The organism is Gilliamella sp. CG22, assembly GCF_046635725.1.
Taxonomy (GTDB): Bacteria; Pseudomonadota; Gammaproteobacteria; order Enterobacterales; family Orbaceae; genus Gilliamella; species Gilliamella apicola_I.
Window position 1 is genome coordinate 57,672 of record NZ_JBIDFK010000006.1, and the last position, 57,671, is coordinate 115,342.

Below are 57,671 nucleotides of genomic sequence, written 5' to 3' on the forward strand. Positions count from 1 at the left end.
TTACATCTTGACCAATATAAGTATTAGGTAACCCTAATCCCAGAATCGCTTGTCTAAGGTCATCTTCGGTCGTATAAGTGTATTCGCCACTAAAATTTAATTGTGACAATACCATCTGCTCTGGATCATCCATCCAATTTTTAACACTTTGAATGACCCAAACGCTAATAACAATAATTGTTAGTAGAAACAAAAAGCCAATCAACTGCTCTTTGCTACTAAAAATAAGCAAGCGCCTAGTTTTTAGGTTTTCCCTTCTATGAGCGGCTTGCCGAATTTGTTTCATAAAATAAGGCCAGTTATATTGTTGCTGAATTCAAGATTCGACTAACAAGCTCTTTAAATGACCAGCCATGTTGTTTTGCAGCCATGGGAACTAAACTATGATCTGTCATTCCTGGTGCGGTATTAACTTCTAACAAATAAGGGATTTGATTAGCATCAAACATAATATCAACTCGTCCCCAACCTCGGCAGCCAACCGCTTTATAAGCATCAAGTGCTAACTTACGGATCTCTTGCTCTTTTTCATCAGATAATCCACTTGGGCAAAAATACTGCGTAGAATCTGACAAATATTTTGCATCGTAATCATAAAACTTTGTCGCCGGTTTGATATGAATTGACGGTAAAACGTCTTCTCCAACAATAGCAACGGTAAATTCTGGGCCAGATAAAAATGATTCAACCATAACAGAATTATCATATTTAAAAGCATGTTCGAGAGCTGTCTTAAGCTCATTAGCGTGATTAACTCGCGTCATTCCTACACTTGAACCTTCATGACTTGGTTTTACAAATAGAGGAAGCCCAAGCTTTTGCACAATGGCATCAGTATCAATTGAGCAGCTCTTTTCTACCATAACATAATCAGCAACTGGTAAACCTAGCGCTTTCCAAACTAATTTAGTTTTTAACTTGTCCATAGTTAGTGCAGACGATAAAACATCACTACCGGTATAAGGAATATTTTGATAAGTCAAAATTGCTTGAACAATACCATCTTCACCACCACGGCCATGAAGAATGACAAATGCTTTAGTAAAGCCATCTTCTTTTAAGTTGGTAATTGGTTGATCTTTAGTATCTATAAGATGGGCATCAACTCCACTAGCCAATAATCCTGCTAGTACAGCTTGACCTGATTTAAGCGATACTTCCCGCTCTGCAGATGTTCCACCATACAATACCGCAACTTTATCAATCATTATAGACCTTCTCCTGAAAAAATTTGAGCATCGGCTAACTGACGTGCAATACGACCTACACTACCCGCGCCTTGAGTTAATAACAGATCTCCACCTTTTAAAATTTCTTTCATCATTTCAGGTAAGAGATCTAAATCTGAAACATAAATCGGATCCACTTTGCCCCGATTACGAATTGAACGGCACAAAGAACGACTATCTGCTCCGGCAATCGGTTGCTCACCAGCAGAATAGACGTCTAACATTACAAGCGCATCAACCTGAGATAGCACTTGAGCAAAATCATCAAATAAATCACGAGTACGTGTATATCGATGAGGTTGGAATAGCATAACTAAACGACGATCCGGCCAACCATTTTTAGCCGCTTGTATCGTTGCATTAACTTCACTTGGATGATGACCATAGTCATCAACCATCATAATGTCTTTACCATTAGCATGCGGAAAAACGCCTAGTAAATCAAAACGCCGACTTGTACCAGCAAATTTTGCCAATGCATTAATGATCGATTGATCATCTATGCCATCTTCAGTCGCTGCAATAATTGCGGCCGCTGAATTTAAAGCATTATGTTTACCGGGTGCATTTAATTCGATTTCTAAATCATTACGATCTGGACGACACACAGTGTAGTAACTGACGCCTCGTTCTTGGCGATAATTTTTAATTACCACATCCGCTTCTTCACTAAAACCGTAAGTAATAATTTTACGTCCAACAATCGGTAATAATTCACGATTAATTGGATCGTCATAACACATCACCGCTAGACCATAAAAAGGTAAATTACGCAAAAAAGAGATAAATGTTTGTTTAAGATTTTCCACACTACCTTGATAGGTGTCCATATGGTCTGGTTCAATATTGGTAACAATAGAAACCATAGGTTGTAAGTGTAAAAATGAAGCATCACTTTCATCTGCTTCAGCAATAAAATAACGGCTACTACCTAATTTAGCATGCGTGCCTGCCGCTTTAACTAAACCGCCATTAACGAACGTTGGATCAAGTTTCGCTTCGGCATAAATAGCGGTGACCATGGCGGTTGTCGTTGTTTTACCATGTGTACCCGCAATAGCGATACCATATCGGAAACGCATAAGCTCGGCTAACATTTCAGCCCGCTGAATAACAGGAATACGAGCTTCCCGCGCTGCTACAACTTCAATATTATCTTGTGAAATTGCGGAAGAGATTACGACAACGCTTGAATTAATCACATTTTCAGCTGCATGACCAATCACAATTTTCGCACCTAATTTTTTTAGATGCTCAGTAACAGCATTTTCTGCAATATCTGAGCCACTAATTTCGTAACCTTCATTAGCAAGAACTTCAGCAATTCCTCCCATACCTGCGCCACCAATACCCACAAAATGGATATGTTTGACACGTTTCATTTGAGGAATAATTGCTCTTAATTCTGCTAATTCCTTTGTATTCACAATCTAACTCCTAAATATTCTGTAGTTGAGTATTTTGTTTATTTTTTATTGAGCTTTTTTAATTTTGTAAAATTCTAATTATGCATTTAAAGCTATTATTATCTAAACATTGATCTAACCTGCAACATCTTGACACGATTATTACATAAAGTTATATCAAAAACTAATTATTTTATCACTGATTTTATCGTATCCGCCACTCTTTCGGTAGAATTTGTAATAGATAGACTTTTCGCCTTAACCGCCATTTCGATTAATTTATCTCTATTTAAATTTCTTAACACACTCATCAATGATTCGCTATTAAAGTCAGGTTGTTCAATAATCTTTGCAGCATCAATATCTGAAAGCGATTTAGCATTCCAAAATTGTTGGCGATCTTTATGCATAAAAGGGACAAAAATCGCACCAATGCCGACAACTTCGATTTCACTTACCGTTAATGCCCCACTGCGACAAATCACAATATCCGCCCAACGATAGGCTTCTGCTACATCAGTAATAAATTCAGTCACTTTATTTTTTGTCATATCACAATCTTGATAAGCTCGCATAACAGGTTCTAGCATGCCTTTTCCTGTTTGATGCCAAACAACAAATTTATCGGATAATTTTGTCATTACCTGAGGAACAACATCATTGAGTACTTTTGCCCCTTGACTTCCGCCCATGACTAAAACTCTAATTGGTTCTTGACGATTTTCAAAACGTTCGTTAGGTTCAGCAATAGTTAATAAATCGTCACGAACAGGATTTCCTACTACTTCAGCTTTTGGAAAAGCTGTCGGAAATGCTTGTAAAACTTTAGTTGCAATTTTTGCAAGCCACTTATTAGTTAACCCTGCTACACCATTTTGCTCATGTAATACGACAGGAATTCCTAATGTCTTCGCTGCAATGCCACCCGGCCCAGACACATACCCTCCCATACCAAGTACAACATCCGGTTGATAAGTTTTTAAGATTTTTCTGGCTTGTAGAACCGCTTTTAAGATTTTATAAGGTGCTTTTAGCATTGCACCAATTCCTTTACCGCGTAGACCTGATATTTCTATAAAATCAATCTCGATACCATTTTCAGGGACTAAATGCGCTTCCATTCGATCTGCTGTGCCAAGCCATCTGACTTGCCAGCCTTGTTTCATTAAATAATGCGCAACGGCAATACCTGGAAAAACATGTCCACCTGTACCACCTGCCATAACTAATAATTTTTTCATTACTTTATTGACCTTATTCTTGCTTGGGCTTGTTGTTGTCTAAATTCAAAATCAATTCTAAGTAGGATCGCCACAGCCACACTCATTACAATTAAACTCGATCCACCATAGCTAATGAAGGGTAACGTTAATCCCTTAGTAGGTAACATTCCAGATGTTACCCCCACATTAACAAAGGTTTGAAAACCAAACCAAATACCGATTTGGCAAGCTAAATAGCCAGAAAATTGTAATCCTTCATTTAATGCTCGATACCCAATCGCCAATCCCTTAAAAGCCAGAGAAAAAAGTAATGTCAGCAGGAAAATGACGCCAAGATAACCAAATTCTTCCGAAATAATAGCGAAAATAAAATCGGTATGGCGTTCAGGTAAATAACCTAATTTCAGAATCGAGTTACCCATTCCTTGCCCAGCAAATCCTCCATTACCAATTGCTATTAATGAATTCACTAACTGGTAACCTACACCATTAGCATCTTCCCAAGGATTAAGAAATGTTAACAACCGTTTTAAACGGTATGATTCAAATAATATTAAACTGACAACCGCTGCAACACCTGTCGATAAAATAGCGATAAATTGCCACAACTTTGCACCAGCGATAAATAGAATTCCGATAGTAACAATAAATAATACAATCACTGTGCCTAGATCGGGTTGAAGTAATAGCAAAATGGAAAGCACAGCCATAACGACCATTGGCTTGAAAAAGCCCCAAAATCCATTTTGTACTTCATCTGACTTTCGAGTCAAATAACTTGCTAAAAATACAAATAAAGCCAATTTAGCAAGCTCTGCCGGTTGAAAGTTAAAAACGCCTAGCGGAATCCATCTTGCAGCGCCATTAATGGAAGACCCCACGCCTAAAACAGCAACAAGCATGATAATTGTCATAATGAGTAATACTGTTCCAAATTGCTGCCAACGTTTCATTGGGATCGATAAGGTTATACACATTAAAACAAGTGAAATACCCAGCTGTATGAGTTCACGCTGAGTATAGAAAAAAGGATTATTATCATTCGATGACATTGACGCTGATGTCACCATAACTAATCCGAATATCATCAATCCAAATACCGTCCAAAGCAATTGATTATCAAAAGGGACGTGAGGATTAACTTGCTTTTTTATAGCCAACGAAATCATTTTTCACTCCTTTGCGCATATTGTTTAGCCAAAAGTGCAAATTGATTTCCTCGCTCTATATAGTTTTTAAATTGGTCTAAACTTGCACAAGCTGGTGAGAGTAAAACAATATCGTTAGCCTCTACTTTTTGAGCGATTATTTGCATAGCCTCAGCTAATGTCGCAGTCATTGTTGTGATTTTGGGTGCTAATTTTGCTAATAACTCACGATCTCGACCAAAACAAAAAATCTCAAGATGACTATTTTTTAGATATGGAATTAATGGAGAAAAATCAGCTGATTTTCCATCACCACCAAGCAATAAAAATAATTTTCCATGACATACGACACTTTTTAAAGCAGCTTCCGTACTACCTACATTGGTTGCTTTAGAATCATTAATCCATTTGACCCCATTTTGTTCAAAAACTAATTCAAAACGATGAGGTAAACCATGAAAGTTGGCTATTGTTGCTAAACTAGATTGTCGTGATATTGATAATTTATCTGCAATAGCTAATGCTGCTAACGCATTGAGATAATTGTGGCTTCCCGTTAGTTTCATTGTGTTAGTCGATAAAACGGGCTTTTCCTGCGCAATCAAATGTGCATAATCATCATCCAGATGATAATCGCCTGAATGTAAGCCAAATAACACATTATGACTATCTTTTTCTTTTGGAAAAGTTAGTTTATCATCATGATTTACTACACAGTATTTTGCATTCACATAAATTCGTTGTTTAGCCTCTACATATTGTTTGAGTCCTAAAGGATACCTATCCATATGATCTTCTGAGATATTCAAAATCGTTGCAACCGTTGCATGCAAACTGTGCGTGGTTTCAAGCTGAAAGCTAGACAGCTCAAGTACGTACACATCGCAATCTTGAGCCAGTAAAGATAGTGCAGGTTGACCTATATTGCCACCGACACCCACTTTGATACCTGTAGACTTAACAATTTCACCAACTAATGTCGTCACCGTCGTTTTGCCATTAGCGCCTGTGATTGCCACAATCTTTTTATTAGGTAGTTGATTAACTTCACGACAAAAAAGCTCTATATCGCCAATGATTTCGATACCTTTATCGGCAGCTTGTTTGAGTTCAGGGGTTGATAAAGCGATACCAGGGCTAACAATTATTAAATCAGCATCGAATAGCCAATCGACATTTAAATCGCCTAAATGATAGGCAACTCGTTGATCCAGTTGTTCTAATCCTGAAGGTAATAAACGAGTATCAATTACTTTAGGAATAACATTTTGCGCAAGAAAATAGTCAACACAAGAAAGCCCTGTGACACCTAACCCAATGATAACAACATTTTTACCCTGATAGCGAATCATGATTCAATCCTGATTTAATTTAATTAACGTAATTTCAAGGTTAATAAACCAATTAAGACAAGCATTAACGAAATAATCCAAAAACGTACAATAACTCGAGGTTCTGGCCACCCTTTTAATTCATAATGATGATGAATTGGAGCCATTCTAAAAATTCGTTTGCCACGCAATTTAAATGAACCTACTTGTAAAATGACAGATAGGGTTTCAATAACAAATATTCCCCCCATAATGAGTAATAAAAATTCTTGGCGTAAAAGTACGGCGATAATTCCAAGTACTCCACCTAAAGCCAATGAACCGACATCACCCATAAATACCATAGCGGGATAAGTGTTAAACCATAAAAAACCAAGCCCTGCACCAATGATAGCAGTACAGACAATCATTAATTCACCACTAAATTTGATATAAGGTATATGCAAATATTCTGCAATAATTGTATTCCCTGTCGCCCACGATACCAGCGCTAAGCCCGCTGCCACAAATACTGTTGGCATAATTGCAAGTCCATCAAGTCCATCCGTTAAATTAACAGCATTACCTGACCCAACAATCACAACATAAGTGAGTAAAATAAATACTAATCCCAACTGAGGCATGACATCTTTAAAAAAAGGGACAACCAACACGGTTACTGAGCTATCTTTTCCATATACATAAAGGCCAAAGGCAACAATAAATGCAATAACAGATTGCCAAAAATATTTCCATCTAGCGATAAGACCTGCCGTGTTTTTTCGAATAACTTTTAAGTAGTCATCAGTAAAGCCAATAATGGCATAACCAATCAGGACAAATAACGCCACCCAAACATAAGGATTACGTAAATCTGCCCAAAGAAATACTGATAACGAAATCGACGCAACGATTAGCGTCCCGCCCATTGTTGGCGTTCCTTTTTTGCTTAAATGGGATTCCGGTCCATCATTACGTATTACTTGTCCAATTTGTAATTTTTGTAACCAATCAATGACTTTTTGCCCCATTATTAACGATATCGTTAGCGAGGTTAATAGACCCAAAATAGCTCTTACGGTTAAATAAGAAAATACATTAAAAAAGGTAAAATATTTCACTAAATATTCTGATATCCAAACCAACATAATTTTAATCCTAATTTATTTTTTGTTGTTTAATTAGTTCTATAACGTCTTCCATTTTAGCACTGCGAGAACCTTTAACTAGCATGGTTAAGGTTGGATACTGACGCAATAACGTTATAAGGTAATCTGCTGCATCTTGTTTATTATAAAAATGATGACCGACTTCACTTGCTTGGCTAATGAATTGGCTCAATTTACCGACACTGACAACACAATCAAGTTTTTGTTGTTTAGCTAATGTGCCAATTTGTTGATGATATTTTTGAGCGTCTTGCCCTAATTCCCCCATATCGCCAACGACGAAAACTTTATAGCCCGATTGTTTTGCCAGAACATTAATTGCAGCAGACATTGAACCCACATTGGCGTTATAAGTGTCATCCCAAATTAATTGATTTTGGTTTAATTTAATCGGGAAAAGCCTTCCTTTAACTGGTTTTAATGTTGATAATCCTTGTTGAATGCGATCTAAGCTTGCTCCGACAGAAATCGCTAAAGCTGAAGCTGCAATTGCATTTGAAACATTGTGTAACCCTATTAATGGTAATTGGATTTCGCATTCACCAAACGGTGTATGTAATTTAAATGTGGTCACATCTGCCATTTTAATATGACTTGCATAGAAATTGGCTAATGGATTCTCTAATGAAAAAGTCCAAACAGTTTTATCTGTTAATTGCTCAAACCATTTATCTGAACAGCTATCTAAATTGATGATAGCAATACCATCTTTAGTCAATCCTTCAAAAATTTCACCTTTTGCGGTAGCGACACCTTCAAGTGAACCAAAACCTTCAATATGCGCTTCTGCAATATTATTAATTAATGCTGTTTGTGGATGAACTAACTGAGTTGTATAAGCAATTTCACCAATATGATTAGCACCTAGTTCTATCACAGCAAATTGATCATCTTTTGTTAATCTCAATAGTGTTAATGGTACGCCAATGTCATTATTGTAATTACCTTGAGTATAAAGCGTTGTTCCACAATTTTGTAGAATGGCTGCCGTCATTTCTTTAACTGACGTTTTACCCGATGAGCCGGTCAAGGCAACAATTTTAGCGGAACTTTGTTGACGAATAAAACCGGCAATTTGCCCCAACGCTTGACGTGTGTCTTTAACCACTATTTGTGGAATAGAATTATCCTCAATTGGGTGATTTACGATTACGGCAACGGCACCATCTTTAATTGCTTGTTCGGCAAAATGATGACCATCAAAATTCTCACCAACAAGTGCAATAAAAAGCGATTGTTTTGTAATTTTACGTGTATCAGTACTAATAACATCAATCGTAAAATTACCGTCATGAATATTTAATAATTCACCGTCTACAATTGTTCTGATTTGCTTAATATTTAATGGAATCATGATTGATTCTCTACCCCTAAAAACTGTTTCACTGTTTCTTGGTCTGAATAGTGATGTTTCGTGTGACCCACGATTTGGTAATCTTCATGACCTTTACCCGCAATTAATATCACATCATTTGGTTTAGCTTCTGAAAGTGCTTTTTTGATTGCTTGTACTCTGTCAGTAATAATCTGAACATTTGAATTATTGATGATACCTTGCTGAATATCATCAATAATTTTTGTTTCATCTTCTGTTCGTGGGTTATCATTCGTCAAAATAATTTTGTCAGCATATTGCGCAGCGATTTCTCCCATTAAAGGTCTTTTGCCTACATCTCTATCACCACCGCAACCAAAAATAACCCATAATGCACCCTTACAGTGAATACGACTTGCTTGGAGTGCTTTTTGTAAAGCATCTGGCGTGTGAGCATAATCCACAATAAATGTCGGGCTATTATTGGCATGTAAAACCTCCATTCGCCCACAAATAGGTTTGAGAAATGAAGCCATATTCACAACAGCGAAAAATGGGAAATCAAGCGTTAATAGCGTCGCTACACATAATAATAAATTTGAGACATTAAACTCACCCAGTAAACGACTGTGTATAATGGTATCGCCCCAACTAGAATGCATATGAATTTTGGCACCCTTATCATGATATTCAATCATCGACACACCAACATAAGGTATATTTAAGTTTTTTAATTTACTTAACGATTTGGGTTGACACGATACGGCTGTTACCTGAGAAAGCTTTTCAATCCAACGTTTCCCATAATTATCATCATAATTAATAATTGCTTTGCCTGCACTTTCGACTTGTCTTTCTTTATTATTAGGCGTAAATAACGACCATTTTGACTTAGCGTATTTACCCATTGTTTTGTGATAATCAAGATGATCTCGACTTAAATTAGTAAAAACTGTTGCAGCAAACGTAACACCTTTGACACGATTCATCACTAAACCATGCGAAGAAATTTCCATGGAAACCACTTTGACATGTTTTTTAACAAAATCGGCTAAATATGTTTGAATTTCAACGGATGAAGCCGTTGTATTGTTTGACGGTTGAAGATGATTATAGATCCCATTTCCAATCGTTCCTAAAAGTGCAACTTTCTGATTTAACAGATTAACGCATTGGGCAATAAGCTGAGTGACTGTCGTTTTACCATTAGTACCTGTCACACCAATAACAGATAATTTTTTAGAAGGTGAATGATAAAAATGATCGGCAATGCTAGAAAGTTTTTTAGATAGTTGAAAAACTTTAACCTGAGGAATATTTCTTTTTCCATGCTTGATATAATTGATACGTAAATCATCAGATTTTCTATTTGTTTCAATTAATATAGTCACCGCACCAGCTTCTAAAGCTTGAGGAATGAATAATTTACCATCAACGACATTTCCCTTGATAGCGACAAACACATCATTTTTATTGACCATACGGCTATCAATACATATATGATTGAGCGAAAAATCTTTGATCGCTTGATCTTTGTTTCCACCTAATAAACTAAATAAAGTTTTAAATGTGCATGTAGCCATTAATACCACCTATCAATAAATAATCATTTGGCCATCAACTTGGCGATCTGGTTTGACATTCATAGTTCTTAAAACTCCCCCCATAATTCGGCTGAAAACAGGTGCTGATACAGAGCCACCGTAATACTGACCCGCTTTAGGATTATCAATCACAACAACCAGAGAATATTTTGGTGCTGTTGCTGGCGCAATGCCTGCTGTATAGGCTAAATATTGATTAACATAGCGCCCACCAGATAATTTTTTTGCCGTACCAGTTTTAACAGCAACACTATAGCCTGGTACAGAAGCTTTTGTACCACCACCAGTGACAGCAACAGCTTCCATTAATTGGACAACCGTTTTAGCAATTTTTTCGGGTACAACTCGTTCACCTTGCACTGGTTCAGTGACTTTTAATATCGAAACAGGTCGATAAATCCCATAATTCCCGATAGTTGCGTACGCTCTTGCTAATTGTAATGGCGTGACACTTAAACCATAACCAAAAGAAAAGGTAGCTCGTTCAATATCCGCCCATTTTCGTGCTCTATCTGCTGCAATTGAACCACTGACTTCACCGCCTAAACCCAGTGATGTGGGTTGTCCCAACCCGAAACGACTATAATATTCAACTAGTTCGGCGGGTTGCATTTGTAATGCGAGTTTACTGACACCAACATTACTTGATTTTTCTAAAATTCCTGCCAAATTCAGGGATTTTTGATATGATACATCTTTGATTTCATAGCGATTGACATAAAAAGGTCTGGTATCAACTATCGTATTAAGATCTGCAATCTTTTTTTCTAAAGCGGCCATTACAACCAGCGGTTTTACGGTCGAACCCGGTTCAAATGCATCAGTAACCGCACGATTTCGCAGTGAATTATAATTAATTGATGATCGATTATTTGGGTTATACGATGGACTTGTTGCCATCGCTAAAATCTCCCCTGTATGAACATCAACTAAGACCGCAGTACCACTGTCAGCTTTGTTAAACTCAACAGCCTGACTAAGCTCGCTATAAACCAAAGACTGTAAGCGTTCATCAATACTCAATACTAAATCCGATGCCTTTTCACTCTCAGTGCGCTCTAATTCCTCAATGACGCGTCCAAATCTATCTCGTCTTATTATTCGTTGACCCGATTCACCGGTTAACCATTTGTTATAACTTTTTTCAATCCCTTCTGAGCCTTTCTCATTACGGTTTTCATCGGTATCCGTTAAACCGATTAATTGGGCAATACTTTCAGCTGCCGGGTAAAAACGCTTCGAGGTCTTAGCAAATGCAACTCCCGGTAACTTTAACTTTTTCAAATAATCCGATATTGTTGGCGTAACTTGTCTGGATAAATAAACAAATCGCATCGATGGATTACTTAATTTTTGCTCCAGTATGGCTATTGGTATATTTAATGCTTTTGCTAATCCTTGCCATCTTGCATCATTCGTATTCACGCCACCTTTTTGAATAACTAATTTTGGATCAGCCCAAACATCATACATCGGTACACTCACGGCCAATGCTCGCCCGTTACGATCAGTTATCATAGCCCTTGGTGCATCCATATCCTGACGACGTAAAGAACGTTTATTACCTTCAGCAATCAGTTTATCAGGATGAATGATTTGTAAAATTGCCATTTGAATAATAAGCGCAATAATGGCAGCAATAATTAAACTGTAGACAACATAAAATCGCCCGGGTGCAAAAAACTGCTTTTTACTATTCAATTTATTAGTTTTAACCGCTTTCTTGTTTTTAGTGAGAATTTTCATTATTTACTCTTTATCACTATCACGGTTTCATTTTCAGGAGTCACGTAAGACATCCCTAGTTGATTTTTAGCTTTAGCTTCTACGCGTTTTGGATCGGCAAGTACATTTTCTTCGATAACTAAATTACGCCATTCACTTTCTAATACATCTTGCTCTAACAACAGTTGCTCACGTTCAAATAACTGCTTGCGAACTTGTTGCGTCGTAATTAACACTGCACCAGCTGATACGACAATCAGTAACAATAGAAATAAGGACATTTTTTGATGACCAAATAAATCACCAATAATTAAGCCAAACAAGCTTTTATTCGGTTTTCTTTGACTATCTACTTCAACGTAGATATTGTCTTGATAACTTTCACTGTTTGGGTTAGTGTTCATTTTTCTTTTCTGCTATCCTCAGTATTGCGCTTCGAGCACGTGGATTATGATCAATTTCATTAGGACTTGGTTTAACTTTTCCAAGTGACTTTAATTTAGCGCTGCCATATTGTTTTATTTGTTGCTCTGTTAGTGGCAATCCCGCTGGTAAAACAGGACCTTTACTTTGTTTATTTATAAACTGTTTCACAATTCTATCTTCTAAAGAATGAAAGCTAATCACAGCAAGTCTTCCTTCATTCGCAAGAATTGACAGACTATTATTTAACGCATGTTCTACTTCTTCTAATTCGCTATTAATATAGATACGAATTGCCTGAAAGCTACGTGTTGCAGGATGTTTATTTTTATCTTTTCTTGGTATCGCTTTTTCAATGATATTCGCCAATTCCAATGTTCGGGTTATAGGCGAAACTTTATTCTGTTCAACAATTGCTTTTGCGATTCGTTTCGCAAATTTTTCTTCGCCAAAAGTTTTTAACACCCAAGCAATATCATCTTCATCACTTTTAAGTAACCATTCACTTGCGGTCAAACCCTGATGAATATTCATACGCATATCGAGAGGGCCATCACGCATAAAAGAAAAACCCCGTTCAGGGTCATCCAGTTGTGGCGAAGATACCCCCAAATCTAATAAAAAACCATCTATCTGACCTAACAGACCTAAATTATCAATGTATTGATATACATTGGAAAATTCTCCTCGAATAAAAGTAAATCTAGGGTCAACAATTTTTTTTGCTGCTAATTCAGCTCGTTCATCACGGTCAATAGCGATTAATCTACCTTGTTCGCTAAGTTGTTCAAGTATGAGACGTGAATGTCCACCTCGTCCAAAGGTTCCATCAACATAGATGCCATCTTTTTTAATATTTAGTGCGTCTATCGCTTCGTTCAATAAAACTGTAGTATGTTGATAATCCATCAATTTTTACTCATATTAAATTGTTAAACTTTTCAAATTACTGGATAAGTTTTCCATATCGGTTGGCAAAGCGGCAATGTCCTCACCAATTTGTTGATACCATATTCCTTCATCCCAGATTTCAAATTTATTGGATTGTCCAACAAACATTGTCAGTTTTTCTAGCTTAGCGTAGGTACGTAACGTTTGTGGTAATAATATTCGACCGGAATTATCCATTGAACACTCGGTTGCATAACCTAATAATAGGCGTTTGATCCTTCGTTCCGCTTCGACAATAGAGGATAAAGTCGAAAGTTGTTGTTCAATCATTTTCCACTCAGTCATCGAATAAAGGGCAAGACAAGGATGATATAAACCAATTGTGCATACCATGCCTTCAGACAATAATTCCCGATAGCGAGTGGGGATAGCCATTCGCCCTTTACTATCGATATTGACTGAAATTGCACCACTAAACATTCAAGCGCCCTTATTCCTGAAAATTTTGCTAATTTTTATTTGTTATAAATCAAAATATTAAATAATTTGTACTTTATTACCACTTTATCCCACTTTTTACCACAAAAATTTACAAAATAATAGATATTTAATTAATTAATTTTTTAATAATTGCAGTTGGATTTTTTCATTAGCGTGTTGCGAATTAACTATCGGTTTTATATTAAGTTAATTAAAAAAAGGTCATCACTCTGTAAAATTTAAGATTATTTGAATGTTCAACTAAACTTAACTTTGCTAACCAAGATTATTAACATGTATAAAATGTAAACATTGCAGATATTAAGAAAGGTAAAACAGTATTGATGACAATAAACAGATAACAACTTTGATTAAAAAATTAAATTCACAGCAGCTAGTTGTGTATTAATTTCATTAAAATCAAAGTAATATTAAAGATAGATATTTGCCAACCTGTTGGTTGGCAAACAAAATTTAATTAGCGAGGAGCCCAAAATCCTATCACATTAACGTTGTCTTGCTGTATAACTGCCCTTATTGGCATCTGGTTAAAATCGGTACCTTGTTCAGCTTGTTCTAACACATTAATTTTACTTTCACCGACTAAATGTAAGTAAATATTTTTACTACTTAATATGATAGGCAGTGTTAGAGTGATACGGTCAAGTGGTGCCGTTAAAGGAGTCATACCAATCACTTTTCGATTTGAGTGCATATCCAAGCCCAATTTTAAATTATCAGCTCCCGGAAACAGCGAGGCAGTATGACCATCTTCACCCATTCCCAAAATCAAAACATCAAAAGGCATCGGTACTTTATCTAAAAGCTGTTCTGTAACTTCAGCACCATCAAACGGATTATCACAACTATTTTTTAAACCAACAAAATTAGCAAGTTTTGCTTTATTTTGTAATAAATAAGTCATGACTAATTTTTCATTACTGGCATCATCCGTATCATCGACCCATCTATCATCAACCAAAGTGATATAAACGCGATTCCATGCTAAGTCTTGTTGACTGAGCAAAGTAAATAAAGGAATAGGCGTTTTACCACCCGAAACCGCAATAGATGCATGACCTTTTTGTTCAATAGCCTGCTTAAGATCATTCACTATACGAGCAGTAAGTTCTACATTTAAAACCTGACTATTTGCATATCTATTAAGTGTAAACATATTGATGTTCCTTTATTCAAATTCGTGCCAAGAATGCCCATCTTTTGTAATTAAAGCAACAGAAGCAACCGGTCCCCAAGTACCAGCTTGGTAAGTTTTCGGCGGCTCTTTTTCCGAATTCCAAGCACTAATAATAGAGTCTACCCATTTCCAAGCCGCTTCTACTTCATCACGATGAACAAACAATGCTTGGCGACCTCGCATTACTTCAAGCAATAGTCGTTCATAGGCATCGGCACTATGCTGTTGAAAAGCCTCATTAAAGCTTAAATCAAGTTTAGTCGTTTGTAAATTATGTGTGCTATCTAAACCCGGTACTTTATTCAAAATTTCAATGTCCAAGCCTTCATCAGGTTGCAAGCGAATGGTTAATTTATTTTGTGGTAATGCAGGATAAGATTCACTAAATATATTCAAAGGCAATGATTTAAAATAAACCACGACTTCCGCACATTTGCTCGCTAAGCGTTTTCCTGTACGTAAATAGAAAGGCACACCAGCCCAACGCCAATTGTCAATATCAACACGAATAGCAACGAATGTTTCTGTGCTGCTTTCTTTATTAGCGCCATCTTCTTCTAGATAACCCGGTACGTTTATTCCATTAACAAATCCTGATGTATATTGACCACGAACAACTTTATCATGAAGGTTTGTCTTATCAATAGGTCTTAGCGCATTGAGCACCGCTATTTTTTCGTTACGCAAACTTTCATCTTTCAAATTAGCCGGTGGAGACATCGCAATCATTGTCAAAATTTGTAACAAATGATTTTGAACCATATCACGCATTTGACCAGCTTTATCAAAGTAACCCCATCGACCTTCAATGCCAACTTGTTCAGCAACGGTAATTTCGACATGATCGATAGAATTACGGTTCCATAAAGAGGCAAAAACCGGATTAGCAAAACGTAAAGCTAAAAGGTTTAAAACCGATTCTTTTCCTAAATAATGGTCGATACGATAAACCTGCGATTCATCGAAAAATTGTGCAACAGAATCATTAATATCACGAGATGATTGCAAATCCGTACCAAGGGGTTTTTCCATTACAATTCGATTGTGTTTTTGGTTTAATCCAGCGTGCGCTAAACCTTTACAAATTGTACCGAAAGTCCCCGGATGCATTGCAAAATAAAAAATTGCTGTACGATTCTGCTCGAGTTTATTTTTTAAATCGTTGAAACCAGCGATATCATTAACATCTAACTTATGAAAATTAAGACGTTGGCTAAATCGTTGCCAAATATCTTCATCTAATGGTTCTGACATAAATGTTGTAAGTGCTTCTTTAGCCACTTCACTGTAAGCAGATTTATCCCAATCTGCACGACCAACCCCTAATATTTTGGTTTCTTCAGGCAGTTTTCCATACTTTTCTAATTGATATAAAGATGGTAATAATTTACGCCTTGTCAAATCCCCTTTAGCGCCAAAAATGACTAAATTGCAAACTGGGACATCAGACATGGTTTTCTCCTAACTAAAATGATATCAATATGTTTTATTCTATTATGTTGAGTTGTCAGTGTCACCCAGTTAATGCTATAAATCATAACAATAGGCATTTGCCTAATTTAATCTAACACAAAAACAAAAAGGTCACCGTCTGGGTGACCTTTTGTTAGAAGCATTATTGGATGATACACCAATGCGTGAATCTAAACGCGCACAAAGTCCATATGAACTAATTTAGGCTTGAATGGATGACGTTGTACAGCTTGTACTTTTGCTTTAACCGCTTTACCGTCAACTTCAATAGTGAGCACTTCAGAATAAAATTCTGGTTTTTCTTGCATATTGAAAATATGGTTGTGATCAAGCACAACAGATATTGCAGCTTCAGTTCCACCATAAATAATAGCTGGGAATTGACCAGCGTGACGCAGGCGGCGGCTCGCACCCTTACCATGCTCTTTTCTAACTTCTGCTTTTAATGTAAACATGTTTATTTCTCTATGTTATTTAAATAAAAAACCAATTACAGGCGACCCAGTAGTTGGTTATGAAATTGGCGCTTTAAAAAGCTTGAGGATTATAAAGCGTTATGCTTGTAAACGCAAACAATTAATCAACTGGTCAATAGAATTGATTGCGTTTAAACATAACTCGCTATGCAATATTAGACCAATTTAATTTTAAAGCCATATGACGTTTTTTGTGTTGGTGATAATTTAAGTGTTTGATTAATACACGCACTTTCAACACACACCATCTTTTTATATTCTTGGTCATCAAAATCAGCCATCGCTTTAGCTTTATCTGTCCATGGATTCCATGTAACAACATCACTAGCATTAATGTTTGTGAGCTCAATTGTTCGACTAGTATCATTTATGGTTAGGGTGTTTTCAGCATGGGTATAAATACGATCGACTTCTTGATTAAAGGTTAATTGTCCATTAATTGTTGGTTTATTTTCAACAGACAAACGATCTTGATAAGTATTACCTAACCCTTTAACAGTCACATCATCGATATCACTAATACCCAAATAAGTATGTAATGCACTTGTTGCCTCAAAATTACCTTGACAACTTAATGTAACTTCACAGCTCTTGCCGACATGAATCGTTGACCAAATTTTAAAAGGTTTGGCAAAATAGGATTCAGTTTGGGGATTATTCGTTAATGACAAGATGATATCGACACCATTAGCATCTTCCTTGCATGAGTCTAACGTCCATTCAACAATACGAGCAAAACCGTGTGAAGGATTACCTAATTGCCCAAACCAAGGCCAACAAATGGGTACACCGCCACGAATAGCCGTTCCTTTTTTAAAAAAGGTTTTTTCACTTAACCAAATAACTGGGGACGTTTCGGTTGAAGGTTGCCAAAATAATAAATGCGCACCTTGTAGTGATATCGCTGCCGTGCATGTTTTATGGTTAACCGTTAAAATGGGTAATTCACCAAAATGCGATTGTTTTACTGAAGGGCTTATTGACGCTGCTGACAAACCATTATCCAAGATATCGTTAACAATACTCATACTTTCTCCTACAAAAAATAGTCTAATCGATAATTAATATCGAAAATTAATCGTGATTGTACGCTCTTTACACGAAATTTAAAAATACCAAAATAGTAAAAAAAGCTTTTTTTCATGAATTGAAGTAAAATAGTGCAACATTTATATAACCATTCATCAACCGCTATTAAGTTTCAGGATAGGCAGATGTTTTCATATAAAATTCCACTTAGCTTATATATACATATGCCTTGGTGTGTACAAAAATGTCCTTATTGTGATTTCAATTCTCATACCATCAAAAAAACACCTGATTATCGTGCTTATATTGATCATTTGATTAAAGATTTACAGCAAGATATAGCACTTTGTCCTGAACGCTCGATCCATTCGATTTTTATCGGTGGTGGTACGCCAAGTTTATTTTCAGCCGAATTGATTGATCATCTGTTAACAAAAATTAATGAACTAATTCCAATTGAAAAACAGGCCGAAATCACCATCGAAGCTAATCCAAATTCTGTTGATGCAGAAAGATTTACAGGCTATCAACAAGCAGGAATAAATCGTATTTCAATTGGAGTTCAAAGTTTTCAAACTGATAAACTCATCAGATTAGGACGCGTTCACAATCCCCAAGAAGCAATCAATGCCGGGAAATTAGCACATAAACTAAAATTGGACAGTTTTAATTTAGATCTAATGCATGGACTTCCCAATCAAAGTTTAGATGATGCCTTGTTTGATCTTAAACAAGCCATAGCTATTAATCCTCCCCATTTATCTTGGTATCAATTAACCATTGAGCCTAATACACTTTTTGGATCTAAACCACCTGTCCTTCCTGATGATGATAAACTTTGGGAAATTTATCAAATTGGACACCAATTGTTAACTCAACATGGTTATCAGCAATATGAAACGTCGGCTTATGCAAAACCGGAATTGAAATGCCAGCATAATTTAAATTATTGGCGATTTGGTGACTATTTAGGGATTGGATGTGGTGCACATGGTAAAATAACCCAACCTAATGGGGACATTATTCGTACCGTAAAAACACGTCATCCCAAAGGGTATCTTGAAGGGCGTTATATCGAAAAATCTTATACCGTACCAAAGGAAGATCTTGCATTCGAATTTTTTATGAATCGTTTTAGATTATTTGAAGCAACACCTAAAATTGAATTTGAGCAACGGACTTTTTTACCTTTACAAACAATTGACAGGCAAATTAATTTAGCAATTGAAAAAAATTACCTTACTGAGGATAAAGAATATTGGAAAATAACTGAACAAGGAAAATTATTTTTAAATTCTTTACTTGAGATTTTTTTATAATTATTTAGTTGATTTATAATAATTATTTTGAATTTTACGCAAATTTAACATTATAAATACAAACATTTTAGAAAAAAATTTACATCGAGTTACATACATTTACTAAAAAATAGTGCATAATATATCCGACAATGTATTTATTTCATTGTTTTCCTATTCCTTATGTTTTCCCAATAACCTAGTTATTGGGACTTTTTTTATCTGCCACCCACATTAAAAAAGTTTACGATATTTAATTAACTTTGGAATTGAAAATAAATCTTTCTAATTCTGTTAAGGTAGAGGTGCCTTCCATTGGACCTTTTTGTGAAACGGCTAATGCACCACTTGCATTTGCATATTGCAAAGCTTTTTCAACACTAAATCCCGCAAGCATTAAACTGACAAATGTTGCTGCAAAACAATCTCCTGCGCCTGTTGGATCGATTGATTGCGTTGTAAAACTATCGACATGAATCTTTTTAATCGTATTTTGTTCATCATAACCATAATAAGTTGCCCCCTTCGCTCCACATTTCACAACAATATGTTTGATCCCTTTTTGAAGCAATTTTATTATGGTTTCTTGTTCGTTTTCATTATTATTGTCGGCAAAATAATTCACTTCACTTTCACTAGGTAAAAAGATATCAGTATATTCCATGATATAACCAAAAGATTGCTCCATCTCTTGAATATTAAACATTTCTTTGCGTAAATTTGGGTCGAAAGAAATAGTCCCTCCTTTTCGTTTGATGATATCTAATGCTTTGCGCACTGCATCAATTGCTCGAAACGAATACAACGATGAGCCCATAACATGTAAATGAGTACAATCTTTCAACAAGTTTTCGTTGATATGGTTGAATGAAAGAAGACCGCAGGCACTATTAGGAATATTGAAAATAAAATCTCTTTCATTAGAATTGCGATATGATACGAAGGCGCTACCCGTATTTGCTTTATTATGAAAAGTGATGCCATCCGTCATGACACCATCTTGTTTAAGCCGATTGACACACATTTTGCCAAAGGTATCTTTACCAACACAGCTAAAAAACACGACCGGAAACCCTAACTTTGCCACTTGGTCAGCAAATATAGCTGGCGCACCACTCGGAAAAGGGCCTATAAATTCGCCCGTTTGATCAAAACGCTGATTTTGTTCCTTTGCTAAAAATTCAACTAGTAGCTCCCCGATAGAACAAATCTTAAAATTCACATTATGCTCCTAATTCATTTTGGTAAATGACACTAAATTTATTTGCGGCAAATTGTTTGAAACTAGAATCTAATAATTGCTGATGATATTCGGTTACAGCCGGTCGGGATAAGATCATCACATCCATATTTTTTAGCTTTCCAATGCTACGATCATCATTATAAACAACACGCTGAGGTAAAATACCAATGATGTGATGAGCTTTTTTGATTAATTGTTGATATATACTGATTTGCTCAGTATCTTCAATTATTATTTGGTTATCATGATTAATGGCGGTTAATTCAACAATAAAATGTGAAATCGAATAATCATCTAAAATTGAATCGCTGATATCATTATGCAAAATATTATTTTTTAATAATACACCACCAGTAAGCACAATATTAGCATCGGTGAACTCTTTCGCTAATTGTGCATTATTAATATCATTCATGATTAATTTTAATGATTTTTTAACATGCAAATAGGGAATAAGCTTTCTTGTAAGTCTGCCATGACTTAAAAAAATGGTATCGCCATCATTAATATAATTTAAGCAATTCTTCACTAAATCAATATCATAAATATCATCAACAAGTAATGAATTATTCGCCGCTACAATATGCGTTTTATTATTTGTACCTTCTGGTGACAAATAAATTGCCCCACCAAAAGAACGCTTTAAATATCCTTGTTGTTCTAAATAGGTTAAATCTTGACGAATAGTAACAGTTGAAACTTGAAGCATGTATGATAACTCTTCAACTTTGATTTCACCTTTTTTTCTTACTATTTCCGCAATATCCAATCTACGTTTCAAAAGGGCTGAAGACACTTTAGCCAATTTTAATGTCCTGTATTACATAAAACGAATTAAGATTAATGATAATAGAATTTATCATACAAGTGGTCAACAATAATTAATAAGTTATGTTTTATCGAAGATACCACATCTTAACATTATCAAAATCACAGGGTTACATGTTAACCATTTAAATTTATCTTTATCAATTTAAATTACTTTTACTGTTGAATAAATGTTCAGTTTTGTGATCCAACTCACGGTAATGACACTGGCATAACTTTCGTTTTGCAATCATAATTTAATAAAAATACTTTCATTTTAAAATTTAGTTCTGGTTGCAAATCAATTTAAGGGGTTGTCATATGTCGATCATTTCAAGTCATAATATGTTAAAAAAAGCACAGCATGAACATTATGCCGTTCCGGCTTTTAACATACATAATTTAGAAACCATGCAAGTTATTGTTGAAACGGTTGCCGAATTACAGTCCCCTGTAATATTAGCCGGTACGCCTGGTACATACTGTTATGCCGGTACAGAAAATATTATTGCCATTGCCGAAGCGCTATCTAAAAAACACAATGTACCGTTAGCCATCCATCTCGATCATCATGAAGAATATGATGATATCGTTGAAAAAATTAATTCAGGAATACGCTCAGTCATGATTGATGGCTCTCATTTCTCTTTTGAAGAAAATATTGCGTTAGTAAAACGCGTTGTTGATTATGCTCACCGCTATGATGTGAGTGTTGAAGCTGAATTAGGTAGGCTTGGTGGCGTTGAAGATGATCTTGTGGTGGATGCTAAAGATGCTTTATATACCAATCCTAAACAAGCAGTTGAATTTATTGAACGAACAGGAATTGATTCACTTGCCATTGCAATTGGGACTGCTCACGGTCTGTATAAATCCGAACCTAAATTAGATTTTGATCGACTTTCTGAAATTCGTTCTATGGTTGATATCCCACTGGTATTACATGGCGCTTCAGGTGTTCCAGACAAAGATGTTCGTGAATGCATTCAACGTGGTATTTGCAAAGTCAATGTTGCAACGGAACTCAAAATCGCCTTTTCTGATGCGCTAAAACACTATTTTATCGAAAATCCAAATGCCAATGATCCTCGACATTACATGAAACCAGCAAAAGCAGCAATGAAAGAAGTGGTTAAAAAAATCATTACAACATGTGGATGTGCCGGTAAACTCTAAGAGGTCAATCCTATGATCTATACTTTAACACTTAATACGGCAATTGATATGAATATCCGTTGCCAAGGTCTTAATCCCAATTCAGTGAATCGTACTTCACATACAGAATATAGTCCCAATGGTAAAGCTGTTAACGTTTCAATTGTTTTGAAAAAATTTAATAAATCGACATGTGCATTGGGCTTTTTTGGTGGATTTTCAGGAAAATATATTATTGATGAACTCACCAAAATGCAGATTGAAATCAAACCTTGTTTTATCGATGATATCACTCGCATTAACGTTTTTATTAATGATGGACAAAATGAATATAAGTTAGTGGGGAAAGGGCCTTTTGTGCCAGATAAAAAGAAAGCTGAAATGCTAAACATCATTGATTCTCTCGATCACAATAGCTATTTAGTCATCAGTGGTAGCCTACCTAAAAACATCGAGCCTGAATATTATCAATCTGTTTTAGATATATGCCAAACCAAAAATATTCAAGTTATTTTAGATATTAGTCATCCTAAACTCGCTCAATTACTTACTTATAAACCGCTATTAATCAAACCCAATAATGATGAACTGAAAGACATTTTTGGATTAGAAACCCAAACAACGGAACAAGTCATTGCATCGTTATCAACGGTACATTCACTTGGTGCTCAAAATATTTTATTAACTATGGGGGAAAAAGGTCTTTACTTTTCAGATGGTCAGCATGTTTGGTTTTGTAATGCCGTACCAATCGATTTGATCAGTTCTGCTTGTGCAGGCGATGCGTCACTTGCTGCATTTCTTAGTGAATGGCTACCAACACAAGAACACGTTGAAAAAGCAATGAAAAAAGCCTCTGCAACAGGGGCTAATGTTGCAGAATCAGATGGATTAGGTCTACTCGATAAAATCAGTACCTATATGGAGAAACTTGTAGTTACCCAAATTAAATAAAGGGGGCGTTATGAAGAAGATACTTGCTGTAACAGGCTGCCCAACCGGTATCGCACATACCTATATGGCAGAAGAAGCGCTAAAATCAGCTGCGCAAAAAGCAGGAATTGAAATTAAAGTAGAAACCAATGGTGCAAGTGGTGTTGATAATGCAATTACCGAAGCTGATATGGCAAATGCCATTGGGGTGATTATTGCGGCAGATAAAGATGTTAATCCTGATCGCTTTAATGGTTTACCTGTTATTGAAGTTCCCGTTAAAGAGGGTATACACAAAGCTGTAGCATTAATAGAGCAGATTACTTCAGGGACAGTTCCTATTCGTAAAGGCGTACAGAATAGTGTTAATAATGCGATCTTAAAGCAAGTGGAAGTCAAAGAATCGATTGGACGCCAGCTCTATAAACACTTAATGAGTGGTGTGTCAAACATGCTGCCTTTCGTTGTCGCTGGTGGTGTACTCATAGCTTTATCATTTTTATGGGGTATTTATTCCGCAGATCCTAATAATGAACAATATAATGAATTTGCAGCAATGCTTAAACAAATCGGTGGAAAAGCATTTGACATTATGGTGCCTATTTTCACCGCTTTTATAGCCAATTCCATTGCAGGTAAGCAAGGGATGGTTTCCGGTTTTGTAGGTGGATTAATGGCTACGGCTACTGGAGCAGGTTTTTTAGGCGGTATTCTCGCTGGATTTGCTGCTGGTTATCTGATGCTGTATCTCAAAAAATGGTTAGATCATCTACCTCGCTCTTTCGAAGGACTGAAATCAATTTTTATTATGCCATTAATCGGTGTATTTGTTATTGGTGCAGGGATGTATTATCTCGGTAAACCCACCGCCATAGCGAATAACACAATGGCTGTATGGCTTGGTTCATTACAACATACTAATCCAATTTTACTCGGTATTGTCATTGGCGCTATGTGTTCCTTTGATTTTGGTGGCCCTATTAATAAAGCAGCTTATGTAACAGGTACTATGTTATTGGGTGAAGGAAATTACTATTTTATGGCTGGGGTTTCAGCTGCTTGCATTGCACCGCCTTTTGTTATCGCCTTTTCGACGACCATTTTCCGTCAAAAAGCCTTTACAGAAGAAGAACGTGCTGCGGGTATTGTCAATTATGTTCTCGGTTCCACACATATTACCGAAGGCGCAATTCCATTTGCGGCAAAAGATCCTTTGCGCGTCATTCCAATCATGATGTTATCGTCTGCCATTGCATCCGTATTGACATTTCTATGCCAGATTCAAGTGCCTGCTCCACATGGCGGCTTTTTAGTACTGCCACTGGTAAATAAACCATTTTTATGGGTAGCGTGCATTTTTATTGGTGCGCTGGTTGGCGCTGTGTTACTGGGTTTACTGCGTATGCATGAGAAAAGAAAATCAAAATCGATAACAATGCGTTAATTAATTAACAATTAGTTAGACATTAAACAATTATTCAGGATAAATTTTAAACAGGAACACCATATGAATAATTTAACCTTATCAATCAATGATATCTCGATTTTAAATGGTCACTATTCCAAACAAGAAGCCATTAAGTTAGTCGCTGAAAGTATGATAGCATCCAATTTAGTCACCAATGACTATACTCAAGCAATGTATGATAGAGATGCGCAAATATCGACTTTTTTAGGTAATGGTATTGCCATTCCTCATGGTACCACCGATAAACGTGATAGCGTATTAAAAACAGGTTTGAAGATTATCTATTTTCCGAAAGGCATTCACTGGGATGAAGATGATAATATTGCTTATGTTGTCGTAGGCATTGCAGCAAAAGCTAATGAGCATCTAAATATACTGCGTCAACTTACTCGAGCGGTGATTGCTGAAAATACCTTAGCACGCATACATGCCGTTCAAACTCCCGAAGAGTTATTGGCTATTTTACAAGGGTAATTAATATTTATCCTCCTATGAGTGTGGATCACCTTAGCTCATAGGAGATAATCACAATCTAGTGGAATTGTGATAACTATTGAGTTCCATAAATTTGCATTTATCAGACTTGCAAATAGTCACTATAACTTGCATCTTTGTTAAACCTATTTAAATGAATATTGGAAATGAAGACTATTTTCGTGTAAGAATAACTCTCAAATCTTCGTCAATCATTTCAACTGACTCAAAGTGAAATTGTGGTGCGAATGCAAGTTTTTGCAGATTGGGCAATATACACATATTTAACGCATTATGTCCCAATAATTTAGGGGCATAATAGATAACAAGTTCATCCACTAAATCTTGTTCGATTAATGCACCTGCCAGATGAGCACCAGCTTCAACCCAAACCGTATTCATCTGTTTTTCAGCCAATAGCGAAAATAATTTAGATAAATCTATTTGTTTGCAATGCGTTGGTTCAATAATTATTTTGGTATTTGGCTTTTCTATGGGAGTATCGTTTTTTCGTATCACCCATGTTTCACCAGATTGATTAAAAATATTTTCAGTTCCTGTTAACTCATCTTGACTGTCGATAATGACTCGAATTGGTTGTCTGACATCTTCTAATGAATATATTTTTTGTATGTCATCCGGCAATTCATTAAATCTAACCGTTAAACTTGCATTATCTGCTTGTACTGTCGCCCGAGTACTTAAAATACAACTGGCTTGAGCACGAAACTGTTGTACATCTTCTCTTGCCTTGTTTGAGGTTATCCACTTGCTTTCACCTGATGCCATGGCGATTTTTCCGTCTAACGAAGCCGCCAGTTTAAGTTGGACAAAAGGCAAGCCTGTGCGCATGCGTTTTAAAAAACCTTTATTAATCGCTTCCGCTTGGTCAGCTAAAACCCCTTGGGTTACCTCAATACCAGCATCTTGTAAACGTTTAATGCCCTTACCTGCAACATTAGGGTTGGGATCTTGCATGGCGATAACGACACGTTTAACCCCTGATTGAATTAATGCATCGGCACAAGGTGGCGTTCGACCAAAATGACTACAAGGCTCTAAAGTAACATAAGCGGTTGCACCTTTTGCTTGTTGTCCCGCCATTTGTAGGGCATAAACTTCTGCATGTGGTTGACCCGCTTTTTGATGATAACCAGTCCCAATAACTTGATTATCTTTAACGATGACACACCCGACATTAGGATTAGGCGTTGTCGTGAAACGACCCAGTTTTGCAAGCTCAATCGCTTGATGCATGTAAACGTGATCTTGATCAGAAATTGTTGTCATATTATTGATTATTTTTGTTGTAATTTAGCAATTTCATTACTAAATTGTTCAATATCATCAAAACTAAAATAGACAGAGGCAAAACGAATATAAGCAATTTTATCTAAATTTTTAAGCTCCTCTATGACATAGTCACCAATTAATTTTGCAGGAACTTCTCGCTCACCCGTTGCTCTCAGTTTAGACTTAATACGTGTGATAGCATCTTCAATAGCATCAAAACTAACAGGACGTTTTTCAAGTGCACGCTTAATGCCATTACGGAGCTTTTCTTCGTTAAATGGTTCACGAACTTTATTGCTTTTGATGACATTAGGCATGATTAATTCAGCAACTTCAAATGTGGTGAAACGTTCATTACATTCCACACATTGACGACGGCGACGGACTTGGTAGCCTTCTCCAACCAAACGAGAATCAATGACTTTAGTATCTTCAGCATTACAAAACGGACAGTACATAAAACATCTCTATAATGACATAATATACATTACAATATCTGAAAATGTTAATTTAAACAAGGTTTACCTTAATAAAGTCAATTTGTTTTTGAAAATTAGCCTGAACACTTAAATATCCAGCCAAACAGACCGTCGCCAATTCAGCGACGGAAAGCGAATTACCAATCTAACTGAATCAAAAAATCACGTAATTTGACAAAATCATCAGGCATATTATGCGAAAGTAAAGGCATATCTGCACGCTCAGCTAATGCTTTAGGTAATGGAATGGTTCGCCCCAAAATATCTTCAACCACTTCTTTGAATTTTGCAGGGTGTGCAGTACCTAAAAATAATCCATATTCACCGGTTTGCAGTTGGTCACGAAGCGCACGATAAGCAATAGCGCCATGCGGTTCAGATAAATAACCTTTTTTATCCAGTTCACGAACGGCTTGTTTAGAAACTTCATCGGAAATAGCGGCATGTCCAAGTGTTTTTAAAACCCAACCTTCACGGTGATAAATTTCTTCTATACGTGGCCAGTTATTAGGTTGGCTCACATCCATTGCATTAGATAGCGTGGCAATAGTAGGATGAGGTTCCCATTTGCCCGTCTCTAAATAACGAGGGACGGTATCATTATCATTAGTCGCGGCTATAAAGCGTTTGATCGGTAACCCCATCGTCTTGGCTAATAATCCGGCAGTTAAGTCACCAAAATTACCACTTGGCACCGAAATGACCAACTGTTCTCGTTGCTTTGGCGTAAGCTGGGCATAGGCTTCAAAATAGTAACAAATTTGGGCGAGTAACCGGCTAATATTAATTGAATTTGCTGAATTTAAACCAATTGCTGTCTTTAACTCTTCATCATCAAAGGCTTTTTTAACCAAAGCTTGGCAGGCATCAAAATCACTTTGAATAGCAATAGTATGAATATTATCGCCCAATGTACAAAAGAGTTTTTCTTGTAGAGGGCTGATTTTTCCTTGTGGATATAAAATTATCACCCGAATATTAGGTAGATGATAGAAAGCATGGGCAACGGCAGCACCAGTATCACCTGATGTCGCCGTTAAAATAGTGATTTTATCATCGGCAGCAACTTGAACTAATGCTTGCGCCATAAAGCGCCCACCAAAATCTTTAAAAGCAAGTGTTGGGCCGTGATATAACTCTAAAGTACCAATATCATTTTCAACTGCTGTGACTGGCGCAGGAAATTGAAAGGCATTATTAACTAAACGTTGCATATCTTGATGACTGATTTCATCGCCAATAAATGCGGATAAGATTTTGGCACTTCGCGTTACAAAATCGAGTTTTAATAATGATTCAATTTCGTTTGCAGAAAATTTTGGCAATATTTCTGGAAAAAAAAGCCCTTGGTTTCGTCCTAATCCTTGCTTAACGGCCTGAGCAAAGCTAACTTGCTGAGCGTGATCTTTTAAATTATACAATTTCATGATATTTTCCGATAATCTTTATGCTTTAATTGGTTACACTTTTTGACAACCTTTTTAGCGGTTAGTCAGTCATAAATTAGAATAGGTTTAAGTTTAACTCACGTTTCAAAAATGGATAAACTTAAATTACTCTTGCCCCTTGTTGATCAATTTTACAAATATGCGTAAACCCATCACTATTTTGTAAATAGCGACTTTTAAGAAGTAGTTCGATTTGCTGCGCAGTCTCTAATTTATCCGCAATAACAAACATGGTTGGTCCAGAACCTGAAATGCCTGAAGCTAATGCACCAAGTTGTTTTACACGTTGCTGTGTTTCATCAAAGTTTGGTAACAACTGTTTGCGATAAGGTTCAGCAATATTATCGATCAGCATGGCAGCGGCTAATTTAGATTGCTGGGTATAACAGGCATGCACAAAACCCCCTACATAACGACCATGAGCGACACAATCTGATTTTTGATATTGTGCAGGTAAAATAGCCCGTGCTTCAGCTGTTGAGACTTTGATTCCCGGATAAGCCATAACCCAATACCAATCTTCAAAATGAGGAATAGATTCACTGATTATGCCCATTTCATCCAGAATCAGTTGCATGCCACCTAAATAGCAAGGCGCAACGTTATCATAATGCACACTACCCGAAATTCGTCCTTCCAGTTCACCCATCATTTTAAGCATTTCAATTTGATTAAAAGGTTGACCAAAATACTCATTTAAGGCAACAAACGCACCCACGACTGAACACGCACTTGACCCTAAACCTGAACCAATAGGCATATTTTTTTCAAGTGTGATACTAACCGGTAACGTTTTACCCATTGCTTTACAAAAACGCTGCCAACATTGATATACAATGTTGTATTTAGGGTCTCGTGGCAATTTTTTAACAAACTGACCTTTACTAACCAGTTTAAATTCTGTTGATGATTCAACAGTGATACAATCACCCAGCATCGTTCCACTTATTGGGCTAATCGCTGCACCTAAAATATCAAATCCCACACTGATATTCGCCATTGATGCAGGAGCATAAACTGTTATGGATTGATGTGTCATTTAACCTCCGATTTTTCCTGAAGTTGTACGCAAAATATCGGCAAACACACCCGCTGCAGTGACATCATTACCTGCTCCATAACCTCGCAAGACTAATGGGATTGGCTGATAGTAGCGAGTATAAAATGCTAAAGCATTTTCACCATTTTTAACTTTATAAAGTGGGTCTTCACTATCGACGGCTTCAATTTTAACACTACATTGTCCGCCCTCAATGCTGCCTACATAACGCAATACTTTGCCTTCTTGTATCGCTTTTTCGGATTTTGCTTTAAATTCAGCATCCAGTTGCGGTAATTTTGTCATAAACTCTTCGATACTTCCTTGCGCATATTCTTTGGGTAACACCGATTCCACTTTTATCTGATCTAACTCAAGTTGTAATCCTGCTTCACGGGCTAAGATTAATAGTTTTCGAGCAACATCTGTCCCTGATAAATCATCTCTTGGATCGGGTTCAGTAAAGCCTTTCTCTTTTGCTAGCTTCGTCGCCTCTGATAACGACATGCCTTCATCGAGTTTACCGAAAATAAAAGAAAGCGAACCCGACAAAATACCCGAAAATTTAATGAGTTCATCACCGGCATTGAGTAAATTTTGTAGATTTTCAATAACGGGTAACCCTGCCCCCACATTGGTATCATATTGGAACTTACGTTTACTTTTTTCAGCTTCTTGTCGTAAACGTAAATAATAAGCCATTGAACTGGTATTCGCTTTCTTATTAGGGGTAACCACATGGAAACCATTGGCTAAAAAGTCTGCATATTTATCAGCCACTTCACTACTAGAAGTACAATCAACCAAAATTGGATTGAGAAGACGATTATTTTTAGCAAATTCAATTATGCTTTCTAAGGTATAAGGAATGTCAGATTGTTTAATCTGTTCTCGCCAATTTTTTAGATCAATGCCATCACGATTTAATAAACTGTGTTTAGAATTAAACAGACCGCAGACCCGCAGATCAATCTGTTTATTTTTAAGCCATTTTTGTTGGCGTCCTATCTGATCAACCAGTGCTCCCCCTACACCACCTACACCAACGACAAAGACATCTAACATTTTGTCGGTGCCAAATAGCATTTGATGAGTAACACGCACCCCCATTACGGCGACATCATTATCCACAACAACCGAAATTGAGCGTTCAGATGAACCTTGAGCAATAGCCACAATATTAATATTGGCTCGCGCCAAAGCAGTAAAGAAATTAGCTGATAGACCTCGTAGCGTGCGCATACCATCACCAACCACCGAGATAATAGCAAGCTTATCAATTACTTCAATCGGCTCCAGTAATCCATCTTTTAATTCTAAATAAAATTCATCATTTAATGCTTCTTGAGCTCGATATAATTCTGTTTGAGGAATACAAAAGCTAATACTATATTCTGATGAAGATTGCGTAATGAGTACTACCGAAATACCAGCATAAGACATGGCAGCAAAGACCCGTGCCGACATGCCGACCATTCCTTTCAAACCAGGGCCAGATACATTAATCATAGCCATGTTATTGAGATTAGTTATGCCTTTTACTGGTGTTGTTGAGTCAACGACATTGGCACCGATCAATGTTCCCGGCGCATCAGGATTATTGGTATTTTTGATAAGACAAGGTATTTGGAACTGAGCAATAGGTAAAATAGTTCTTGGATGAAGCACTTTGGCACCAAAATAAGATAGTTCCATGGCTTCTTGATAAGACATAGTCTTGAGTAATTTAGCATCCGGTACAATACGAGGATCACAAGTATAAACACCATCGACATCCGTCCAAATCTCGCAACAATTAGCTTGCAAACAAGCCGCTAACACGGAAGCGGAATAGTCAGAGCCATTACGCCCAAGCACAACGAGTTCCCCTTTATCATTTCCGGCGGTAAAACCAGGCATCAATATTATATGGTCTTCAGGGATGTGCATATCACTAATTCGATGTGTGGATTGAGCAATATCAACCGTTGATTCCAAGTAGTCACCTTCTGCAATTAACATTGCCACTGGATCAATAACCGTGACTAAATGCCCTTTTGCTTTAAGCAGTGCTTGCATAATGGCAATAGAGAGTTTTTCACCTCGACAAATGATAGAAGCATTGATGCTATCGGGGCATTGTCCTAATAAACGAATACCTTCAAGTAGCTGTTTGATATGATTTAACTCATTTAATGCAAAATGTTTCATGGCTTCGTAAGCAAAATTTGGTTGTGCTTTTGAAAGACCTTCTAACAAATCCGCAAAGATTTTTTCCGCTTCATAAAGGTTATTTTTAATATCTTGCCCATCAACCGTTTTCTCAACCATCGCTACTAAATGGTTAGTGATTTTTGCCGGCGCCGATAATACTGTCGCTGTTTGCTCTTGTTTAGCATTATTCTCAATAATTTCTGCTACTCGCAAAAAACGTTCTGCATTAGCGACAGATGTTCCTCCAAATTTTAATACTTTCATATCACACCCACCCTTACTATCCTAAGTTATGTCATTGACCATCCAAAATACCATTGAGCCAAAACGTCTGATAAAAACTCATTGCAGTTAAATAAGATTTTTTTCTTATCTTGCCTGAAGTCGTTTCATCTTATAAGAAATTTTGAACCTCATATCTTCAATACAAAATAAAAACCCGCCTTTTTTGGCGGGTTTTCTTATATTTTTTAGAAAAATATCAACCCGCCCTAGATCGCATAATGGTGCCTAAGGTGATAATAATGCCTGTGATTGTCATTATTATGTTCATGATATTCCCTACTCTGTTTTTATTGCTATACAAAATAAAACAGCCCGACATTTTCATGTCGGGCTGCTATATCAAAATACTTTTTTGCTATTTTCGTATTCATTGACCACTTTGTTCAATGCTTGATATATGCTTTGTGCATCTTGTTTTTTCAATGCTTCATCAAGGATATTTAAATACGATAACATCAATTTTTGATTATCTTCGGCAAACTGGGGTGATACTTCCTGATCTTCATACAACATGACATAAGTTCGCGCAAACCCAAAAATCAAAAAATACACGGCAGCATTTTTTGGATCGTCTTGAATTAATGAGCGCATAGCTTTACGCAGTTTGACATAACTATCTGTGCCCGGCAAACTTGTCGCAAATGTTTTTGTTACTTCAGAGAAAGTCATTGCCATAAACCTTAATCAAAATTATAGGATAAAAGAATAGCAATCCATTAGCTTAAGTGCAAGTCTATTTTGTTTACTAAACTTAATTTTTTACTATTCTAAAAAACAATTAATTTATTTTGTTTTACTCTTTAAATACTGATAATCCTGCTTGAGCTTGAGCCACAGGCATGATTTCTATCGAAGTCACATTAAAATGTGGTGGTGTATTGACTAACCATGAAATGGTATTGGCAATATCGTCAGGTGTAATATAATCCACACCTTTATAAACAGCAGCGGCTTGTTCATTATTACCATGAAATCGCACATTAGAAAATTCAGTTCCGCCACATAATCCCGGTTCAATATTGGTCACTCTAATTTTTTTACCCAGTAGATCTGTTCGTAAATTGGCACTAAATTGTTTTACAAAAGCTTTAGATGCACCGTACACATTGCCACCTTTATAGGCATAACTCCCCGCAACCGATCCAAGATTAATGATATAACCAAAATTACGTTCAACCATTCCCGGTAAGATTTGATGAGTTAAATGCACTAACCCAATAATATTTGTTTCAATCATTGTTTCCCAATCGTCATAATTAGCTTGATAGGCAGGTTCGAGCCCTAACGCCAAGCCAGCATTATTAATGAGGATATCAATGGGTTGAAATTCTTTAGGAAGTTGTAACAATAGGGATTCTACCGCATCATTTTTGGTCACATCTAAAACCAATGGTAAAAAATTGCACCCCAGTTCGCTGGCAAGACTTTTTAATTTATCTTCTCGCCTAGCAGTTCCGATAACTTTGTAACCATCAGCAATCAACTTACGACACGTTGCTTGACCAAAACCTGAAGATGCCCCTGTCACTAATGCAATATTCATCGTAAATCTCCTTATTGATTAATTTATACCTTTGAGTATAGCCCTGAAAACGTCAACATGCCTTATCAAAAAATGGCAAAGTAGTCATGTTATACTCATTTAACTTAAGAAATAAGAATCGGAAGTATTCTTTACAGTAACGTGTAAAGAATAAAAAAACCCGCTATTTAAGCGGGTTGATCATTAACTTTTCCTTTGGCGGTTTGTTCAGCGGGTTCTTCATCTTTTAATGGGACAATCAAAGTATCAATATGCGTATTATTGATAAGTTGACGAGCGGAAGACATTAATTTACTCCAGAAATCTTGATGATGACCACATACAACAAGATCGACGTTGAATTCATGAATAGCTTCAATCAATACCTGACCAAACTCCCCATTGCCTGATAATGTATGAGCAATAGGATAACCAGCATCATCGGCTAATTTATTTAAAGCAATATGGGCATCTTCGGTAATTTTATCCTTCATATCATTCATATTAATATCAACTAAACCTGTGTAAAGATCAGAATAATTAATACCAACATGAATCAATGAGACTTGAGCATTATAAGGTCTTGCCATCGATACCGCTTTTTCAACAAGCACTTCACTTTCAGGTGATAAATCCACTGCGACTAATATATGTTTATAAGCCATTGTTCTTTACTCCTTTCTTTTTTGGCGCTCAGATTAAAAGTAAAATTAATATCTTCTTTTTTACTACTAAATTAATTTTTGAGCAAGCCAAAAAAGTGATCCAGATAGCAAAATTGAAATTGGCAATGTTAAAATCCAAGTTAATGCAATATTTTTTATCGTTTTGCTTTGTACCCCACCACCATCAACAATCATGGTACCGGCAACCGATGAAGAAAGAACCTGTGTTGTTGATACAGGCATTCCTGTATAACTGGCGATACCAATTGATAATGCGGTTGTAATTTGCGCTGACACACCTTGTGCATAAGTCATCCCTTTTTTACCAATCTTTTCACCAATAGTGATTGCAACACGTCGCCAACCAATCATAGTGCCTAATGCCAGTGCTGAGGCAACAGCAATAATAATCCAAACAGGTGCATACTCAACGGTTTTGAGTAAATCATTATTTAAAGATTTTAAATATTGTTTATCTTCAGTGGAAACATTAGGTTGTTTTGCAACATGCGATACGGTATCGGATAAACAAAGTAAAATACGTCTTGCTTGTGAACGTTGATCGACCGTTAATGCTTCATAATCATTAAGTTTATTAAATAATGAATTAGCAATACCGATCGTCATAAATGAACGAGAGTAGTCGCAGTGATATTGATTAATATCGGTTGTAGGAATTGTCGAATCGATAACGGGTTGATGACCAATTACGCTGGTTAAATCTTTTTGATGTGAAACAAAATACTCTTCAATATTGTGAATTGCATTACGGGTATTAGTGATGTCATAAGTAGACGCACTCATATTAACAATAAAGCCTGCTGGTGCAATTCCCATTAAAACTAACATTAACAAACCAATCCCTTTTTGCCCATCATTCGCACCATGTGAAAAACTAACACCTGCTGCTGATATAATTAACATGATACGGATCCAAAAAGGAGGTTTCTTTTTACCATAGAGTTTTTCACGCTGTTCTGGCGTCATAAAAATACGTTCTCTTTTTTTACTGCTTTTTTTTCTTTGACCTTTACGAGTCCAATATTTACGCAATAAAAATATCATTAAACCCGCAATGATTAACCCAACCAGAGGGGAAACAATTAATGACAGGAAAATTTGAATCATTTTAGGAATATTAAGCGCTTCAATAATTGAAGTATCCATGATAAATGCGTTAGCAAGCGCAACCCCAATAATTGAACCAATTAAGGTGTGCGAACTTGATGCAGGAATACCGACATACCATGTCCCTAAATTCCAAATAATGGCAGCAAATAAAATTGAAAAAACCATTGCCAGTCCATGCGCTGAACTAACATTGAGTAATAAATCGGTTGGTAAAAGGTGAACGATTGCGTAAGCAACACTTAACCCACCCAAAAGTACACCAAAAAAATTAAACACGCCAGCCATAAAAACAGCGAGTTGTTCTTTCAATGCTCTTGTATAAATAACAGTTGCCACAGCATTAGCTGTGTCATGAAATCCATTAATTGCTTCGTAAAAAAGAACAAAAAGCAATGCAAAGACTAATAATATAATTGTTGAAAATTCTAAATCAGCAAATAGATGAAACATAATATATCTTTCTGTAGTTAATGGCGGCTCTATTATCCTTGAGAATAAGGCAATGAGCAAAATAATTTTTATATTTTTCGCTTCGCATAACGAGCGGCTAAAAAGGCACAAATCATCAATTGAATTTGGTGAAAAATCATTAAAGGTAAAATCATTATTCCCATAATCGAGATAGGAAAAATAACACTTGCCATAGGAATACCACTAGCAAGACTCTTTTTTGACCCACAAAATACAATGGTGATTTCATCTTCTTTATTAAAGCCCAATAATCTTGCGCTATAAGTAGTGAACAATAATACAAGAATTAATAATAAAATAGAAAAAAAGATGACACTAAATAGCGATAACACGCCAACTTGAGACCAAATTCCATTTACGACAGCGTCACTAAATGCCACATAAACCACTAAAAGAATAGATAAACGATCCGTTTTAGAAATGATATTTTTATATTTGTCGACCCATTTGCCAATATACCGTCTGGATAAATGACCAATAATAAAGGGTAACATTAATTTGAGCATAATTGAGCTAATGGCATCCATGATATTCATGGATGCAACAGCCTGTGTATGCATCAATAAACCAACTAATACAGGCGTGATAAAGACACCTAATAAAGTGGATGCTGAAGCACTACAAATGGCCGCAGCGACATTACCTTTTGCAATTGATGTGAAAGCTATAGCGGATTGAACGGTGGCAGGTAGAACGCAAAGGTAGACAAATCCTAAATAAAGATTTTCAGAGAGGAAAGTTGGCACCAATAATTGCATCATGACGCCCAAAATCGGAAAAACCACAAAAGTGGTGATAAAAATCAGCAAATGTAATCGCCAATTTTTAATGCCAACAACGATTGCTTGAAAAGAAAGCTTTGCACCATGCATAAAAAACAGTAAACCAATGGCGAAGGTGGTCAAATGTTCGAATGCAGTTTTGGTTTCACCTTTACAAGGAAACAAGCTAGCAGTCAGCACAACGCAAATCAGAATTAATAAAAATGGATCTATCTTAAAACGTTGTAATATATTCATAATTAACAGTTTACACGTTAAAAAAATCGCCACAATTGTGGCGATATAGTTACAAATAAAAAAATACTATTCTAAAAAGCTACGTAACACGTCTGAACGGCTAGGATGACGCAATTTACGCAGTGCTTTGGCTTCAATTTGACGAATACGTTCACGTGTTACATCAAACTGTTTACCAACTTCTTCAAGCGTATGATCGGTATTCATATCAATACCAAACCGCATACGTAAAACTTTTGCTTCACGTGGGGTTAATCCAGAAAGAATATCACGTGTTGCGCTACGTAAACTTTCAGATGTTGCCGCATCTAATGGTTGCTCAAGAGCCGTATCCTCGATAAAGTCCCCTAAATGTGAATCTTCATCATCACCGACTGGGGTTTCCATTGAGATTGGTTCTTTGGCAATCTTAAGTACTTTACGTATTTTGTCTTCAGGCATTTGCATGCGCTCTGACAACTCTTCTGGCGTAGGTTCACGACCGATTTCTTGTAACATTTGACGTGAAATACGATTCAATTTATTAATCGTTTCAATCATATGTACTGGAATACGGATAGTTCTTGCCTGATCCGCAATCGAACGAGTAATCGCTTGTCTGATCCACCAAGTTGCATAGGTTGAAAATTTATAACCACGACGATATTCAAACTTATCAACTGCTTTCATCAAACCAATATTACCTTCTTGGATAAGATCTAAGAACTGTAAACCACGGTTTGTATATTTTTTAGCAATAGAAATCACTAAACGTAAGTTTGCTTCAACCATTTCTTTCTTGGCACGACGAGCTTTTGCCTCACCAATAGACATACGACGATTAATATCTTTAATCTGTTCGATAGAAAGATTAGTTTCCGTTTCAATTTTTTGAAGCGATTCAATTTGTGCAGCAACTTGCTCTTCAAACTCTTTTAAATTAGCGGCAAAAGCCCCTTTTGAGCTTGATGCTTTAGTAAACCAGTTCATGTTATTTTCATTACCCGTAAAATAGGTCATAAACTGTTTTTTCGGCATTTTACTTTGTTCGACACAAATCTTCATAATGACACGTTCATGTGCTCTTACACGATCCATCATGCTTCGCATATTGTTGACTAGAATGTCGAACTGTTTACCAACTAAACGAAATTGCTTAAATATTTCAGATAAATTTTCGATCTCTTTTTGTGCTTTTTTGTGAGCTCGTCCGTATTTTTTGATCGCTTCTGATGTTTTATCGTGTTGCTCTTTTAATTCAGCAAATTTAGCACGTGCAACTTCAGGATCGATAGAGACATCATCGTCTGCTGAAGAATCGCTATCTTCATCTTCGCTTTCATCATCACTGTCATCAAGTTCGATGTCAGCTTCACTATCTTCCAAATCTTCAGGAAGTGCATCACCTGATCCTTCAGCATTAGGATCAACAAAACCAGTGATTAGGTCGGATAATCGTACCTCACCACTTTCGGTTAAATTATATTGTTCTAAAAGATATGTAATTGCTTCTGGATATTCTGATACCGACGTTTGAACTTGGTTAATCCCATCTTCAATACGTTTGGCTATATCAATTTCGCCTTCACGAGTTAGTAGTTCAACTGCCCCCATTTCACGCATATACATACGGACGGGATCGGTTGTTCTACCAATTTCTGACTCAACATTTGATAATACCAATGCCGTTGCTGCTTCAACGGCTTCTTCATCAGGGACATTGTCTGAAAGTAATAAGTCATCAGAATCTGGGGCTTCTTCAAGCACTTGAATCCCCATGTCATTAATCATTTGGATTATATCTTCAATCTGATCTGAATCAATAATCTCTTCAGGCAAGTGATCGTTGACATCAGCATAGGTTAAATATCCTAACTCCTTACCTCGAATGATTAGGAGTTTAAGCTGTGATTGAGAATTTTGCTCCATAAAGGTATCCACATTAAAGTTGTTCGGTCATGTATATTATATATGTAAAACGCGGTAAAATTTGGTTCTACATATACCCAATATTTAGTCTTTTTTCGATAAAACAAGTATAAGTGTCGCTAATTCTTTTTTCTCTGCGGTACTTAAGCCGGAGACTCTCTCTTTTGCGATCAGTTCATCTTGCCGTTGGGCGAGTATATTATCATATAACTCTTTTAACGTATGCGAAAAAATTGACTCTATTTGATTGTCTTGATAATGGTGCTCCCATATTGCTAACCGATTTAGTTGCTTATAAAACGGTTTATCAATATATTCAGTTAAGATCTGTGCAGTAGTTATATTTGGGTAATGTTGGCATAATTCAAGTAGTTCAATTAAAATTTCAATACCCGCCATTTTCACTTGACTGATAGCTTTAATATCGGTGACTAGCTTAGCAAGATAAGGGTACTGAATTAATAAGCCGATTAAAATACGCATAGTAGTAAGTTTTACCTGAGACACAGGCGTATTAACCACCGTGTTTGTATCGTTTTTAGTGCGACTTGCACGCAAAAATTGCTCAAGCTGAGACACATCAAGTAAACCCAAATATTTACCTAATTGTTGCAACAAGTTTAAACGGAATGCTTTTGCTTTTACTTGATCAATTAAAGGTAAAGCGAGTGAACTTAATTTAGATTTTCCTTCAGGCGTTTTTAAATCAACTTGTTTCAAAAGTTCATCAAATAAAAACTTAGATAAATTTGGTGCCGTTTGTAAATAGGACTCAAATCCATCTTTACCTATTTTTCGAACCAAACTATCCGGATCTTCATCTTGTGGTAAAAAAGCAAAAGTTATCTCTTTACCGTCAATTAAGCAAGGTAATAAAACATTGAGTGCTCGCCAAGCTGCACTACGCCCGGCATTATCGCCGTCGTAACAAAATAGGACTGAATCTGTTGCTCTAAATAACAGCTTGATATGCTCTTCAGATGTCGCTGTACCAAGTGCCGCAACAGCATAATCTATCCCAAATTGGGCAAGCGAGACAACATCCATATATCCTTCAACCACCATCAGTTGTTTAGGATTACGATTCACTTCTTGTGCTTCATAAAGACCATACAACTGAAACCCCTTATGAAAAATAGGCGTTTCGGGTGAATTAATATATTTCGCATTATCATTGATAATCGTTCGCCCACCAAAGGCAATCACATTACCTTGTCTGTCACGAATCGGGAACATAATTCGACCACGAAAGCGGTCATATTGGTTACCATTATCATTCGTGACTAACATACCAGCTTGATTATAAAGCTCGGCTTCTGCTTTGCTTTTAACCACGTTTTGTAAGGTTAATCGCCACTCATTTGGCGCAAAACCAATTTTATACCGATTGATAATTTCGGCATTCAATCCGCGTTGTTCAAGGTATTGATTGGCATCTGTTGATGTTGGTTGGGCTAATTGTTGCTGATAAAAATGGGTAATTTTAGCCATTAACGTATATAAATCTCGGCGAATATTTCGAGATTCAATATGTTTGGATTGGTCGATTTGCTTGTTTTCACTATCGACATAAGGGACACGAATCCCTTGCATATTGGCTAGCTCTTCAATAGCTTCTGGAAATGATAAACGTTCATATTGCATCAAGAAAGTGACGACAGAACCCGTCGCGCCACAGCCAAAGCAATAATAGATCTGTTTTTTTTCGTTAAGCGAAAAAGAAGCCGTTTTTTCATCATGAAAAGGACAACAACCAAAATAGTTATTTCCCTGTTTTTTCATTTTAACACGTTTACTGATCACATCTAGAATGCTAGATCGAGCTATCAGTTCTAAAATAAAATCGCGAGGAATTTGACCTTTCATAATGAACGTTCAACCAATATTGGCATTTTAGAAAGACAACAAGCCATACCTTGTGTACGGCTTGTAAGAATTCTTTATATTAAAAATATAACAAATTGATTTTTATATCAATTTAAATTTTAAGTATAAATAATCGCAAAAATATTAATATAAACGAGTGCGACGAGCGTTTTCTCTTTCTAATTTCTTAGCATGACGTTTAACAGCCGCTGCTTTAGCGCGTTTACGAATTGTCGTTGGTTTTTCGTAAAATTCACGGTTACGAACTTCAGCTAAAACTCCTGCTTTTTCGCAAGAACGTTTAAAACGACGTAATGCTACATCGAAAGGTTCATTTTCACGTACTTTAATTACTGGCATGTGCCTCTCACCTCAAAATTGGTTAATATCACAAAGGACTAAAAATTAGTGCGCAATTTTACCTCTAATCAACGTATGTTGTAAAGTAAAAATTTGATTTATTCTAATACAGCAAATTAATTTGCTAAACAGCTTTTGGCATCAGATAATTACTCTAATTTTAATAAGAAAAAATAAGCAGGAGCTTTTATGTCACCATTTATTACAGGTCAATATCCTAAGCGCCGACTCAGACGTAATCGGGCACAAGATTTTAGCCGACGTCTAATTGCCGAAAATAATTTAAGTGTTAATGACCTGATTTATCCGGTTTTTATTGTTGAAGGAAATCAGATTACTCAACCGGTTGCATCTATGCCAGGTGTAAACAGAATGAGCATTGATGTGTTATTGAAAGAAGCCGAACAAATTGTTCGATTAGGCATTCCGGTTTTATCTTTATTTCCCGCTATTGAACCTGAAAAAAAATCGCTTCTGGCACAAGAAGCCTACAATGAAAATGGTTTAGTCCCAAAAGCCGTACGTGCATTAAAAAAAGAATTTCCTGAGCTTGGCATATTAACCGATGTAGCACTTGATCCTTATACGACGCATGGACAAGACGGTATTATTAATGAACATGGTTATGTTCTAAATGATGTTTCTGTCGAAACACTTGTTAAACAAGCCTTGATGCAAGCTCATGCTGGTATTGATGTTATCGCACCAAGCGATATGATGGATGGACGCATTGGCGCAATTCGTGACGAACTCGAAGCCCAAGGTTTTCATAATACGCAAATAATGGCTTATTCCGCCAAATATGCCTCGAGTTTTTATGGCCCTTTCCGAGATGCAGTCGGCTCAGCTAAAAATATAAAAGGTGGAAATAAAAAAACTTATCAACTTGACCCATCGAATAGCGATGAAGCCTTGCAAGAAATTTATCAAGATTTAAGTGAAGGTGCTGATATGGTCATGGTAAAACCCGGCATGCCTTATCTTGATATTATTCGCCGAGTGAAAGACACCTTTGCCGTTCCGACTTTTGCCTATCAAGTATCTGGGGAATATGCCATGTTAAAAGCAGCAATTGAAAATAATTGGTTAGATGAAAAATCAGCAATTATGGAATCATTACTTTGCTTTAAACGAGCCGGTGCTGATGGCATATTAAGCTATTTCTCTAAACAAGTTGCCGAATGGTTAAATAACACTTAACAAAATTAATTTTAACCATTTATAAAATTGACATGCATAGATTTGCATGTCGATTTTTACCCGCCTCTTTATTTAAGATTTTGGTAAACATAAAATTAGTTAACCTATTATAAAATATCTAGATTTTAAAATCATCTTAATTGTTAATTGTCCATTAATTTAGTTTTCTTAAAATTTCAATATCGAGAAAAAATTTCTTAAAAAAACTTCAAAATTTACAAATCAGAATAATGTAAAAAAGTGTTAGCTCACCTACTTGTTAAGCTAAATATCTGATAATATTTGTGATAACAAGTGATTAGGGAGTAATAAATGATTTATGAATTAGTTCCATCTGAATTACACAATGATCTTAATAATTTTCTTCATAACTTAAGAAGAATAACTCTGCAACGTTTTGAAGCATGTCCATTTTGTGGTAAAAGCGATTTTTATTTGATTCGGACAAACCCGACCAACACTTATCGTTGTAAAGCATGCAATAAGTATTCTACCGCGGCGACGAATACTCCTTTCAATCGTTTGACACCATTTAATTGGTTAGAAATAATATTCACTTACCGTATAAAAAATAAAAGCTATCAATATATTGCCAAAAAATTAGCATGTTCACTTGAAAAAGTTATACGACGCGATCATGCAATCATTCAATATTTAAAAATAAATTATACTTGTTTATACAGGTGGTATACCGATAATAAACAAGCCAAAATCACCACAACCTTAGAAGAACAACATCAAGTCATGAACACCAAAATAATGGCATTACTCAATGAAAAAACGCCTACTTGTCTCCATTGTGGATCATCAGAAACAATCAAAGTCGGAACACGAACATGCTATCGATGTAAACGTTGCCGACAAAGTTTTAATATTTTAGGTGATACCCAATTAAATAAATTACCTAGAGCAGACTTATGGTTACAATTTATCGATTTATTAGTATCAGGTGAAAATAATTTACAAATCGAAAAAAAGATGAATTTTAGCAGTAACACTGTCAGACGTTGGCGTTCTGCATGGTGTGACATGATGAAAAACTGGGATTGTAATGCATTAGCGGTATGGTGTAGCCGTCACTAAAATATGAATATTTTTAAGAAAACAAAATGAAAACGTTTAAACTTAAAAATATTCATTAAACCGATAAAACAACTTTAATCTTCACCAAATTTATCGTAATCACGACATAGCGCAATAGTATCTTCGATTAACCGTCTTGCTATTGTGCCATATTCTGGGATTTTAGGAAGATTGGAATAATGATACCAACCAGCATCAACTAATTCGTTTTTATCTATTTGTATCTCTCCGCTGTCATAATCAGCTAAATACGCCATCATTAGCGAATTAGGGAATGGCCACGGTTGTGATGCCACATAACGGATATTTTTTATTTGTATCTTGGATTCTTCGAAAACTTCTCGCTTAACGGCCATTTCCATTGTTTCGCCAATTTCAGTAAATCCCGCCAAGACAGTATATAAATCATCCTGATTATGACGAACATGCTTTGCAAGTAAAATTTTATTTTTATCTCGAATAGCAACAATGATAGAAGGTGAGATTTGTGGATAATAACGCTCTTTACAGTTATCACACATACAACACCATTCCGTCTTACTGATATACATCTTGCTTCCACAATAGCCACAATACTTGTGAGAACGATAAAATTCAGATAATTGAACTGCTCGCCCTGCCATATGGAATAATGACTGATCGGCTTCATAGGTAAGCAAAGATCGAATAGAACTCATAGAGTTTTTCATTTGATTGCAAATAAGCCAAGCCGTTTGTCCATTCCATTCACCGATTGGTTGTGCAAGCTCTTGAGTAAAACCCAGTTCATTTGCTTGTCCAAACGGCACTTTACCATTCGGTAACCATAGACGCCCATTTTGACTAACAAACCAATATCCCTTTTCATCTCCGGTTAAATGTAATTGTTGCTGTATATTCATAATTAATTAATACTCAAAAACAGATACGAAAAAGGAGGATTTTACTCCTCCTTCAAATTCTCATTATTTCTTTTTCTTTTCGTGAAGACCTTTTTTCTCTAATTCCCAATAGATAATACGTTGCTGCGCAATCGTAAATAAATTACTGACAATATAGTATAAAACTAAGCCAGATGGGAACCATAAGAAGAATACTGTAAAGATTAATGGCATATAGGTCATCAATTTTTGTTGTAATGGGTCTGTGACAGGTGTTGGTGACATCTTTTGAATTAAGAACATTGTCCCACCCATTAATAACGGTAAAATATAATATGGATCTTGTGCTGATAAGTCATGAATCCAAAGGGCAAATGGCGCATGACGGAGTTCGACACTATTACCTAACATATAGAATAATGACAAGAAAATTGGCATTTGAATCAACAGTGGTAAACACCCCCCTAACGGATTCACTTTTTCTTGCTTATAAAGCGCCATGGTTTCCATGCCCATTTTTTGTCGGTCATCACCATAACGCTCTTTTAACGCTTGTAAACGAGGTTGTAATAACTTCATTCTAGCCATTGAGCGATATTGCGCACGTGTTAATGGGAATAAAATACCACGAACGATAAACGTGATAGCAATGATTGCAATTCCCCAATTACCAACAAAACTTTGGATAAATTTCAATAAATAAAATAGAGGTTGAGATAAGAACCATAACCAACCATAATCCACAATTAAATCAAGATGTTTTGCTGTTTGCTTTAATTCGCTTTGAATTTCAGGCCCTAACCACAATTTTGCACTAATCGTTTGCGTACTGCCTGCTTGCACTGTCGTGGATTCACCTTTAAAACCAATGGTTGCTTGCGAATTCTTCGCTGCAGCTCGAGAATAGAATAAATTCTTCTGATCCTGTGTTGGAACCCAAGCCGATGCAAAATAGTGTTGCAACATCGCAACCCAGCCTGTTGTTGTTTCGATAGATAACGCTTTATTTTTAATATCATCAAAACTGTATTTGCTATAATTTGTATCAGCGCTAGAGTAAGCCGTACCACGGAAAGCACTTAGCCCTAATCCACCACCGCCTTCAGTCACGGCATCATGAGGTAACTCAATAGTCTGTTTTAACTGCCCATACATCGCAACTTCAACAGGCGTTGAACTTTGGTTATCAATTGCGTACTCAACATCAATTGCATAACTGCCACGATGTAACACATAATATTTAGTGTATTTCACGCCATTGATTTGATAACTGAGCGGTACGCACAGTTCATCTTGCCCGTCAGCTAACGTATATTCGGTCTGCGCTGTTTGATAAACAGGACGTTGAGAGTTTTGCGTCGCATTATCAGGGCCATCTTTACCGGTTAAACCACTTTCGGCAATATAAACATAATCAGGACGTGAGGTTAACAATTGGAAAGGTGTACCTGAATGGAGAGTCTGCTCATATTTTAATAATTGAGCCGCTTGCACATCACCGCCATAAGTATTAATGGTAAGTGAAAGAACATCAGATTTAACAATAATGCTCTTACCAAGCAGTGAAGCATCATTCGAATCATTATCACTAACATGTTGTGTCATTTGATTGGTAATAGGTGGTTTAGGGGCATGATCCTCTTCCCAAGCCTTCCAAATAAAAAACGATACAAAAAGTAAAGCAATAACTAAAATATTACGTTGAGATCCCATTAGTGTTTTTCTCTATTGTTTTTAATATTAGGAGGAACAAGATCTTCTCCTCCCTCATGTAAAGGGTGACATTTTAATACACGTTTCACTGTTAGCCAACCTCCTTTTAATAATCCAAAGCGTCTTAGCGCAATTATTGCATACTGAGAACACGTTGGGGTAAAGCGACATTTTGGACCAAATAAAGGGCTAATGACTTTTTGATAAACACGAATCATTAAAACAAAAATATTTATTATCAATAATTTACAAGCCATTACATGCTGTTTGATAATCAATAAAATTTTGTTCACATCTGGTGTTTGCCGACAATTTTTTGGCATAGTTTATCTAATGTAGCGAAAAGTTGTTGATTATCTAATTCTATAACAGGTTGCTTCGCCATTAAAATAAAATCAATGTTAGGTAATTGATGTTGATGATGACGGAAATACTCTTTAGCAAGTCGTTTGATCCGATTACGCTCATGTGCTCGCTTAACCTGCTTTTTAGCTATAGCAAATCCCAAACGTGGATGCGATAACTGGTTTTTACGAGTAATTAGCGTAAGGAAAGGCGATCCCGCGCGTGTGGATTCTTGAAAAACATAATTGAAATCAAAGGGAGTTAACAAGCGCAACTCCCGAGGAAAAGTGAGTTTAGTCACTCAACTTTAAATTAGCTAGAAACAGTTAAACGAGCACGGCCTTTAGCACGACGGCGAGCAAGAACTTGACGACCGTTTTTAGTAGCCATACGTGCACGGAAACCGTGAGTTCTGTTGCGTTTTAATACTGATGGTTGAAATGTGCGTTTCATGACGATTTATATCCAAATCTAATTTATCAACAAGTTGTAGAGTTAAAACTCCACAGCATTAATTAAAGAGGTCGGAATTATAGAGGCTATTTTATTTTTCGTCAATGAGATTTTAAAAGATAAATGATATAAAAATAACCTAAAATAGTCATCACTGCCGTAAGTATCAGATATCATGTCACCCTTTAATTTCGAATAAATTAATCATTAAAAGTTAGGACTCGCTTACTTTTTTCACCGCCGACTTCACGTGCTAATTTAGGAACTAAATAACCCGATACCTGTTCAGATAACTGCTTCATTAATTGTTTAGCGTGCTTGTCTTCTACTAAAAAATGAGCGGCACCTTGTACTTTATCTAATAAATGTATGTAATAAGGCAAAATACCATTATCAAACAGCTTATTACTCAATTGTGCTAACGTCGTCACATTATCATTAATATTTTTCAATAACACACTTTGATTAAGAACGGTCACATTATGTTGCTTTAATTGATTAACCGCTTGTGACACATCATCATCAATTTCATTAGGATGATTAATATGCGTGACAACAACAATTTGTAAACGACTTTTAGCAAAAAGTCGACAAAGTGTAGCGGTAATACGAGAAGGAATCACTACCGCTAAACGGGTATGAATGCGTAGCCGCTTAACATGCTTAATTTTTTCTAATTCACTGATTAAATAATCCAACTCATGATCTTTAGCCATTAATGGATCACCACCAGATAATATGATTTCATCAAGTTCTGGATGATTCGCAATATAATCTAATGCAACAGTAAGATTTTTTTTATTACCCTGATTTTCATGATACGGAAAATGTCGCCTAAAACAGTAACGACAATTAATTGCACACGCCGTTTTAGTCATCAACAAGGCTCGATTGTGATATTTATGCAATAATCCCGGAATGGCGTTATCTTGTTCTAGCAACGGATCGGCACTAAAACCACTAACTTCAATCATTTCATTATCATTACAAAGCACTTGTAACAATAGCGGATCCGTATAGTCACCCTTCTTCATTCGATGAATAAAAGCCATAGGAACTCGAAGCGGAAACTGTTTTTTCACTTGTTTCATTGACATAGAAATCGTATCTGGATCCAAATCTAAATAACAATAAAGTTGCTTGATATCGGTCACAACATTAGCAAGATCAAAAATCCAGTCATCTTTATTTGGTAGTTCAACTTTTTGCTGTATAATATGGCTCATTTTTGTAATTCAGAATGATAGTTGGAGCTTTTATGGCATCTTATAGTACTAATGAGTTTAAAGCCGGTCTTAAAATAATGCAAGATGGTGAGCCGTGCGTAATTGTTGAAAACGAATTTTATAAACCTGGAAAAGGGCAAGCAATTAACCGCGTTAAAATTAAAAAATTACTTTCTGGTAAAACCGTTGATAAAACGTTTAAATCTGGTGAATCTGTTGAAGCAGCCGATGTTGTCGATATGAACTTAACCTATTTATATACCGACGGTGAATTTTGGCACTTCATGAATAACGACACATTTGAACAATTATCTGCTGATGCGAAAGCGGTTGGAGACAACGCTAAATGGTTAGTTGATCAAGCAGAATGTATCTTAACATTATGGAACGGACAACCTATCGCCGTTACCCCACCTAATTTTGTTGAACTTGAAGTTATCGAAACAGATCCAGGTTTAAAAGGTGATACAGCAGGAACTGGCGGTAAACCGGCAACATTATCAACTGGTGCTGTTGTCCGTGTACCACTGTTTGTACAAATTGGTGAAGTACTTAAAGTTGATACACGTTCAGGCGAATACGTTTCACGTGTTAAATAAAATCGGTTAAGTATCTTAACGATTGAAAGAATATAGCGAGGCTTAAATAGTCTAGCTATATTCCAAACAACGCTCACAAAGTTACTTGTTAACATTGATAAAATATCTAAACTCTTTTTTATCCTTCATTTCCAGTTTTTCAAACAACGACTAAATAGTTATTTAGCACCGATATAACCTAATTGTCGCCATGATTCATAAACTACCACCGCAACGGAGTTAGATAAATTCATGCTACGGCTATTGGCTAACATAGGAATGCGAATTTTATGATCTTGTGGAAGCGCATCAAGTATAGAAGCTGGTAATCCCCGTGTTTCTGGGCCAAACATCAAAAAATCATTGTGTTTATAACTAACTTCACTATGTGACTTTTGCCCTTTTGTGGTTAATGCATAAACTTGGGTGGCTAAATCAAGTTGGTTTGATTCTAAAAAATGATGAATATTTTTATAACGTTTTACATCGACAAACTCTTGATAATCCAATCCTGCACGCCTAAGTTTTTTATCATCCCAAAAGAATCCCATTGGTTCAATAATATGTAAATTAAAGCCCGTATTTGCACAAAGACGGATAATATTACCTGTATTAGCAGGAATTTCGGGTTCGAACAAAACAATATTTAATGGCGCTTTAGACACAACAATTCTCTTCTATTTTTTATTTTGGATAGGCAATACTATCACAACTCTTAGTCCCCCTAACGGACTTTTCTCTGCTTTAACAGTTCCGTGGTCTCGTGTAATCGCATTACAAACAATAGCTAAACCTAAACCTGTCCCACCTGATTCACGATCTCGTGCTTCGCTGGTACGATAAAAGGGTCTAAAGATCTGTTCTAATTCATTATCTGCCACCCCTAACCCATCATCGTCAATAGTAATAGTTAGGTGTTTATGATGCGCGACAAAATCCACCACAATTTTATGATTTGAATAACGAAAAGCATTGCGTATTACATTTTCAAGCGCACTACATAACGCCGCTGGATAACACAAAATAGTCTGATTGCTGGGTGGATTCATAATTAAGAAATCTTTTCCAATTTGTTCTGCTTCAAATGTGGCATTATCAAGCACTTGCTTAAATAACACATTAATACTATTTAATTCCCGAATCTCATTATTATCATATTGATGTCTGGCTAATGATAATAAATCTCCAATCATGGCATCGAGTTTTAAGGCTTCATTATTAATACGAGTGACTTCTGTGCCTTCGCCTTGCTTACGACGCAATAATGATGCGGCAAGCTGTAAACGTGTTAATGGTGTTCGTAATTCATGAGAGATATCGGAAAACAAACGTTGCTGAGATTCTTGCATTCGTTTCAGTTCCCGTAACATATGGTTAAAACTTGCACCTGTTGCTTTATACTCAGAAGAACCAATTGTTTCGAGATCTGGCCACTCTTGTAAATTACCTTTAGCAACCTGATCAGCTGCACTTTTTAAACGTCTTGCTGGTTTTGCGATACTCCAAGATAACCAAAGTAAAAATGGCGAGCTAATTAACATCGTTAATGCTAACAACAAAAAGGGATGATCGAAGATAAGGCTAACAAACTGCGATTGAATATCCGATGCTGGTTGTAAAACATACAATTTATATTGCTCTTTAGCGTAATTAACCAGAAATGGACCGATGATTTCTTGCGAACCATAAATCTTTTTAGCAGGATCATCAACATTATGAGATTTTTCACTAAAGTTTTTTACTAAATCTATGTTTTTAGTATCTGCGGTTATGATTTGCTCATTGGGTGTTAAGATAAATAAGAATTGTTCGGATTTTTGATGATTATCCATAACAACAATAAAACGCATCCACCAACGAAAACTATTTTTAGGAACATTGATTAGCTCTTTTTCGAGCTGATTAGCGAGTATATTGCCAGTTTCTTTTTCTTTATTCGCCAAATAAGTTAAATTTCGGGAATCCAGAGTCGGCAAAACGATAATCAGCATCAAAAAAAAAGCTATTGTCAGTAAGAATATAGTGAATATTCGGATAGTCAGACGATCAAAAATCCACATATCTTCTTACCTTTTTAATAAACAACATCTAACTTTGTAACAGATCATCATTCTGATCTACGACAAATAGATAGCCCTTAGATCGCAATGTTTTAATCCACGGTAAGCCATCACTACGGGGTGGAAGCTTCTTACGTAAATTAGAAACATGAACATCAATTGAACGCGCAAGAGGAATAAACTCTTTACCAAGCACTGTTTCACTCAAGGTATCACGAGAAATTATTTTTCCTGCATTTTCAAGAAGTTTTAATAATATTTGAAATTCGGTGCCTGTTAATTCAATATATTTGTCATCAAAAGAAACAGATTGTTGCTTTCGATTAACGGTTAATTTATCAATCGTATATTGAAGAGACTTCTCACCAAAGCCACCAACTAAATTATCCCAACGTTTACGACGTAATAGTGCGTTAATCCGCGCAACTAACTCCCTATCATTAAATGGTTTCAAGATATAATCATCTGCACCAAGTTCAAGTCCAATAATTTTGTCAAACTCGTTGTCTTTAGCTGTTAAAAAAATAACTGGAACCGTGTATTTATTTCTAAGTTGAGATAAAACACTTAATCCATTCATTTCAGGCATCATAATATCAAGTAATATAAGATCAATGGTATTATCAAACTTATCTAAAGCCTGTACTCCATTATTAGCTGTTACAACTTCAAATCCTTCTAATTCTAATAATTCACACAACAACGAGGCTATCTCTGGATCATCATCAACTACAAGTAATTTGTTCATTACAACCCTCTTAATCCTATTGATTCATAATATTTATATTTTAATTAAAATTAATCCTATTATTGATATAGCTTTTATTTTTTCCTTACCGTTATTATATATGCAAAAAGTGCTAACAATATACAAAATTCTTAGCAATTTTATTCTTTAAATATTTTAACGTTACAAAAACCCTGTTCAATAAGGTATAAAGCCTGTAATTTACTCATTACACCTCGTGCACAATAAAGTAAATATTGCTTAGATTGATCTAAATCGCCGAATTGAGTGGCCAACTTATAAAATGGAATAAGCTTAACTTCAACATCGCTTAATTCAAGAGGCTGATCTTCTTGTTCATCTGGGGAACGAATATCAATAACCACATGTTCATCATTAAGTTTACTAACAGTTTCTACTTGCTTGATAGTTGTATCGGCTTGTTTAGCAATTTCGCGGATATCGATATTTTCAGCTTCGTCAACCGCCTTATCTAAAATAGAAAAATCAAAATTCAACTCTTCGGCTTCAATTTTTTCTTTTACTGCTTTCACGGTTGGACTTTTCGAAATCACACCACAAAATTCTGGCATCGTTTTAGCAATATCTTCCGTTCCAATCTGACGAGCAAGATTAATAATGGTTTCTTTATCATGCGTAATAAGAGGACGTAACACTAAAGTATCACTAACATTATCGATTAAGCGTAAATTGGTTAAAGTTTGACTTGAGACTTGCCCTAAAGCCTCACCAGTCACTAACGCTTCGACCTTATAGCGCTGAGCAATTTTTGAGGCAGCTCGAATCATCATTCGTTTAAGAATAACGCCCATTTGACCGTCATCCACCTTTTCAAGAATCTCACCTACCACGTCGGCAAAATCGATAGCAATAAAACGGACTTTATGCGAACTCCCAAAACGCTCCCATAAATAATGCGCCATCTGTTTAACACCAATTTCATGTGTCTTACCGCCAAGATTAAAAAAGCAATAATGAACACGACAGCCACGTCTAATGAGCATATAGCTTGACACACCAGAATCAAAACCGCCTGAAATTAACGAAATCACATCTTCTTGTGTGCCTGTTGGAAACCCACCAATACCATCATATCGACCTTTAACAAGCAACAACTTATCTTTATCAATTTCTAAATTAACGGTAATGTCAGGGCGAGTTAATTTCACTTTAGATGAAGCAACATATTGATTAAGCCCCCCACCGACATAACGCTCAACATCAATCGAGGTAAAATCATGTTTTCCTCGACGTTTAACCCTTACACAAAATGATTTGTTTTCGATTAACGGCGCATAGTAATTCAATGCTTTTTCGAATATGTCATGAATATCCACATAAGGCAGCTCATCGACCGCTAAAATATGATGAATACCGGGAATCCGGATTAATAAATCAAGAATTTGCGCTTCACTGTTGGCAACTTTTGGACGGACTTCAATAAAATCCCAATGACGAATAACCGCAACGTCTTCAATATGACGTTTCAAAATGTTACGAATATTACTGGTCAATATTTTTATAAAACGTAAACGAACAGATTCACTTTTAATGGTAATTTCAGGAAACAGCTTAACAATAAATTTCATAAAACAACGATACTATAATAAAAATGGCGACATTATACTGATTTTTACCCCGGAAACATACAATTGATTACGATAAATACAGAAAATAAGAAAATATACTTGCTTGTTTGTCACACTTTCGCTAATATTTCGCATCTATAAATTTTTGTTGTATAACACTTAAAAAGTGACAGGTTAAAATGTACGGAATTTTAATAGCAGGTTATTTGGTTATTGCTTTAGCAATAATTGTACTAGTATTAATACAGCGTGGTAAAGGTGCTGAAATGGGCTCTTCATTTGGGGCAGGTGCATCTGCAACCTTATTTGGTTCATCAGGCAGTGGTAACTTTTTAACACGTACAACTACCGTTTTAGGTGTGCTATTCTTTGCATTAAGCATTGTGTTATCTAACATGGTCGGTACCAGTAAATTCAGTCACATTGACGTGAATGAAAGTACGCCTGTGACAACACAACAAAATACAAGCGAACAAGCAACACAACAAACAACAAATGATAATCCGACATCGGATATTCCAAATTAATTACGGCGCCGTGGTGGTGAAATTGGTAGACACGCTATCTTGAGGGGGTAGTGCTCTAAGGGCATGCGGGTTCAAGTCCCGCCCACGGCACCAATTCAATAATCAGCAACATTCTTCAAAATCCTTTAAAAACACATCAAAATCAGCATAAATAAGCCTTAAAGCCTAGTTTGCTATTCTTCAAGCGTCCATAAGATATATTTAGAACCACATTATTTAGGTATACGTATCTCATAAAACTAAAAATCGTATCACTATGGCTTGTTTAACCAGCCCATTAACAGTTACTCAAATCAAAAAAGCTAAATTACAAGATAAAGATTATTCGTTATCAGACGGCAACAATTTAGTTTTGAGTTTAATTTGGTTTGATTATTTTTATTCCTTTGCTTTTGAATAAGGTTAAGGTATTGGTTGATATAAGGCTTAATCACTTAAATTATTCTCTTTTTTTAAATTGCGATTAATATTTGTTAATACTGGTTAATTTTTCTTATGTTATCACTACACTAACAAGAAATGACTACATATTATTTTCTTTTTAAGCTATTCTATTAAGTACGCTATAACTAATTTTTTTTGTTATAGCTTTTCTATTAGCCTTTAATCATTTGGCTATATTACTTAATCCAATTTACTAAACGAAACAATGGAATATATCATGAAAAAATTCATTCCTATATTATTCTTATGTAGTTTGTATGGTAGTAATAGTTATGCAGATGAAAGTCAAAATAGTTTCCAAAAACAACCTCAGTCACAAACAAATACCGATTATACTGAATATAAAGCTCATTTAGCCGATAATCTTTCTTTGTCATTTTTTGTTGATAGCCAAGAACAAAAAGCCATACCCGTGTTATTGAAAGATGGCAAAAAATATCAGCCAATTAGTATCAAATACTGTATTAAAAATTCTGATGCTTGCTGGCGACAAATTATTTATCATAATTCACTTTCTCATATTAGTTACAACCTTGATAAACCCGAAAGCAGAAAGAATTTATTGATATGGAAAATAGAGTATCTCGATAATGGTCAATTAGCTGAAACCGATTTTACACAGGCGCCAAAAACAGGAGCTTTACCTGATGGGGATGATGATTATGATCCGTATATCCTTTGGCAATCAGACTTGAGCAATTATTAGTTCAAAATAATGTCAGCAAATAAGTTAATATAATAAGGATTAGCAAATCGATAATTTGCTTTTTAATTATATTAACTTATATTTTTCTTTAAAAATGAAATTTAATCGGTCACCACAAATTAGAATTTTATTCTTCTAACTCAATTTGTATTGAAAACTCACGTTAATTTACTAAAAAATCATTTCTAAAATTATCTTTTCAAATCAATGATAATGGCGATAACTAAAATAAGAAATATCCTATGTGAATATCTAAATTTTCCTTAAAACTTAATCAGTTTCAAAAATTTTATAATTAACAACTAGTTGTTAAAATTGTATTTTTATGTTAATTTGCATCATCAATTTAACAATCTTATAGTTAGACATAAGAGTTATTGGATATTTAATAAGGATATGTATGTTATCAACTATTATTATTATTCTAATTTTTATCACCGGTTGGTTATTCTTTGCCTATAATAAACTACGTGGTTTAGCCGAAAATGTTAAGCAGACACAGGCTAATATTTATGCTACGGTCAAAAAGAGACAAGATATAGCACAACGACTTTCTGATATTGCTTCGAGCTATGGGAATCACGAAAAGCTTACACACTTTACCATTACTGAAAGTGACAGCATTAGCAACGCAGCTACCCGCACGTCACAAACTTCTCAGATATTAGGTAATGTTCAAATGTTAGCTAATCGATATCCTGATTTAAAAGCCAATACAACTTACCAACAATTAATGGTTCAATTAGATGAAATTGAAAACTCCGTTCTGATACGAAGAGAAGCTTATAATGCCGCAGTACAAGTATATAATTCCACTCGCGGTAGTGTTCCTCATCTATTCTATGCTAGTAAACTAGGATTTGGTGAAGCGGCCTATTTTGAAATGGATCAAAATGGTACTGAACAACAAGCATCGTTTAAAACCGACGATGGTAAAATATTAAGAGACACAATTGGTAGAATGGCCTCAGTAGCTTCAGGAAGGGTAAAAAAAATTAAAGAAAAAACAAATAATAACTCAGAAGATAATCAGTCCAATCAACAAAATTAGTTAATCCTATTTTTACACCTACAGCCTTGTTGTTTTATCAGAATAACAAGGTAATCTTCATTTATAATAATTTTTTGTTTTTCATCACAATTAATTAAATTTTCAGCATTCTATAGTTGTAGGTTTCAAAAATGAAGGTAAAGCACTCTTCTGGATATTGTTAACCCGTACCTAGTCAATTTCGATATTCTTTTTATTAAAAGCTAATTGATGAATTTAATATCAGACAATAACCTCTTTATCGACTTTCATCTATAAAGAGGTGGTATAAATCAATCCAGTATTCCGTTATGCAAAGCCTTTTAATCCAACCACATGAACATGTTCTTGATTGTTGATTACTTTACGTACCAGTTTGTAAGTTGTACCTTTTTCTGGACTAATGTTTTCAGGTGCAGCAATAATAAGCTGCATTTCTAACCGTTCACAAAGTTCAAAGAGTGTGGCAATAGACTTGGCATCAAGTCGAGCGGCTTCGTCCAAGAATAATAAACGACATGGTGAGATGTCTTTATTACGTAAGCGTTTGGATTCTTCTTCCCAACTTTGTATAACCATTAATAGTATTGACATACCGGTACCGATTGCTTCACCGGTTGATAATGCACCACTTTCAGCACGTAACCAACCATCTGCACCCCGATTAACTTCAACGTCCATTTCTAGATAATTGCGGTAATCAAGTAATTCTTCACCAATATTTTGTGCGGTTCGTTGTCCCATATCGATATGAGGATTTAAACGTTGATAAAGTTTTGCTAACGCTTCAGAGAAGGTTATGCGGTTATTGCTGAAGAGATCTTGATGCTCGTTCTGGTCATCTGCTAATGCCGCTAACAGTGATGAGTGAGCTTCACGAATCGTGACATTTAATCGTACGCCATTCACCTGTCCAAATGCCACCGCTTGTAAACCTTGGTTAAGCATACGAATACGGTTTTGTTCACGCTGAATAGTTTTACGGATAATATTTGCTACACTTTTTGAGCTGATCGCTAACTGTTGCTCACGTGAAGTTAATTCTTCGGTCAAGCGTGATAATTCAATTTCCATTTGTTCAATGGCTTCAATTGGGTCATCCGTTTTGACGATATCTTGGCGAATTCGCTCGCGAAGATGTTTATAAACGGCAATATAAAATTGAATTTTGCGTTCTGGTCGTTTTGGATCTTCGGATAGTCTTAATACATCACGTAAGTGCTCGTTGTCATTGACCGCTAAACGTAATGAACCTAACGCTTTATCCGACATTGAACGTAGTTCATCTGCACTTAAATAAGCCAGCTCACGTCGATGTAATCGTCGTTCAACACTGTTTTCTTTAACTAAACGTAATACTAAGCACCACCCTGCTTTGGCTTCAACAACTTGTTCTCTAAGCTGTTTATAATCCCGCAGTGTTTGTGCTAGTCGTTTTTGCATTTGCGTCATTTCGCTTTCACACATAATGAGCTGCTTTTCAAGCGACGTACAATGTTGACGATTACTATTCAGTTTTTGATGAATTTCATCACGACGAGCTCGAGCACGCTCTTCAGTGATCGCATCCGCTTTCACACCAATTTGATCTATTTCTTTATGCAGTTCATTAAGCATATCTCGTTTAGTTTCAAAGGCGCTTTTTAGTGAAGCTAACGTTTGATTATATTGATTATACTTATCTTGATATTGCTGCATTTGACTGCGTGCTTCAGTTCTTTGTGCTTCAACAATTTCTAATCGAGCGCGCAATTTTTCGTTCAAATCAGTATTTTCATTCAACATTCCAGCTGAATCTTCGTAACTAAAGTGAGCTCGGCGTTGCATCACTTCCGTAAGTGCAAAAACTTGCTGGCGAATAGTGTGTTGCTGGGCTTTAACGATGTTGTATTGTTCACGTAATGCTTCGTTTTGCTCAGGATCACTTTGTAATACAGCAACTAACGGTTCAAG

The 57,671-nt window shown here is 36.0% G+C and carries 54 protein-coding genes and 1 tRNA gene (2 of these 55 cut by a window edge); 12 read left to right on the forward strand and 43 right to left on the reverse strand.

The features are described from left to right. From ACGH46_RS06970 to ACGH46_RS07050, 17 genes are all read right to left on the reverse strand, one after another. A protein-coding gene (locus ACGH46_RS06970; RefSeq protein ID WP_065558887.1) for an FtsQ-type POTRA domain-containing protein crosses the window boundary here: on the reverse strand, window positions 1-286 show its 5' end (the start). Its footprint begins 548 nt before the window's first position; the window shows 286 of its 834 coding nt (coding positions 1-286); it begins with the start codon at window positions 284-286; its stop codon lies off the left edge, out of view. Between the two features lie 13 nt (window positions 287-299). Beyond that, entirely contained in the window at window positions 300-1,208 is a 909-nt protein-coding gene (locus tag ACGH46_RS06975; RefSeq protein ID WP_267361443.1) for a D-alanine--D-alanine ligase, read from the reverse strand. After that, the gene (gene murC, locus ACGH46_RS06980) at window positions 1,208-2,656 is read right to left on the reverse strand and encodes a UDP-N-acetylmuramate--L-alanine ligase (RefSeq protein ID WP_411589921.1); all 1,449 of its coding nucleotides are present in this window, start codon (window positions 2,654-2,656) and stop codon (window positions 1,208-1,210) included. The genes ACGH46_RS06975 and murC overlap by 1 nt, the downstream gene beginning before the upstream one ends. Before the next feature lie 167 nt (window positions 2,657-2,823). Next, window positions 2,824-3,876 (reverse strand): undecaprenyldiphospho-muramoylpentapeptide beta-N-acetylglucosaminyltransferase, encoded by a 1,053-nt coding sequence (murG, locus tag ACGH46_RS06985; RefSeq protein WP_411589922.1) that lies wholly within the window; start codon window positions 3,874-3,876, stop codon window positions 2,824-2,826. Next, complete coding sequence (gene ftsW, locus ACGH46_RS06990; protein ID WP_267352340.1) at window positions 3,876-5,027, reverse strand: cell division protein FtsW; 1,152 nt, start codon at window positions 5,025-5,027, stop codon at window positions 3,876-3,878. Before ftsW ends, murG begins: the two co-directional genes overlap by 1 nt. Beyond that, window positions 5,024-6,358: a UDP-N-acetylmuramoyl-L-alanine--D-glutamate ligase gene (gene murD, locus ACGH46_RS06995; protein ID WP_411604964.1), complete on the reverse strand. Its 1,335-nt coding sequence runs from the start codon at window positions 6,356-6,358 to the stop codon at window positions 5,024-5,026. The genes ftsW and murD overlap by 4 nt, the downstream gene beginning before the upstream one ends. 23 nt (window positions 6,359-6,381) lie before the next feature. Continuing rightward, window positions 6,382-7,464, reverse strand: a complete 1,083-nt coding sequence (gene mraY / locus ACGH46_RS07000) for a phospho-N-acetylmuramoyl-pentapeptide-transferase (protein ID WP_267352342.1) — start codon at window positions 7,462-7,464, stop codon at window positions 6,382-6,384. Window positions 7,465-7,474: 10 nt separating this feature from the next. After that, window positions 7,475-8,839, reverse strand: coding sequence for a UDP-N-acetylmuramoyl-tripeptide--D-alanyl-D-alanine ligase (murF, locus tag ACGH46_RS07005; protein WP_411604967.1), 1,365 nt, complete (start codon window positions 8,837-8,839; stop codon window positions 7,475-7,477). Continuing rightward, window positions 8,836-10,383, reverse strand: a complete 1,548-nt coding sequence (murE, locus tag ACGH46_RS07010) for a UDP-N-acetylmuramoyl-L-alanyl-D-glutamate--2,6-diaminopimelate ligase (RefSeq protein WP_411604970.1) — start codon at window positions 10,381-10,383, stop codon at window positions 8,836-8,838. Before murE ends, murF begins: the two co-directional genes overlap by 4 nt. A 12-nt stretch (window positions 10,384-10,395) precedes the next feature. Next, the gene (gene ftsI / locus ACGH46_RS07015) at window positions 10,396-12,150 is read right to left on the reverse strand and encodes a peptidoglycan glycosyltransferase FtsI (RefSeq protein WP_267361433.1); all 1,755 of its coding nucleotides are present in this window, start codon (window positions 12,148-12,150) and stop codon (window positions 10,396-10,398) included. Continuing rightward, window positions 12,150-12,533: a cell division protein FtsL gene (gene ftsL / locus ACGH46_RS07020; protein ID WP_267352346.1), complete on the reverse strand. Its 384-nt coding sequence runs from the start codon at window positions 12,531-12,533 to the stop codon at window positions 12,150-12,152. The genes ftsI and ftsL overlap by 1 nt, the downstream gene beginning before the upstream one ends. After that, the gene (rsmH, locus tag ACGH46_RS07025) at window positions 12,523-13,461 is read right to left on the reverse strand and encodes a 16S rRNA (cytosine(1402)-N(4))-methyltransferase RsmH (protein ID WP_411605099.1); all 939 of its coding nucleotides are present in this window, start codon (window positions 13,459-13,461) and stop codon (window positions 12,523-12,525) included. The genes ftsL and rsmH overlap by 11 nt, the downstream gene beginning before the upstream one ends. Window positions 13,462-13,476: 15 nt before the next feature. Beyond that, window positions 13,477-13,923, reverse strand: a complete 447-nt coding sequence (gene mraZ / locus ACGH46_RS07030) for a division/cell wall cluster transcriptional repressor MraZ (protein WP_065558897.1) — start codon at window positions 13,921-13,923, stop codon at window positions 13,477-13,479. 478 nt (window positions 13,924-14,401) lie between these two features. Then, window positions 14,402-15,100: a 6-phosphogluconolactonase gene (pgl, locus tag ACGH46_RS07035; protein WP_411604973.1), complete on the reverse strand. Its 699-nt coding sequence runs from the start codon at window positions 15,098-15,100 to the stop codon at window positions 14,402-14,404. 12 nt (window positions 15,101-15,112) lie between these two features. Continuing rightward, window positions 15,113-16,573 carry a glucose-6-phosphate dehydrogenase gene (gene zwf, locus ACGH46_RS07040; RefSeq protein WP_267352349.1) on the reverse strand — a complete coding sequence of 487 codons (1,461 nt, stop codon included), beginning with the start codon at window positions 16,571-16,573 and terminating at the stop codon, window positions 15,113-15,115. A gap of 191 nt (window positions 16,574-16,764) precedes the next feature. Further along, window positions 16,765-17,049 carry a 50S ribosomal protein L25 gene (gene rplY, locus ACGH46_RS07045; RefSeq protein ID WP_411604976.1) on the reverse strand — a complete coding sequence of 95 codons (285 nt, stop codon included), beginning with the start codon at window positions 17,047-17,049 and terminating at the stop codon, window positions 16,765-16,767. A 176-nt stretch (window positions 17,050-17,225) separates the two neighbouring features. Then, entirely contained in the window at window positions 17,226-18,098 is an 873-nt protein-coding gene (locus tag ACGH46_RS07050) for a D-hexose-6-phosphate mutarotase (RefSeq protein ID WP_411604978.1), read from the reverse strand. 186 nt (window positions 18,099-18,284) lie between these two features. Between ACGH46_RS07050 and hemW the strand changes: the two genes are divergently transcribed. Next, on the forward strand, window positions 18,285-19,418 hold the full coding sequence (gene hemW / locus ACGH46_RS07055; RefSeq protein WP_267380876.1) for a radical SAM family heme chaperone HemW: 1,134 nt from the start codon (window positions 18,285-18,287) through the stop codon (window positions 19,416-19,418). 232 nt (window positions 19,419-19,650) lie between these two features. Here hemW and ACGH46_RS07060 read toward each other — a convergent pair whose 3' ends face one another. Beyond that, window positions 19,651-20,619, reverse strand: coding sequence for a sugar kinase (locus tag ACGH46_RS07060; RefSeq protein WP_411604981.1), 969 nt, complete (start codon window positions 20,617-20,619; stop codon window positions 19,651-19,653). A gap of 1 nt (window position 20,620) precedes the next feature. Then, window positions 20,621-21,436 (reverse strand): DeoR/GlpR family DNA-binding transcription regulator, encoded by an 816-nt coding sequence (locus tag ACGH46_RS07065; RefSeq protein ID WP_411605101.1) that lies wholly within the window; start codon window positions 21,434-21,436, stop codon window positions 20,621-20,623. Window positions 21,437-21,768: 332 nt separating this feature from the next. Here ACGH46_RS07065 and ACGH46_RS07070 point away from each other — a divergent pair, with 332 nt between their 5' ends. From ACGH46_RS07070 to ACGH46_RS07085, 4 genes are all read left to right on the forward strand, one after another. Continuing rightward, window positions 21,769-22,623, forward strand: a complete 855-nt coding sequence (locus ACGH46_RS07070; protein WP_411604984.1) for a tagatose bisphosphate family class II aldolase — start codon at window positions 21,769-21,771, stop codon at window positions 22,621-22,623. 12 nt (window positions 22,624-22,635) lie between these two features. Beyond that, window positions 22,636-23,556 (forward strand): 1-phosphofructokinase family hexose kinase, encoded by a 921-nt coding sequence (locus tag ACGH46_RS07075; protein ID WP_411604987.1) that lies wholly within the window; start codon window positions 22,636-22,638, stop codon window positions 23,554-23,556. A gap of 10 nt (window positions 23,557-23,566) precedes the next feature. Then, window positions 23,567-24,979, forward strand: a complete 1,413-nt coding sequence (locus tag ACGH46_RS07080) for a PTS fructose transporter subunit IIC (protein ID WP_411604990.1) — start codon at window positions 23,567-23,569, stop codon at window positions 24,977-24,979. Window positions 24,980-25,042: 63 nt separating this feature from the next. Beyond that, complete coding sequence (locus ACGH46_RS07085; protein ID WP_411604993.1) at window positions 25,043-25,477, forward strand: PTS sugar transporter subunit IIA; 435 nt, start codon at window positions 25,043-25,045, stop codon at window positions 25,475-25,477. A gap of 174 nt (window positions 25,478-25,651) precedes the next feature. On the opposite strand, the gene ribD is transcribed toward ACGH46_RS07085, so the two are convergent. From ribD to rpsU, 13 genes are all read right to left on the reverse strand, one after another. Next, on the reverse strand, window positions 25,652-26,767 hold the full coding sequence (gene ribD, locus ACGH46_RS07090; protein ID WP_411604996.1) for a bifunctional diaminohydroxyphosphoribosylaminopyrimidine deaminase/5-amino-6-(5-phosphoribosylamino)uracil reductase RibD: 1,116 nt from the start codon (window positions 26,765-26,767) through the stop codon (window positions 25,652-25,654). 8 nt (window positions 26,768-26,775) lie between these two features. After that, window positions 26,776-27,228 (reverse strand): transcriptional regulator NrdR, encoded by a 453-nt coding sequence (nrdR, locus tag ACGH46_RS07095; protein WP_065558910.1) that lies wholly within the window; start codon window positions 27,226-27,228, stop codon window positions 26,776-26,778. Window positions 27,229-27,386: 158 nt separating this feature from the next. Next, a complete protein-coding gene (gene thrC / locus ACGH46_RS07100) occupies window positions 27,387-28,676 on the reverse strand; it encodes a threonine synthase (protein WP_411604999.1) in 1,290 nt (429 codons plus the stop codon). 121 nt (window positions 28,677-28,797) lie between these two features. After that, window positions 28,798-29,736 carry a homoserine kinase gene (gene thrB, locus ACGH46_RS07105; protein ID WP_411605001.1) on the reverse strand — a complete coding sequence of 313 codons (939 nt, stop codon included), beginning with the start codon at window positions 29,734-29,736 and terminating at the stop codon, window positions 28,798-28,800. After that, window positions 29,737-32,193: a bifunctional aspartate kinase/homoserine dehydrogenase I gene (gene thrA / locus ACGH46_RS07110; protein ID WP_411605004.1), complete on the reverse strand. Its 2,457-nt coding sequence runs from the start codon at window positions 32,191-32,193 to the stop codon at window positions 29,737-29,739. A 360-nt stretch (window positions 32,194-32,553) separates the two neighbouring features. After that, window positions 32,554-32,883: a hypothetical protein gene (locus tag ACGH46_RS07115; protein ID WP_065558914.1), complete on the reverse strand. Its 330-nt coding sequence runs from the start codon at window positions 32,881-32,883 to the stop codon at window positions 32,554-32,556. A 124-nt stretch (window positions 32,884-33,007) separates the two neighbouring features. After that, complete coding sequence (locus ACGH46_RS07120; protein ID WP_267352361.1) at window positions 33,008-33,757, reverse strand: SDR family oxidoreductase; 750 nt, start codon at window positions 33,755-33,757, stop codon at window positions 33,008-33,010. A gap of 167 nt (window positions 33,758-33,924) precedes the next feature. Then, a complete protein-coding gene (uspA, locus tag ACGH46_RS07125; protein ID WP_065558916.1) occupies window positions 33,925-34,401 on the reverse strand; it encodes a universal stress protein UspA in 477 nt (158 codons plus the stop codon). Window positions 34,402-34,467: 66 nt separating this feature from the next. Beyond that, window positions 34,468-35,982, reverse strand: coding sequence for an inorganic phosphate transporter PitA (gene pitA, locus ACGH46_RS07130; RefSeq protein WP_411605007.1), 1,515 nt, complete (start codon window positions 35,980-35,982; stop codon window positions 34,468-34,470). 68 nt (window positions 35,983-36,050) lie between these two features. Beyond that, window positions 36,051-37,022, reverse strand: a complete 972-nt coding sequence (locus tag ACGH46_RS07135; RefSeq protein WP_411599061.1) for a bile acid:sodium symporter family protein — start codon at window positions 37,020-37,022, stop codon at window positions 36,051-36,053. A 66-nt stretch (window positions 37,023-37,088) separates the two neighbouring features. Further along, window positions 37,089-38,930 (reverse strand): RNA polymerase sigma factor RpoD, encoded by a 1,842-nt coding sequence (gene rpoD, locus ACGH46_RS07140; protein WP_267352364.1) that lies wholly within the window; start codon window positions 38,928-38,930, stop codon window positions 37,089-37,091. Between the two features lie 84 nt (window positions 38,931-39,014). Continuing rightward, window positions 39,015-40,796 carry a DNA primase gene (dnaG, locus tag ACGH46_RS07145; RefSeq protein WP_267352365.1) on the reverse strand — a complete coding sequence of 594 codons (1,782 nt, stop codon included), beginning with the start codon at window positions 40,794-40,796 and terminating at the stop codon, window positions 39,015-39,017. Window positions 40,797-40,940: 144 nt separating this feature from the next. Continuing rightward, window positions 40,941-41,156, reverse strand: coding sequence for a 30S ribosomal protein S21 (gene rpsU, locus ACGH46_RS07150; protein WP_034882800.1), 216 nt, complete (start codon window positions 41,154-41,156; stop codon window positions 40,941-40,943). A gap of 189 nt (window positions 41,157-41,345) precedes the next feature. On the opposite strand from rpsU, the gene hemB reads away from it, so the two are divergent. Together hemB and ACGH46_RS07160 are read left to right on the forward strand one after the other, a co-directional pair. Then, the gene (gene hemB, locus ACGH46_RS07155; RefSeq protein WP_411605011.1) at window positions 41,346-42,356 is read left to right on the forward strand and encodes a porphobilinogen synthase; all 1,011 of its coding nucleotides are present in this window, start codon (window positions 41,346-41,348) and stop codon (window positions 42,354-42,356) included. 312 nt (window positions 42,357-42,668) lie between these two features. Further along, complete coding sequence (locus tag ACGH46_RS07160) at window positions 42,669-43,439, forward strand: hypothetical protein (RefSeq protein ID WP_267352367.1); 771 nt, start codon at window positions 42,669-42,671, stop codon at window positions 43,437-43,439. Between the two features lie 74 nt (window positions 43,440-43,513). Here ACGH46_RS07160 and nudC read toward each other — a convergent pair whose 3' ends face one another. The 6 genes from nudC to epmB all read right to left on the reverse strand — a co-directional run bounded on the left by nudC (window position 43,514) and on the right by epmB (window position 48,036). Continuing rightward, window positions 43,514-44,320, reverse strand: coding sequence for an NAD(+) diphosphatase (gene nudC, locus ACGH46_RS07165; RefSeq protein ID WP_411605013.1), 807 nt, complete (start codon window positions 44,318-44,320; stop codon window positions 43,514-43,516). A gap of 63 nt (window positions 44,321-44,383) precedes the next feature. After that, on the reverse strand, window positions 44,384-46,012 hold the full coding sequence (gene yidC / locus ACGH46_RS07170) for a membrane protein insertase YidC (RefSeq protein ID WP_411605015.1): 1,629 nt from the start codon (window positions 46,010-46,012) through the stop codon (window positions 44,384-44,386). Next, a complete protein-coding gene (gene yidD, locus ACGH46_RS07175) occupies window positions 46,012-46,269 on the reverse strand; it encodes a membrane protein insertion efficiency factor YidD (protein WP_267352429.1) in 258 nt (85 codons plus the stop codon). The genes yidC and yidD overlap by 1 nt, the downstream gene beginning before the upstream one ends. Before the next feature lie 32 nt (window positions 46,270-46,301). After that, a complete protein-coding gene (rnpA, locus tag ACGH46_RS07180) occupies window positions 46,302-46,658 on the reverse strand; it encodes a ribonuclease P protein component (RefSeq protein ID WP_267352369.1) in 357 nt (118 codons plus the stop codon). A gap of 11 nt (window positions 46,659-46,669) precedes the next feature. Then, on the reverse strand, window positions 46,670-46,810 hold the full coding sequence (rpmH, locus tag ACGH46_RS07185) for a 50S ribosomal protein L34 (RefSeq protein ID WP_039105005.1): 141 nt from the start codon (window positions 46,808-46,810) through the stop codon (window positions 46,670-46,672). A 200-nt stretch (window positions 46,811-47,010) separates the two neighbouring features. After that, on the reverse strand, window positions 47,011-48,036 hold the full coding sequence (gene epmB / locus ACGH46_RS07190) for an EF-P beta-lysylation protein EpmB (protein ID WP_411605017.1): 1,026 nt from the start codon (window positions 48,034-48,036) through the stop codon (window positions 47,011-47,013). Window positions 48,037-48,068: 32 nt separating this feature from the next. On the opposite strand from epmB, the gene efp reads away from it, so the two are divergent. Beyond that, entirely contained in the window at window positions 48,069-48,635 is a 567-nt protein-coding gene (efp, locus tag ACGH46_RS07195; protein ID WP_034882790.1) for an elongation factor P, read from the forward strand. Between the two features lie 158 nt (window positions 48,636-48,793). Here efp and trmL read toward each other — a convergent pair whose 3' ends face one another. The 4 genes from trmL to thiI all read right to left on the reverse strand — a co-directional run bounded on the left by trmL (window position 48,794) and on the right by thiI (window position 53,011). After that, window positions 48,794-49,279 (reverse strand): tRNA (uridine(34)/cytosine(34)/5-carboxymethylaminomethyluridine(34)-2'-O)-methyltransferase TrmL, encoded by a 486-nt coding sequence (gene trmL, locus ACGH46_RS07200; protein WP_411589935.1) that lies wholly within the window; start codon window positions 49,277-49,279, stop codon window positions 48,794-48,796. Between the two features lie 12 nt (window positions 49,280-49,291). Beyond that, entirely contained in the window at window positions 49,292-50,674 is a 1,383-nt protein-coding gene (gene cpxA, locus ACGH46_RS07205; protein ID WP_411589936.1) for an envelope stress sensor histidine kinase CpxA, read from the reverse strand. Between the two features lie 28 nt (window positions 50,675-50,702). Then, entirely contained in the window at window positions 50,703-51,422 is a 720-nt protein-coding gene (locus tag ACGH46_RS07210) for a response regulator (RefSeq protein WP_065558927.1), read from the reverse strand. Between the two features lie 140 nt (window positions 51,423-51,562). Next, window positions 51,563-53,011: a tRNA uracil 4-sulfurtransferase ThiI gene (gene thiI, locus ACGH46_RS07215; RefSeq protein WP_411605019.1), complete on the reverse strand. Its 1,449-nt coding sequence runs from the start codon at window positions 53,009-53,011 to the stop codon at window positions 51,563-51,565. A 179-nt stretch (window positions 53,012-53,190) separates the two neighbouring features. Here thiI and secG point away from each other — a divergent pair, with 179 nt between their 5' ends. From secG to ACGH46_RS07235, 4 genes are all read left to right on the forward strand, one after another. After that, entirely contained in the window at window positions 53,191-53,538 is a 348-nt protein-coding gene (secG, locus tag ACGH46_RS07220; RefSeq protein WP_267361386.1) for a preprotein translocase subunit SecG, read from the forward strand. Window positions 53,539-53,545: 7 nt separating this feature from the next. Next, window positions 53,546-53,631 (forward strand) — tRNA-Leu (locus tag ACGH46_RS07225). Between the two features lie 568 nt (window positions 53,632-54,199). After that, window positions 54,200-54,688 (forward strand): hypothetical protein, encoded by a 489-nt coding sequence (locus ACGH46_RS07230; RefSeq protein ID WP_267352374.1) that lies wholly within the window; start codon window positions 54,200-54,202, stop codon window positions 54,686-54,688. Between the two features lie 400 nt (window positions 54,689-55,088). Continuing rightward, entirely contained in the window at window positions 55,089-55,739 is a 651-nt protein-coding gene (locus ACGH46_RS07235) for a LemA family protein (protein WP_267352375.1), read from the forward strand. Window positions 55,740-56,027: 288 nt separating this feature from the next. On the opposite strand, the gene mukB is transcribed toward ACGH46_RS07235, so the two are convergent. Then, window positions 56,028-57,671, reverse strand: the final stretch of a protein-coding gene (gene mukB, locus ACGH46_RS07240; RefSeq protein WP_411605022.1) for a chromosome partition protein MukB. 2,775 nt of this gene lie beyond the right edge of the window; the window shows 1,644 of its 4,419 coding nt (coding positions 2,776-4,419); its start codon lies off the right edge, out of view; its stop codon occupies window positions 56,028-56,030.

Excerpts from the sequence above, each read along its gene's own strand:
- ACGH46_RS06975 (WP_267361443.1), bottom strand. The coding sequence starts at position 1,208 with ATGATTGATAAAGTTGCGGTATTGTATGGTGGAACATCTGCAGAGCGG.
- murG (WP_411589922.1), bottom strand. The coding sequence starts at position 3,876 with ATGAAAAAATTATTAGTTATGGCAGGTGGTACAGGTGGACATGTTTTT.
- ftsW (WP_267352340.1), bottom strand. The coding sequence starts at position 5,027 with ATGATTTCGTTGGCTATAAAAAAGCAAGTTAATCCTCACGTCCCTTTT.
- murD (WP_411604964.1), bottom strand. The coding sequence starts at position 6,358 with ATGATTCGCTATCAGGGTAAAAATGTTGTTATCATTGGGTTAGGTGTC.
- mraY (WP_267352342.1), bottom strand. The coding sequence starts at position 7,464 with ATGTTGGTTTGGATATCAGAATATTTAGTGAAATATTTTACCTTTTTT.
- murF (WP_411604967.1), bottom strand. The coding sequence starts at position 8,839 with ATGATTCCATTAAATATTAAGCAAATCAGAACAATTGTAGACGGTGAA.
- murE (WP_411604970.1), bottom strand. The coding sequence starts at position 10,383 with ATGGCTACATGCACATTTAAAACTTTATTTAGTTTATTAGGTGGAAAC.
- ftsI (WP_267361433.1), bottom strand. The coding sequence starts at position 12,150 with ATGAAAATTCTCACTAAAAACAAGAAAGCGGTTAAAACTAATAAATTG.
- ftsL (WP_267352346.1), bottom strand. The coding sequence starts at position 12,533 with ATGAACACTAACCCAAACAGTGAAAGTTATCAAGACAATATCTACGTT.
- rsmH (WP_411605099.1), bottom strand. The coding sequence starts at position 13,461 with ATGGATTATCAACATACTACAGTTTTATTGAACGAAGCGATAGACGCA.
- mraZ (WP_065558897.1), bottom strand. The coding sequence starts at position 13,923 with ATGTTTAGTGGTGCAATTTCAGTCAATATCGATAGTAAAGGGCGAATG.
- pgl (WP_411604973.1), bottom strand. The coding sequence starts at position 15,100 with ATGTTTACACTTAATAGATATGCAAATAGTCAGGTTTTAAATGTAGAA.
- zwf (WP_267352349.1), bottom strand. The coding sequence starts at position 16,573 with ATGTCTGATGTCCCAGTTTGCAATTTAGTCATTTTTGGCGCTAAAGGG.
- rplY (WP_411604976.1), bottom strand. The coding sequence starts at position 17,049 with ATGTTTACATTAAAAGCAGAAGTTAGAAAAGAGCATGGTAAGGGTGCG.
- ACGH46_RS07050 (WP_411604978.1), bottom strand. The coding sequence starts at position 18,098 with ATGAGTATTGTTAACGATATCTTGGATAATGGTTTGTCAGCAGCGTCA.
- hemW (WP_267380876.1), top strand. The coding sequence starts at position 18,285 with ATGTTTTCATATAAAATTCCACTTAGCTTATATATACATATGCCTTGG.
- ACGH46_RS07070 (WP_411604984.1), top strand. The coding sequence starts at position 21,769 with ATGTCGATCATTTCAAGTCATAATATGTTAAAAAAAGCACAGCATGAA.
- ACGH46_RS07075 (WP_411604987.1), top strand. The coding sequence starts at position 22,636 with ATGATCTATACTTTAACACTTAATACGGCAATTGATATGAATATCCGT.
- ACGH46_RS07080 (WP_411604990.1), top strand. The coding sequence starts at position 23,567 with ATGAAGAAGATACTTGCTGTAACAGGCTGCCCAACCGGTATCGCACAT.
- ACGH46_RS07085 (WP_411604993.1), top strand. The coding sequence starts at position 25,043 with ATGAATAATTTAACCTTATCAATCAATGATATCTCGATTTTAAATGGT.
- ribD (WP_411604996.1), bottom strand. The coding sequence starts at position 26,767 with ATGACAACAATTTCTGATCAAGATCACGTTTACATGCATCAAGCGATT.
- nrdR (WP_065558910.1), bottom strand. The coding sequence starts at position 27,228 with ATGTACTGTCCGTTTTGTAATGCTGAAGATACTAAAGTCATTGATTCT.
- thrC (WP_411604999.1), bottom strand. The coding sequence starts at position 28,676 with ATGAAATTGTATAATTTAAAAGATCACGCTCAGCAAGTTAGCTTTGCT.
- thrB (WP_411605001.1), bottom strand. The coding sequence starts at position 29,736 with ATGACACATCAATCCATAACAGTTTATGCTCCTGCATCAATGGCGAAT.
- thrA (WP_411605004.1), bottom strand. The coding sequence starts at position 32,193 with ATGAAAGTATTAAAATTTGGAGGAACATCTGTCGCTAATGCAGAACGT.
- ACGH46_RS07115 (WP_065558914.1), bottom strand. The coding sequence starts at position 32,883 with ATGACTTTCTCTGAAGTAACAAAAACATTTGCGACAAGTTTGCCGGGC.
- ACGH46_RS07120 (WP_267352361.1), bottom strand. The coding sequence starts at position 33,757 with ATGAATATTGCATTAGTGACAGGGGCATCTTCAGGTTTTGGTCAAGCA.
- uspA (WP_065558916.1), bottom strand. The coding sequence starts at position 34,401 with ATGGCTTATAAACATATATTAGTCGCAGTGGATTTATCACCTGAAAGT.
- pitA (WP_411605007.1), bottom strand. The coding sequence starts at position 35,982 with ATGTTTCATCTATTTGCTGATTTAGAATTTTCAACAATTATATTATTA.
- ACGH46_RS07135 (WP_411599061.1), bottom strand. The coding sequence starts at position 37,022 with ATGAATATATTACAACGTTTTAAGATAGATCCATTTTTATTAATTCTG.
- rpoD (WP_267352364.1), bottom strand. The coding sequence starts at position 38,930 with ATGGAGCAAAATTCTCAATCACAGCTTAAACTCCTAATCATTCGAGGT.
- dnaG (WP_267352365.1), bottom strand. The coding sequence starts at position 40,796 with ATGAAAGGTCAAATTCCTCGCGATTTTATTTTAGAACTGATAGCTCGA.
- rpsU (WP_034882800.1), bottom strand. The coding sequence starts at position 41,156 with ATGCCAGTAATTAAAGTACGTGAAAATGAACCTTTCGATGTAGCATTA.
- hemB (WP_411605011.1), top strand. The coding sequence starts at position 41,346 with ATGTCACCATTTATTACAGGTCAATATCCTAAGCGCCGACTCAGACGT.
- ACGH46_RS07160 (WP_267352367.1), top strand. The coding sequence starts at position 42,669 with ATGATTTATGAATTAGTTCCATCTGAATTACACAATGATCTTAATAAT.
- nudC (WP_411605013.1), bottom strand. The coding sequence starts at position 44,320 with ATGAATATACAGCAACAATTACATTTAACCGGAGATGAAAAGGGATAT.
- yidC (WP_411605015.1), bottom strand. The coding sequence starts at position 46,012 with ATGGGATCTCAACGTAATATTTTAGTTATTGCTTTACTTTTTGTATCG.
- yidD (WP_267352429.1), bottom strand. The coding sequence starts at position 46,269 with ATGGCTTGTAAATTATTGATAATAAATATTTTTGTTTTAATGATTCGT.
- rpmH (WP_039105005.1), bottom strand. The coding sequence starts at position 46,810 with ATGAAACGCACATTTCAACCATCAGTATTAAAACGCAACAGAACTCAC.
- epmB (WP_411605017.1), bottom strand. The coding sequence starts at position 48,036 with ATGAGCCATATTATACAGCAAAAAGTTGAACTACCAAATAAAGATGAC.
- efp (WP_034882790.1), top strand. The coding sequence starts at position 48,069 with ATGGCATCTTATAGTACTAATGAGTTTAAAGCCGGTCTTAAAATAATG.
- cpxA (WP_411589936.1), bottom strand. The coding sequence starts at position 50,674 with ATGTGGATTTTTGATCGTCTGACTATCCGAATATTCACTATATTCTTA.
- ACGH46_RS07210 (WP_065558927.1), bottom strand. The coding sequence starts at position 51,422 with ATGAACAAATTACTTGTAGTTGATGATGATCCAGAGATAGCCTCGTTG.
- thiI (WP_411605019.1), bottom strand. The coding sequence starts at position 53,011 with ATGAAATTTATTGTTAAGCTGTTTCCTGAAATTACCATTAAAAGTGAA.
- secG (WP_267361386.1), top strand. The coding sequence starts at position 53,191 with ATGTACGGAATTTTAATAGCAGGTTATTTGGTTATTGCTTTAGCAATA.
- ACGH46_RS07230 (WP_267352374.1), top strand. The coding sequence starts at position 54,200 with ATGAAAAAATTCATTCCTATATTATTCTTATGTAGTTTGTATGGTAGT.
- ACGH46_RS07235 (WP_267352375.1), top strand. The coding sequence starts at position 55,089 with ATGTTATCAACTATTATTATTATTCTAATTTTTATCACCGGTTGGTTA.